We start from the raw sequence: 49,801 nt of genomic DNA, 5'->3' as shown, positions 1-49,801 counted from the left end.
AAACAGCAGGTCAGCCACCATGTCGGGGCGGCTGGCCTGGTGGGCGACGGACGAGTCGACCTGTACGCCGGATTCTGTGCGCGGCGCGTACCCCGAGGGGTTTTGCGCCGGCGGCGGCCATCCATCTCGGCCTGCCGTTGCCGACAGGCTCTAGCGGCCTACCCGCAGACATCGGGCGGGCAGCCCTCAAGCGTCTGCGCCGGGTCGTCATCTTGCGGTGACGGCCCTTGCTTGGCCTTGCTCCGGGTGGGGTTTACCGAGCCACCCCGGTCACCCGGGATGCTGGTGGGCTCTTACCCCACCGTTTCACCCTTACCGTCCCCGTTGGGGTCGGCGGTCTGTTTTCTGTGGCACTTTCCCGCGGGTCGCCCCGGGTTGCCGTTAACAACCACCCTGCCCTGTGGAGTCCGGACGTTCCTCGGCGGCGGGCCGAAGCCCGCCGACGCGGCCGCCCGGTCGACTCGTCCGTCGCGCTCTCATCCTAACGACGAGCAGGCTGCCGGTATTGCCGCCCCGCCTGGGCAAGATCGCGCAGCTCAAGGTCGGTCCGGCGAATTCGTCCCGTGGGGCGACGGCTAGCCTCGTGGGGCTATGGATCTCTCCCACGCCGCGCTGCTGCTCGCTGCCGGTCTCGCCGCTGGCACGGTCAACGCGGTGGCCGGTGGCGGCTCGCTGATCACCTTTCCGGCGATGATCGCGATCGGGTTGCCCCCGGTGCCGGCGAACGTCAGCAACTCCGTCGCCGTCTTCCCCGGGTACCTGGCCAGCGTGGCGGGCAGCCGACAGGACCTGCCGCGCCCCCGCGCGCTGGCCACGCTGGTGCCCACCACGATCGTGGGCACGATCCTCGGGGCGTTGCTGCTGCTGGCCACCCCGGCCCGCGCGTTCGAGCTGGTCGTACCCTTTCTGGTCCTCGGCGCGACAGCGGTCCTGGCCTTCCAGGATCCGCTGCGCCGCCTGGTCGGTCACCCCCGGGACCTGTCGCCACGCCGGCGGACGGTCGCGGTGCAGACGATGGTCGCGCTTGGTGCGGTGTACGGCGGTTACTTCGGTGCGGCGCTCGGGGTGATGCTGGTGGCCGGGCTGGCCCTGGTGCTGGACGCGACCCTGGCGCGGGTGAGCGCAATCAAGAATCTGCTGTCGGCGGTGGTGGGGTTGACGACGCTGGTGGTGTTCGCCCTGTTCGGCCCCTTGAACTGGGCGGCCGTCGCGGTGGTCGCGCCGGCCACCCTGATTGGGGGGTACGCGGGCGCCCGGCTCGTCCGCCGGCTGCCGTCGGTGGTGCTCAAGACGGTGATCGTGGTGTTCGGCACGACGATCGGCCTCTACCTGCTCTGGCGCGCCCTGAACTGACGCCGCCCCGCCCCGCCCCGGCTACAGCTTCGTCGATCTTGCACTTTCGGTAGCGACACATCGACGTTAGTCAGCATCAAGCAGGCACCACGACTGCAAGATCGGCGCGGGACAGCGCGCGGGACAGGTACGCCCGGGTACCGACCAACGTCGGCGCCCGGGCGTACCTACCTGAGGTCAGGCGACCGGCTCGCGGGCCGAGTCGGCGTCGCGGTCGGTGCCCGGGGTGACCCGGGGATCGCCCTCGTCGGCGAAGTAGTCGTCCGGCTCGGTGCCGTCGACGCCTTCCTCGACCTTCGCGGCCCGCAGCGCCAGCGTCACCAGCGCCGCCACGGCCAGGTTGACCGCCACCGCCACGATGCCGACGTAGATCGTCCGGGTGGTGTCGAACCCGAACTCCGACAGCGGGAACGCCGAGCCGCCGAAGTGCTTCCGGGTCGGGCTGGCCACCTGGTAGAGCATCCACATGCCCAACCCCATGCCGGCCACCCAGCCGACGATCAGGCCGGTGCGGTGGAACCAGCGGGTGTAGAGACCCAGCGCCACCGCCGGCAGCGTCTGCAGGATGATCACGCCACCGATCAGTTGGAGGTCGATGGAGAACTGCGGGTCGAGGAAGACGATGCAGGCCACCGCGCCGACCTTCACCACCAATGAGGTGATCTTCGAGACGTTCGCCTCCTGGGCCGGGGAGGCGTCCCGCTTCAGGTACTCCTTGTAGATGTTGCGGGTGAACAGGTTCGCCGCCGCGATCGACATGATCGCCGCGGGCACCAGTGCGCCGATGCCGATCGCCGCGTACGCGACACCGGCGAACCAGTCCGGGAACTGCTGGTCGAACAGCAGCGGGACGATGGTGTTGTTGTCCACCGAGCCCGCCGAGTTGCCGGGCAGCGGCTTCACACCGGCCGCGATGGCCATGTAGCCGAGCAGCGCGATCAACCCGAGCAGCAGGCTGTACGCGGGCAGCGCCGACATGTTCCGCTTGATCACGTCGCGGTTCCGGCTGGCCAGCACACCGGTGATGCTGTGCGGGTAGAGGAAGAGCGCCAACGCCGAGCCGAGCGCCAGCGTCACGTACTGAAGCTGGTTGTTGCCGTTGAGCAGGATGCCGTCGTTCGGGTTGGGTGAGGCGTCGAACTTCGCGTCCGCGGCGGCGAAGATGTCACCCCAGCCGCCCAGCTTGTACGGCAGGTAGATGACCGCCACCAGGATCACGATGTAGATCAGGCTGTCCTTGACGAACGCGATCAGCGCGGGTGCGCGCAACCCCGACTGGTACGTGTAGGCGGCCAGGATGGCGAACGCGATGATGATCGGCAGGTGCCGGGCCAGCGCGTTGTCGCCGGTGACGCCCATCGTCTTGAGCACCGCCTCGATGCCGATCAGCTGCAACGCGATGTAGGGCATGGTGGCGACGATGCCGGTGATCGCGATCAGCAGCGCCAGCACCGGCGAGTCGAACCGGTTGCGGACGAAGTCGGCCGGCGTGACGAACCCGTGCCGGTGCGACACCGACCAGAGCCGCACCAGCACCAGGAAGACCAGCGGGTAGATGACGATGGTGTACGGCACGGCGAAGAACCCGGCCGCGCCGGCACCGAACATCAACGCCGGCACCGCCACGAAGGTGTACGCGGTGTAGAGGTCACCGCCGACCAGGAACCAGGTGATCCAGCCGCCGAAGCTGCGCCCGCCCAGCCCCCACTCGTCCAGGTGCGCCATGTCCTTCGGTGCCCGCCACCGGGCGGCCACGAAGCCCATCACGCTGACCAGGAGGAACAGCAGGGAGAAGACGATGATCTCGGTGAGATGGTCGCGCCACATCACTGAACCTCCTTCGTTCGCGACTGCGGGGCTCGCAAACCCGGCTCACTCCTCGCGCTCACTGGCTCCCCCGCTTCTTCGTCATCTGGTAGACCAATGTGGTGGTGCCGACGCCGAGCAGGATGAAGGCCAGTTGCAGCCAGTAGAAGCGCGGGAAGCCGAAGACCCGGGGCGAGTCGCCATTGAAGAACGCCGGGATCAGCGGCACCACGATGGGGATGAAGAGCAACCAGTTCCAGGGGCTGTGGTCCTTCGCCCTGGTCGGCGCCGTAGTGGGCGCCTCCGGTTCGGGTGCAGCCATCTGACACACCTCCGGGGAGTCGAGGCTCTCGATGTAACGGCCGGAGGCTACGACTCGGTGATGGCGGTCACCCGACCCGTCCGGGAGGTGCTGCGCCGAACGGCCGGCCGGCTGCGCCGAACGGCGCGCCCGACCGGCCCTACGGAAGGAGGGTGCGGTGGCTCAGTCGAGGGTGGAGAGGTGGGCGGTGTCGTTGACCGTGCGTACGGCCACGCCGCCGTCGGGCCACATGTCGAGCACCGAGATGCCGGCCGCGTCCAGGAAGAGCCGGTGCAGGAAACCGTCGCCGGCCGCGAGGGCGTCGCGCAGCATCAGCTTGATCGGCGAGACGTGCGAGACGACCACCACGGTCTCACCGGGGTACGCGGTGAGCAGCCCGGAGATGACGCGGTGCGCGCGTTCGGCGACGTGGGTGAACGACTCCCCGCCCGGCGGCGCGATCCGGGGTGACGCGAGCCAGGCGTCCATCTCCCCCGGCCACTGCTGGCGCACCTCGGCGAAGGTGCGCCCCTCCCACTGGCCGAAGTCGCACTCGATCAGGTCGTCCTCGGTGCGGACCGGCACGTCACCGAGCGCCCCGGCGATCGACGCCGCGGTGGCCGTACACCGGGACAACGGCGAGCTGAGCACGGCCGCGACGGACGGGGCCAGCGCGGCCACCCGGGCGCCGGTGGCGCGGGCCTGGGCCCGGCCACGCTCGGAGAGCGGCACGTCGCCGCGCCCGGAGTAGCGCCGCTGCTCGGTGTACGCGGTCTCGCCGTGCCGGACCAGGATCAGCCGGGTGGCGGTGAAGGTCGGCCGCGGCTCCCAGGAGGCCGGCGCGGTCGCCGGGTCGCTGCCGACGATCGGGGCGGCGGGCGTCGTCGAGGGCTGGCCGGCGGCCGCAGTCGTCGCAGGACGGCCGGGGGCCGCAGTCGCAGGGGGGCGACCCGCGGCGGCGTCCATGGCGGCGTTGGCGAGGGCGTCGGCGTGCCGGTTCTGCTCGCGCGGGATCCAGCTGAACCGGACCGCGGTGAACCGGCCCACCAGCGCGGCGGCCTGGGCGGCGAGGGGGCGCAGGCCGGGGTGCTTGATCTGCCACCGGCCGCACATCTGCTCGACCACCAGCTTGGAGTCCATCCGGACGTCCACCTCGGCGGCGCCCAGCTCGGCGGCGGCGGTCAACCCGGCGATCAGGCCCTGGTACTCGGCGACGTTGTTGGTGGCCGTGCCGAGCGACTCGGAGCGCTCGGCGAGCACCTCGCCGGTCTCCGGGTCGCGGACCACCGCGCCGTAGCCGGCGGGGCCGGGGTTGCCCCGGGACCCGCCGTCGGCCTCGATGGAGACCACGCGCGGCGCCACGACCTACAGGCCCGACTCGTTGGTGCGGACCATGATCCGTCGGCAGTCCTCGCAGCGGACCACGTCGTCGGGGGCGGCCTTGCGGATCCGGGCCAGGTCGGCGCCGGACAGGTCCAGGCGGCACCCACCGCAGCGGCCCGCGGTGAGCAGCGCCGCACCCAGCCCGGTGTCCGCGCGGATCTTGTCGTAGAGGTTGACCAGCTCGCTCGGGAGGTCGGCGGCGAGCGGCTGACGGGCGCCCCGCTTGAACTCCTCCTCCTTGGCGATCTCGGCCAACGCTTCGTCGCGGCGCTGCTCGGTCGCCGCCCGCTTGTCCCGGGTCTCGGCCAGCCGCTGCTCCACGCCGTCCAGTACGCCCTGCGCGGTCTCCCGCTGTTCCATCAGCTCCAGCTCGGCATCCTCCAGGTCGCCCTGGCGGCGCTTGAGCGAGACCAGCTCGTGCTGGAGCGCCTCCAGCTCGCGGGCCGGGCCGGTGCCGGCGGCCAGCCGGTTCTCGTCCTTCTCCTTGCGGGCCCGGACCTGCTCGACGTCCTTCTCCAACCGGGCGATGTCCCGGTCCAGGTCGTCCACCGCCACCTGGGCGCGGACCCGCTCGTCCTCCATCGCCGACAGCTCCCGGGCCAGCGACTCCAGCTCGGCCCGCTCGGCAAGCGTTCGCCTGCGGTGGGCGAGCTGGGCGAGGTTGGTGTCGATCGCCTGGAGGTCGAGCAGGCGGCGCTGCACCTGAGGGTCAGCCTTCACGGTCGGGCTCCTTGTCGTCCACAACGAGTGCGGCGGCGTGCACGGTCCACGGGTCGGTGTCCAGGTCGGACACCAGCGTCTCGACGTCCAGCGCCTCCCGGAGGAAGGCGGCCAGGTCGTCCAGCCACGGTCGTTCGGTCGCCCAGTGGGCGGCGTCGATCAGGGCGGGACCATCGGCGGCGAGGTGCTCGCCGGCCGGGTGGTGCCGCAGGTCGGCGGTAAGGAACGCGTCCACCCCGGCGGCGGTCGCGGCGCCGAGGAAGCTGTCCCCCGACCCGCCGCTGACGGCGAGGGTACGAACCATACGCCCGGGATCCCCTGCCGCGCGAACTCCCCAGGACGTGACGGGGAGCACCGCGGCGGCGTGCCGGGTCAGCTCGGCGAGGGTCATCGGTTGGGGCAGCTCGCCGATCCGGCCGAAACCCCGGTCGTCGCCGTGGGCGGGCGAGCCGGGCGCGGGCCGCTGGAGCGGACGCAGACCGGTGAGCCCGAAGCGGGCGGCGAGGGCGTCGGAGACGCCCGGGGAGGCCACGTCGGCGTTGGTGTGCGCCGCGTAGAGCGCCACCCCGGCCCGGATCAACCGGTGGATGATCCGCCCCTTGAAGGTCGTCGCGGCGACCGACGACACCCCGCGCAGCAGCAGCGGGTGGTGCGCCACGATCATGTCCGCGTCGGCAGCAAGGGCTTCGTCGACCGTTTCGGGCACCACGTCGACCACGCAGAGCACCCGGCGGACCGGGGCGGCCGGCTCGCCGAGCACCAGCCCCACCCGGTCCCACTCCTCCGCCCAGATGGGCGGAAAGCGCCGTTCCAGCTCGGCCACCACGTCGCTCACCGTGGGGGCGGATCCGCTTGTGCTCACGGCGGGCCAGCTTACCGGCGTCGAGGCCACCGGGCGGTGACACCCGGCCCGGCCGCGTCGGGCGGAAGATCTGCCGGACGCGCCAACGTCCCTGGGCAGTACAGCTAGGCGGCGCTCCAGGAGACGCTGTGCAGCGCGGCCAGCGGCAGCGCCCAGGGGAAGGCGTGCAGGTGCTGTTCCCCCGTTCCGGGCGGATGCAGCGCGATCACGTCGTCGCCGAAGAGCACCGTGACGCCCCACTCGGCCAACCGGGCCACCCCGGCCCGAAACGCCGGGTGGCAGGCCATCGCCGCGTTGGTGTACGGCACCGCCACGATGGGGACGCCCTTGCCCTGGGCCTCGACCAACAGCCCGAGCGCCAGGGTGTCGGTGATCCCGGCGGCCCACTTGTTGACCGTGTTGACCGTGGCCGGACAGACGATCATGGCGTCGGCGGGCGGCAACACGTCCGGGTCACCCGGATTCTTGTAGTGCGTCCGCACCGGGTGGCCGGTCTGCCGAATCAGGGCCGACTGGTCGACGAACTTCGCGCCGTCCGGCGTGGTGACCACGCAGACGTCCCAACCGTCCTGTTGGGCGAGGTCGACCAGACGACCGACGTGCCGGGCCAGCGGCGAACCGCAGGCGATGACGTAGAGCACCTCACGGTGCCCGCTGTTGTGCGTTGCACCGGCCATCAGACCGGCTCCGCGCTCATACCCCTACTCCCATGTGCTCAGCCAACTCCGCTACCGGAGAAGGCGGCGCACCACGTGTGCGACGGAGGATGTCGGACATCACCTCGTGCGCGATCGGCCGGCAGCGGATCTCCGACGGGGCGAGCCGATCACCGAGCAGCAGCATCTCGCCGGCGTTCGCCACGTCGCCCATCTGGGCGTACCCGCGGGCGATGTCGAGCAGATGGTGGGCGCGACGCTCGGGCAGCAGCGCGTTGAACGAGGGCTCCGCGATGCGCAGCTGGTGCACCTCCACGGCCCGCCCCCCGTCGCCCAGCTCCACCGCGGCGGCGGCCCGGTGCAGTTCCACGTTGGTCGGGCCGAACGACGTCCAGTAGTGGTTGTGGTCGCCGCCGAGCAGGGTGGCGGCCTCCTGCGCGCAGTTGATCAGGTCGTCGACGCTGGCCGAGTCACCGATGCGGGAGGCGGCCATCGCGCCCTGGAGCAGCAGCATCCCGTAGACGGAGAGGCGGGCCGGGGAGACCTCGTTGCTCCCACCCGGCGCCAGCCGGTTGGCGATCTGGACGTTCAGCTCCAGCGCGGGACGGGCCCGCCCCATCGCGACCAGGGCGTTGCACACCCGGGTGGTGGCGATCCCGGCCAGCAGCGGGTCGTCGGCCCGCTGGGCCACCGCCATCGACCGGTCGGCGGCCAGCCAGGCGAGCTCGCACTCGCCGAGCTTGCGCAGCACCGAGGACGCGATCTGGTAGACCTGGCCGAGCAGGTGGGCCGCCTCGGCGGCCTGCTCACCGCCGTAGGCGGCGTCGGCCGCCTGGGCGTCGCGCAGCAGCTTGGGCAGCGCCCGGGTGAGCATCCCGTAGCGGCCGTACTGGTAGGTGAGCCAGGCGTGGTTGACGGCCTTGCGCATGTCGTCCATCGGCGGCGGGTACGGCGCCGCGTCGAAGTACGCGCTCATCGAGTCGTAGCGTTCCAGCGCCGCCCGGATCTCCTGCACCTCGACCTGGTCGATGCAGTTGAGGGCGTCGGCGCGCCGCTCCGGGTCCTTGCCCATCAACAGCTGCACATCCATCTGGAGGATGTCGGCGATCTCGTAGAGGACGGAGAACTTGTCCAATCGGCGGACGCCGCGTTCCACCTTGTCCACCCAGCTCTTGGACTTGCCCAGCCGGTCCGCGAAGACCTGCTGCGACATCTTGCGTCGCCCCCGCCAGTAGGCCACTCGCCGCCCTATGGGTAGCTCGTCCATCTCCCCATCCTCCCCTGCCACCGACGACCAATCGAGTCGGGGCGATGTCCGCGGGTGCGGCGACTGCCGTTCACTTTCAGGTTTTCGCTGGTCGCACAGGATGTACGTCAGCCGTACAGCTGGTCCTCGTACTTTTCGTGCAAGTTGCACGAGCCGTTCGTCAACCTCAACGATCGTGGGTTACGGCAGTGACGGTGCTCGACATGCGACCTGGCGAACGCCGGGCCCGACGAGAGGAGTTGGCACACATGTGGGGGAATGTCGGACCACGCGTCGCCGAACTGTCGCCGCTGGAACGCGTCCGGCTGCGCCGGGTCGCCATCCGGTACGCCGTACACGGCTGGGAGGTCACGCCGGGTGCCTGCCTGGCCCGCAGCCGCTTCGTCTGTGGCCGGGCCGGCTGTCCCACAGTGGGCTGTCACCCCGCCCTGGAGAACTGGGAGCTGGCCGCCAGCGCCGACCCGGCCCGGGTGGCGACCTGGTGGCGGAGCCGACCGCACGGGGTGCTGCTGCCCACCGGCCGGGCGTTCGACGTGCTGGAGGTGCCCGCCCACCTCGGCCGACACGTGCTCGACGCGGTCCAGATCCACCCGGCCGGCACCGGCGTACGCGGGCCGGTGCTGGTCACGCCCACCGGGCGGTGGATGTTCTTGGTCCGCCCCGGCGATCCGCTCCGGCCCGAGTTGGAGCACTGCTTCCACGTGGTCCGGCACGGGCCGGGCTCGTGGATTCCCGCGCCGCCCACCCGGCTGCCGGAGGGCACGGTCCGCTGGGCGGTCGCCCCGGAGCAGGCCCGCTGGCAGCTGCCGGATTCGTACCTCGTACAGAACACGCTGATCGGGGCGCTGCGCGCCGCCGGGGTGACGCTCGCCCCCGACCTGCTCCCCGGTCACCTGCCGCTGCCCCGACGAGGCATGTGAATTGGCCCGGTCGACGATCCGATCCGGTGCCCGACAGCGTCGCCGAGGCGCCGGTCCTCGTTGACAGGGGGACGGTGCGAACGCGCGCCACGAACGGGGGAACGATGTCCAGCAACGACAGAGCGGCTCACCCCGGCGGCACCGAGCCGCCCCGGCGCAGCCACCCAGGGCGCCGCTGGGCCGGCACCCGACCGTCCGGCTCCCGCCCCGGCCGCCCACGCCCCACCGGCTCCCGCCCAGCCGGCACCCACCGCCCCCTCCGCTAGTCGGTCAGCGGGAGGTCGACGGAGTAGTACTGGCGGGCGTTGTCGGTTATCGCCGCGTGGGTGTGGTCGTCCAGGCGGGCCAGCCAGTTGAGGCCGGGGGTGCCCATGGCGAGGGCGGCGGTGGCGTACGCGTCGGCCACCCCGAGGTCGGTGCCGACCACGGTCACCGAGCGCAGACCACTGGCCGGTGCGCCCCGGCGCGGGTCCAGCACGTGCCGGCCCCGCTCGTACACGCCGGACGTGGCCACGGCCAGGTCGGTTCCGGTGAGCACCAGGCAGGCCGCCATCGCGTCCCACGGGTGTCGGATACCGATGCGCCACGGCTCCCCCGACGGCGACAGGCCCCGCACCCGTACGTCGCCACCGGCGTTCACGCAGTGGTTGACGGCACCGGCGGCGACGAGGCAGTCCGAGGCGACCTGAGCGGCCCAGCCCTTGACGAAGCCGGACGGGTCGAGCCGACCGGTGGCGTACGCGTCGAAGAAGCCGTCGGTGGCGCCCCACAGGTCCGCACAGGTCTCCAGCACGTACCGCAGGTCCCCGGACGCCTCGGAGAGCAACACCTCACCCCGGTCGAAGCGGCACACCTCGCTGTCCGGCTTGTAGGTGCTGAACCGGGCGTCCACCTCATGCATCCAGGCGAAGACCTCGTCCGCCAGCTCACGCAGCGTCGCCGGTGGCAGATCGTCGGCGAGGTCCAGGGTGATCGCCGTACCCATGATCTGCTCGACCCGGCACAGCCCCGGTCGGGTCAGCGTGGCCCGCACGTCAGAATGCCTGCTCGATGGCGGACCGCAGCGACTGCTTGTAGGAGTTGCTGGTCTCGGTGGCCCCGGAGACGGTGTTGAGGTTCGCGTTCTGCTTCCGCACCACCTCGCCGCCGCCGCCGTCGTAGCGGTTGCGGACGTCGCCGCTGTGGATGTCGGATTCACCCCCGCTGGGCAGCGACAGCGCGACGGCCTCGACGATCCGGTTACCGGAGACCACGATCTGCACCTGCACGTACCCGTACTCGTTCTCGAAGCCGTTGCCGGTGACCCGGCGGGTGGTCGACTGGGGCGCCTTGGTGGTGGTCCGGGGTGCGCTGGGGGCCTTCGTCGTCTTGGTGCCCGACGGGCGGGCGGTGGTCTTGCCGGGCTTGGGCGACGTCGACGGCTTGGCGCTCACCGATGACGTCGGCGTGCCGCCCGCCGGGTCGGTGCCCGGCGCGTCCGCGGCGGCGCCGGGATCGGTGCCCGGCCCGGAGGGGTTGACCGGCTGGGCGGTCGGCAGGTTCTGGGCGACCTGGGTGGCGCCCGGCGAGCCCTTGAACACCACCAACGCGGTGGTGCTGGCGGCCAGGCCGGTGATCGCGAGGAGCGCGCGACGCATGGGGATGCCCTTCCTACAGCTCGAACGTGGCCAGGTGGATCTGCCGTCGGGGCACGCCGGCCCGCCGCAGCGCACGCACCGACTGTTCCACCAACCCGGGCGGCCCGCACAGGTAGACGTCGCGCCGGGCCACGTCGGGCACCAGTTGCCGCAGCCCGTCCGGGCTCATCAACTGCCGGGGGCCGGGGTCGTCGCGGGAGCCGATGACGTACCAGACGGAGGTGTCGCGTTCCTGGGCCAGCCAGTCCAACTCGCGGCTGAGCAGCACGTCGGCCGGCGTGCGGGCCCGGTAGATCAGCGCGGCGCCCGGCGGCAACTCCTCCAGCATGGCCCGGATCGGTGTGATGCCGCTGCCGCCGGCGATCAGCAGCGCCCGCTCGCGGAGCCGGTGCGCGGCGGTGAAGGTGCCCGACGGGCCTTCGGCCCAGACCCGGGTGCCCGGGTCCAGGTCGCGCAGGTCGGCGGTGTGGGTGCCGACCACCTTGACGGTGACCCGCAGCCAGCGGCCGTTGGCGGCGGCGGAGAGGGAAAACGGGTGCGACTGCCACCAGCAGCCCCGGGTGAGGAACCGCCAGCGGAAGTGCTGGCCGCCGAGCATCGCCAGCCGGCCGAGCCGCTCCCCGGTGAGGTAGATGGAGATGGTGTCGGTGCTCTCGGCGACCACGTCGGCAACCCGCAGCTTGTAGCGCAGGTTGAACACCAGCGGCGCGATCACCCGGCCCCAGAGTAGGGCGGCGACCACCAGCAGGTAGAGCGCGATCCAGCCGGTGCGCACCGGGCCGGGCTTGTACAGCTGCGCGCCGTGGGTGAACTGGTGGCCGAAGCCGAGCAGCAGGATCAGGTAGCTGGACAGGTGCAGCAGGTGCCACAGCTCGTAGGGCAGTGCCCGCCGGATCGCCCGGACGCTGCTGAACCCGACCAGCACCATGATGCCGGTGGCGACGAACGCCGAGAGCATGTCCTCGTAGTCGCCGAGCAACGTGCCGACCTCGGCGAGGATCGACTGGTTACGCAGGTCGGCGTAGCCGACCAGGATCAGCGACATGTGCGCCAGCACGGTCACCAGCAGGGTGGCGCCGATGTCCCGGTGCCAGCGGGCCATGTGCTCGCCGCCGATCCACCGTTCCAGCACCGGTAGTCGGCTCATCATCAGCACCTGCACCAGCAGCAGGTAGCCGGCGATCAGGCCGGCGATCCGGCCGGCCGCGGTGACGGTGGCCGCGGTGCTCCGCAGCGATCCGGCGGGGGTGCCCAACCACCAGGGCAACACGCTGGCGAGCAGGCCGACCAGGAGCAGCACGCCCAGCAGCCGCCGGCCGCCGGGTCCGCGCCGGACCGGGATCTGCGGGGGTACGGGAGCAGCCGACCGGCCGCCGTGCCGGGACGAGGTCCCGGTACGACGGCCGGCGGCGTGGGTGTGCGAATGCGTCACGCGTACAGCTTCATCGGGGCGTACTTCTGGCGGGGGAAGACCTTGTCGACCTCCGCGTTGGTGAGCCCGAACCGGCCCTGCGCCACCGCGCCGTAGACGTTGAACATGTTGTTGTACTCCGGCACGTCACCGGAGTCCAGCTTGTCCAGACCGTTCCAGGTGCCGAGCAGCGAGCCGGCCAGCTTCTTGCCGGACAGCAGGGTGATCACGCCGCCGTGCCCGTGGTCGGTGCCGTTGTTGTTGGAGCCGACCCGACGGCCGAACTCGCTGGACACCATGATCGTCACGTCGGCGGCCTTCGGGCCGAGGTCGGTGAAGAAGGCGGCCATCGCGCTGGCCAGCTCGTTCAGCCGGCGGTACAGCTGGCCGCCCTCGCGGGTGCCCTGGTTCTCGTGGGTGTCGTAGCCACCCATGCCGACGGTGGCGACCCGCACGTTGGCGCCGCCCTTGATCAGCTGGGCGAGTTGCTGGAACGCGTTGCCGACGCCCTCGTACGTGACGCCCTCGGCGGGCTGGTACGGCTTCGCGGCGAGCTTCTGGGCGGTGGCCAGCGCGCCCATGCCCTCCTGCACGGCCTCCTCGACCGGGTGGTTGATCCCGGTGAAGAGCCCCTTGATGGCCTTCTCGGTGGCGGCCCGGAACCGGTCGTCACCGTTGAGCCGCAGGGAGCCGACGTTGTTCAGCGACAGCGCGCCGTTGTTGCCGACCAGTGAGCGGGGCAGCGTACTGCCGATGCCGACGCTGCGGAACGCGGTGCCCTTGCCCAGGTTGTCGACCAGACCGTCGAGCCAACCCCGGCCGCCGGTCTCGTTGGGCAGCCCGCCCAGGTTGCAGGCGTCCGCGGCCTGGAAGTGGCTGCGGGACAGCCGCTCGTCGGAGACCGCCGGGATGAAGCCCAACTGACCGGCGGAGAGCCACTTCTCCAGCGGCTTGAACGCGCTGGTCAGCTTGAAGCCGCGGCCCAGGGCCAGCGAGTCGTTGCCGAGCAGCAGGTCGGGCCGGGCCTTGTTGAGCACCGCGTCGTTGTCCGGCGCGATCAGGCTCAGCCCGTCCAGCCCGCCGTAGAGGAAGACGTGGATCAGGGTGCCGGTCTTGGTGGCCGCGAACGACGCCGAGGTGGTGACGAACTGGGCGGTGGCCAGCGCGGTGGCGGTGGCCGCGGCACCGGCGACGAACGTTCGCCGGGTCACGCCGCGACCGTCCTGCTGGGCCTCCTCCAGGTTCTCCAGGGTGCGGTACCTGTCGAACTCGGCGGCGTTCTCGGCGGCGACGATGTCCGCCTCGGCGCGCAGCAACGCCTCGGCCGGGTTGTCGGCCAGCCGTCGCACGTCGGGGCATTCGGGGTGCAGGGGGAAAGAGTTGTACACAGTCTTCTCCATCGGGTGCCTCACCGGAGGTGGTGCTGGGGGGAAGCGAGGATCGCCCGCGCGACGGCGGTGATGGCCCCGTTGAACGTGGCGTCGACCTTGGTGGTCGCCGCCACACCGGCCACGCCGAGGATGAGGTTCTTCTCCCGCGTGCTCAGCTTCTGGCCCACCAGCCGCTGGGAGAGCGCGTCCACGTACGCCCCGGCCGTCGCCGGCGGCTTGGCGACCAGCTTCTCCGGCGCGGTGTACGTGAACGTGGTGCGGTAGCCGGCGAGGATCTCGCCCGCCTCGTTCCAGCCGTTGACCATGGTGCCGGCCGAGGTCCAGGCGACGTAGACGTCCGGGTAGCCGTCCGGGGTCGGATGACCCATCGGGGACTGGCCCAGCTCGCGCATCTTGTCGTGGATCTGGCGCAGCCCCCGGGCGTACGCGGTGCGCTTGCTGTCGCCGTTGTTGTGCTTCGGCGACGCCTCGGGCGAGACGCCCAGGGTGCGGTACGTGGCGACCAGGTACTCCATCGGCCGGCGCACCTTCTGGCCCACACCGGCCCAGAACTCCGAGGAGCAGAACAGCGTCATCAGGACCGGCTTGATCATGCCCTTGTTGGTGGTGTACGTCTTGGCCAGCCGGTCCACCAGGGACTTCGGCGGGGTGTCCGAGACGAACCGGGTGGCCAGGCTCTGCGCCACGTACTTCGCGGTCGACGGGTGCGTCGCGATGTAGGTGATGTACGCGTCGATCGCCGCTTCGGCCTTCTTCGGGTCGGCCGAGTTGTTCGCGTGGGTGAAGCCGAGGATCTTCACCTTGCCGACGTAGTGCTGCTCCGGACGGAAGACGTACTTGCCCTTGTCGTCGACGCCGCGGCCGGTCTGCAACATGGCGGCCTGCCGGACGTCCGGCTCCTTGTAGCCGCCGTCGACGCCGACCGAGTAGAGCTCGAGGTTCTCCCGGGCGAGGTTCTCGTTGATGGCGTCCTTGCGGGAGTCCTTCTGGTTCAGGTAGATCAGCAGCGCCGGGTGCTTGTTCGCGGCGACCAGCATCTCCGGGTAGCTGCCCAGCGCGTGCTTGCGCACGACGTCCTGGTCGAACGAGTTGCGGTACACCTCGCCGCCGTCGAAGTCCGCGGCGACGTGCAGGAAGTCGTTCCAGAAGTCGACCATCACCTCGAACAGCTGGCGCTTGGACCAGATCTGCCGGGCGATGGTGGCGTCGACCATCTCCCGCTCCGGGTGCGCGTCCTGCTCGTTGAGCTTGTCCCGCTGGTCGCGCAGCTGCTGCACGGAGAGCTTCTGGGTGGGCAGCTCGGCGAGCTTCAGCTCACCCTTGCTCGGCTCCAACTTGTCCGGGTCCAACTGGGCGCGGATCCAGGCGTCCATGCCCTCGCGCTTGATGTCGGCGATCACCGCGGGCGTCACGCCGAAGGTGGCGCGCCGGGCCAGGTGCAGGATCGGGTCCTTGGCCAGCACCGTCTTCACGGTCACCTTGGTCGCCGCCGCGGCCGCGGCCGGGCCGGAGAAGGTCCGCCCACCGGCCGGCGCGTTCTTCTTCAGCGCCTCACCGGCCCGGGAGCCCATGTAGCTCTCGTTCTGCTCGGTGTAGGTACGCACCGTGCTGGGCTGCTGGCCGCTGGGCCGCGCCGCGGTGCCGTCGGTCACCGTGCTGCCGGTCGCGTCGCCGGCCACCGCCTCGTCGCCGAAGAGGCCACGGAACTGCGGGGTCATGGCGAGCGCCGCGCCACCGGCGACGACAGCGGCGGTGCCGCCGAGGGCCACCATCGCCTTACGGCGGCCGACCTTGCGACCCGGATCGTCGTCATCGTCGATGGTGGGCAGTCCGGTGCCGGCCGGGCGCGCCGGGGCCGGGCGGCCGAGGCCCTCCGGGCCGACCCACTGCGGACCGCGCGGGGCGGGTGCGGGCTGCCCGGCGTACTGCTCACGCGGGTCGGCCTGCGGGGCGTAGCCGCCCTGCTGGGGGTGGGGCGAGTCGTAGCCGTAGGGCGCGGGCGTGTGGGGGTCGCCGTAGCCGTCAGCGTTGTGGTGCTGGCGTCCGTCCCAACCGCGGTCGTCCCGCGGTCGACGTGGTGGCACATTCTGGTCGGCCATGTACCAATCCCGATTTCTGATGAGCGCCGGAAGCTGCTACCGGGCAGGTGCGGCAGGTGCGGCGACTGTTGCCTGAGGGGGTTGCTACGGCAAGGTAACCAAGGCCCCAGGGCCCTTCAAGGTGGCCGGAACACACCCGTGAGGGCACTTAAGACAGCGCTCAGCGCGACCTCGGCGGCGGGCGCCGGGGTGAGCCTGCCCGCAGACCTTCCCAACAGGGCGAACGCGCGGCAGCCGAGCACGGATCGGACCACGCCGCCGTACCCGACACTTTCGGCGCCGTTCGACGCCAAAGGCAAACTTAAGGTTCAGGTAAGCCGGACATGAGGCGGCCTCGCGTGGAGGAAAAGTAGCAACAGCGGGCGAGCGTTAGCCGCCACCGCAGCGGGTATGCCGCCGAACCGCTGAACGCGTGAGGGGAAGGCAGCGCCATGCTCAGCAAAGAGGATCAGCGCAGATTCGACCAGATCACCCGTCAGCTCCGGGAAAGCGACCCGGCCTTCTTCAAGAGGGTGGACCACCGGGTTCGGGCCCGCAGGGGCCGTTACCTGATGTTGTTGACCATCGTGCTGTGGGCGTCGCTCCCAGCGATAGCCGTGTTCGCCGGTCGACTGACCGGCGCGATCTGCGCGGTGGTGCTGGTGGCCAACGCGGCCATCATGTGGCGGTTCCGCCGCCGCTGGACATGACTGCTCGACCGCTGAACGAGACGGCTCACCGGTCGGCCGGGCCGAACGCCCGGTACGCGCGGCGCAACCGTTCGAGCAGTCCCGGCCCACCGATGGCCGGGGCCGGGGCTCCGAGCTGGCGCAGCAGCAGATCGGTGCCGGCCACCAGTCGGGGCGGCCGATCCGGCAGCGGCACCGGCGGTGACCAGAACCGGTCCGCCGCCTCAGCCAGCGGCGTCGTCGACAGCCCGGCGAGCGCCCGGGCGGCGCCGACCGGCGCCACGACGTCCACTGTCGACGCCGCATCGTCCGGTTCGGACGGTGGCGCGGCTGGCAGCGGCGGCGGGGTGACGCCGGTGGCCGCGGCGCGGCGGGCGCGGAGTTCGTCGAGCAACTCCGCGCGGGACCGACCGCGCCAGTGCAGCAGCTCGAACGGGTCCGCGTCGAACGCCTCGGCCAGCAGGTAGAACGTCGCCGCCAGGTGCTTGCACGGCACCGCGAAGTCGGGGCAGTTGCAGCGCTGGGTCAACTCGTCCACGGCGGCCGGGAAGAGCGGCGCGCCGGCGGCGGCGAACAGCTCCTCCAACTCGTCGGGGAGGTCCCCGGCGAGCAGTCGGGCGCTGAAGAACGCCTGCCCGGCCAGCTCGCTCTCGATTCGGGACCAGAGCGCGGCCGGGAACGGCTTCAGCGCGATCGACACCTGGTACGGCTGCGGCCGGGAGCCCTGCACCACCGCGCTGACCCGTCCGGGTGTGATGTCGAGCGTGAGCACCTGACCGGCCCGCGCGTATGACCGGCCCCGGGTCAACCGGGTGCCGAGCGCGAACGACTCCAACACCTCCAGGAAACGCCGCGACCACCAGGACCGGCCGATCGCGCCCCGGGCGCTGCGCGCCCGCAGACCCCCGTCGACCCGACGCGGGCGGCCGTAGTCGGCGAAATCCGTGCTCACGCCAGTGCCCCGCTCGCCTCGCTCGCTCCGCTCGCTCACTCCACCACCGCCCCGGCTTCCAGGGCGAACAGGTCCCGCAACTGGCCGGTGGACAACTCGGTGATCCACTGCTCGCCGGTGCCGACCACCCGCTCGGCGAGGCTCCGCTTGTCGGCGATCAGCGCGGCCACCTTCTCCTCGACCGTGCCGGCGCAGACGAACTTGCGGACCTGCACCCGTCGGCTCTGCCCGATCCGGAACGCCCGGTCGGTGGCCTGGTCCTCGACCGCCGGGTTCCACCACCGGTCCACATGCACCACGTGGTTCGCGGCGGTCAGGGTCAGCCCGGTGCCGCCGGCCTTGAGGGACAGCACGAACAGCGGTGGACCCTCCGCCGACTGGAAGCGCTGCACCAGGGCGTCCCGCTCGGCCTTGCCGAGGCCACCGTGCAGGAACAGCACCTCCCGGCCGAACCGCGCGGACAGGTGACCACGCAACATCGCACCGAACTCGGCGTACTGGGTGAAGAGCAGCGCCCGCTCCCCCGCCGCCAACACCTCCTCCAGGATCTCGGTGAGCCGGGCCAGCTTGCCGGAGCGGCCCTCCAACGGCGAGCCGTCGCGCAGCAGCTGGGCGGGGTGGTTACAGACCTGCTTGAGTCGGGTCATGGTGGCCAGCACCAGGCCGCGTCGCTCGATGCCGTCGCTGGTCTCGATCCGGGCGAGCATGTCGTCGACCACCACCCGGTACAGCGCGGCCTGCTCGGCGGTGAGGTTGCAGAGCACCTCCATCTCCAGCTTCTCCGGCAGGTCCGAGATGATCGACGAGTCGGTCTTGAGCCGGCGCAACACGAACGGGCCGGTGATCCGGCGTAGCCGCTCGGCGGCCTCGGCGTCACCGTGCCGCTCGATCGGCTCGGCGAACCGCTTGCGGAACGTCGCGGCCGGCCCGAGCAGACCCGGGTTGGCGAACTGCATGATCGACCAGAGGTCGGCCAGGCGGTTCTCCACCGGCGTACCGGTCACCGCCACCCGCTGCCGGGCGGGCAGCGCGCGAACCGCCTCGGCCTGCCGGGTCGACGCGTTCTTGATCGCCTGCGCCTCGTCCACCACCACCCGGTGCCAGTCGATGCCGGCCAGGTCGGCGGCGTCGCGGGCGGCCACCGAGTAAGTGGTGATGACCAGGTCCGCGCCGTGCGCGGCCGCGGTGAACTCCGCTCCCCGCGCCCGCTCGGCACCATGGTGTACGTGCACCCGCAGCCCCGGGGTGAACCGCGCCGCCTCCCGCTGCCAGTTGCCGACCAGCGACATCGGACAGACCAGCAGGGTCGGCCCGGCCTCCGGTGGGTCGCCGGCGAGCAGCGCGAGCAGTTGCACCGTCTTGCCCAGCCCCATGTCGTCGGCGAGCACACCACCCAGACCGAGTGAGCGCAGGAAGGCCAGCCAGGCCAGCCCACGCTGCTGGTACGGCCGCAGCGTCCCCTGAAAGCCCGGCGGCGGGTCCAGCGGGGTGAGCCGGCGCTCGACCGCGCCGGCGAGCAGGTCGCCCAGCGCCCCGTCGGCGGTCACCTCCAGCACCGGCAGCGCGCCGGTGGCGTCGCCGTCGGCCAGCCCGAGGCGGAGCAGGTCGGCGACGGTTAGCTCGCCCGCGGAGCGGAGCAGGCGCAGACCGGCGGCGAGCCGCCCCGGGTCCAGCTCCACCCACCGGCCGCGCAGCCGTACCAGTGGGGTCTTCAACTCGGCCAGCGCCGCCAACTCCTCGGCGGAGAGCGGCTGGTCACCGAGCGCGATCTCCCAGCGGTAGTCGACCAGAGCGTCCAGACCGACACCGGCGTCGGCGCCGCCCACCGTGCCCGGCGCGGTGCGGCTGCGAGCCCGCAACCGGGCGCCCAGGCGCGCCGACGGACGCTGCCACCAGGACGGCAGCAGCACCCCGAAACCGGCCGCGTGCAGCACCGGGGCGCCCGCGCTGAGGAACCGGTGCGCCCCCTCGACGTCGAACTCCATCGCCTCTGGTGCGGCGGTACGCAGCGCGGCGTCCAGGTCCGGCCAGAGGCGGCTGGCCCGGCCCAGCTCGGCGAGGAGCGTCTCCTGCGGGCTGGTCGTCCGGCCCGCCAGGCCGCCGAGCGTCTGCGGCGCACGCCAGACCTGCCCGGCGTCGACATGCAGGCCGGGCTCGTCCGCGGCCTGCAACCCGAACTCCAGCCGCCAGCGCCCGCCACCGGTCGACCCGACCGGCACCTGCGCGGTGTCGGCGGGCACCGGCACCGGCGCGCTGTCGGCGGGGACCGCCCGGGTGGCCAGGATCGGTTCGGTGACCTCGTCGGGGGCCGGTTCCACCAGGCGGAAGCTGGCCCGCACCGGGCCGCCGGCGGCGTCGCGCTGCCAGGCGTCCAGTTCGGAGCGGAGGGTGTCCAGCCCGGCCGGGTCGATGGTGAAGTCCCGCTGTGGGCCGGCGAGCGCGGCCAGCCAGGCCGGTGCCGGGCCACCAGGGCGCAGCCCCCGGGCCAGCGTGGTGGTCGCCAGGGCAGCCCGCGCGGCGGCGTCGGTCAACGCGTCAAGGGCATCCGCGACCAGCGCGGCGGCGGTCAGCTCACCCCCGCCAGAACCGACGGTCACTGCGGCAGCGGCAGCGCTCCCGGTGGGCCGCTGAACAGCGGCGGCGGTAGGCGCCGGCAACGCGGCGGCAGCGGGCGGTACGACGGTGGCTCGGGCGGCGGGTGGCAGGGCCAGCGCCAGCGAACGCGCCCAGGCGGCGTCGGTGCCGGTCAGCAGCGGACGCCAGACCGCCTGCGCGGGCACCTGCCCGGCAGCACCCGACGCCACCGGCACGCCGACGTCGGGTCTCTGGTCGCTCGCCGGCACGCCTGCGCCAGGCGTCTGGTCGCCCGTCGGCACGCGCACGCCGGGGAGGACGCGGCCACGGGTCACCAGGTCGGCGGCGAAGTCGGCCAGCTCGGCGAGGTTCCGCAGGGTGGCCCCGGGTACCGCCGGGACGTCGTCCAGGGACTGGAGCAGCGACAGTGCGTCGTCCGGGGCGTACACCAGGATGGGGACCCGCCACCCGGCCAGGGTGAGCCGGCCGCGGACCGCAGGTGCGACGGTGGTCCGGATCAGCTCGGGTGAGTCGGTCGGCGCGCCCGCCAGGGTGGGCAGGGTGAGCAGCGCGGAGTCCGGTCGGGTCGGCTCGGCGGCCTCGGCGAGGACGGCGGCCAGGTCGGTGTGCCCGGCGGCGAAGGGGTGCGGGCGCTCCCGGGCCGGCCGCCCGGAGCGCGGCGCGGGCATCGGTGCGGCGCTGTCCTCGGCCCAGACGGCGAGCCCGCCGGTCGAGCTGTCACCGGGCAACCACAGCCCATGGATGACCAGCACCTGCTCCCCCTCGTCGCCGCCCGCGCCCAGGATAAGCGGCCCCGCTGGCCGGACCGACGCCCCCCACCTGCGCGATCTTGCAGTTTGTGTCGACGTTCTGCGAGTAGTGCCCCTTCTGTCGCCCCAGAAAGTGCAAGATCGCGTGGCTCTGGAGGTGGGCGGGGCGACGGGCTAGCGTCGGTGCGTGGTCGATCTGCTGGTTCTTGGCGGGCTCGGGGTGGACGTGCGGGTGCGGGTGTCCGCGCTGCCGCTACCGGCTGCCGACTCCCACACCGTCGAGCCGATCGAGCTGCGGATCGGCAACACCGGTGCCGGGGTGGCGTTGGCCGCCCGGGCGCTCGGCCTGCGGGTACTGGTGGTCGACACCCTCGGCGCGGATCCGGCCGGTGAGCTGGTCCGGGCGGCGCTGGCCCGGGCCGGGGTGCCGGCGGTGCTGGCCGAGAGCCGGGGCGGCACCCGCCGGTCGGTGAACCTGGTGGACCCGGGCGGGCGGCGCACGTCGCTGTACGACCCGCGCCCCTGGCAGGGTGCTGCTCCACCGTTTCCCGCCACCGAGTTGGCCGCACTGTTTCGCGACACCCGGCACGTACACCTTTCGATCATGGATTGGGCGGTGCCGTTGCTGCCCGCCGTGCGGGCTGCCATTTCGGCGGACGTGGCGCTCTCCACCGACCTGCACGACTGGGACGGCGAGAACACCTACCATCAGCCGTTCGCCGAGGTCGCCGACCTGGTGCTGCTGAGCGGAGTGCGGTTGGGCGACCGGGCCGCGTCGCTCGCCGCCACGTTGACGCCCCGGACGGTGGTGGTGACCCGCGGCGCGGACGGCGCCGAACTGTACCCGGGCGACGGCACGGCGGTGCCCGTGCCGCCCGCCGCACCGGGAAAGCCGGTGGTGGACTGCAACGGGGCGGGCGACGCTTTCGCGGCCGGCCTGATCGCCGGCCGGTTGCGCGGCGAGCCACTGGAGCTTGCCGCCCGGTACGCGGCACGGGTTGCCGCTGCGGCCTGTACCCATGACGGGATGGAGTATCCGCCGGGTTTGCTGCCCACCGGTTGACCGCACACCCGGCTGCCGACGACCCGGGGTTCAGAGCGCGCCGCACTCCCCGTCGGTCAGCTCGCGCAGGATGTCGGCGTGGCCCGCGTGCCGGGCCGTCTCCTCGATCAGGTGCACCAGAATCCAGCGCAGCGACACCTCGCCGAGCTGCGGGTGCGGCACCACGTGGTCGAGGTCGAAGCTGGCGGCGACCTCCCGGGACCGGGCGCAGGCCCGCTCGTACGCGTCGATCAGCCCGGCGGTGGTTTCCTGGTCGCCGAGGGTGAAGCTGGCCACCGCGTCCTCCTCCGAGGTCAGGTAGACGTCGCCCGGCTCGGGGGCCAACAGGGTCGGAAACCAGTTCCGCTCGACCAGGGTCAGGTGCTTGACCAGCCCGGCGAGTGTGGTCGCCGAGGGCACCAGCCGGCGGCGGGCGTCGGCGTCGGAGAGACCGCGCAGTTTGCGCAGCAGCACGGCCCGGTGGAAGTCGAGGAACGAGGTCAGGACGGCGCGCTCGTCGCCGGTGCGGGCGAGCACCGGACCGAGCGTGGGATCGATCGTCTGCTCCATCGGCCGACCCTAGCCACGGGCCGGGGCCCCCGCTGCCCCGCTATCCGCTGCGGGCGGGCGCTACGCCGGGCAGGATGGGCGCATGGCTTCATCCGTGCAGATCCTTCTCGTCGGCGGCACGGCGGACGGGCAGACCATCACCGTCGAACTGGACAGCAACGGCCGCCCGCCGCTGACCCACCACCACCTCGGTTCCGGTGGGCTGGCCGACGCGCAAATCTACGAGTTGGAGACCGCCCGCGAGGAGACCCGCGAGTGGCGCTACCGGTGGACCGGCCCGGCGGTGTGATCGCCCGCTCAGACCCGGGTGAGGGTCTGGCTGCGTAGGCTCTCCAACACGCCACGGGTGACCTCCGAGGTGCCGCGTGCCTGATCGCACACGTCCGCCACCCGTCGTGCGGTGGCCTCGGCGCGTTGCTCCCGCTCGTCCCAGAGTCGGTCGACCTCGGCCAGCAGCGGCCCCTCGACCTCCCGTTCCACGCCGCGTAGCGCCGGCACGCCGAGCCGTTGGGCCAGGTCGAAGACCTTGCCGGCGTACGGCAGGGGCAGGAACGGCGTACCGACCATCGCCGCGAAGATCAGGAAGTGCAGGCGCATGCCGACGGCCAGGTCGAAGTGGCGCATCAGCCCCAGCACCTGCTGCGGAGAGTAGGTGCCGTGCAGGATCCGGCCCCGCTCGGCGGCGACCATGTGGGACAGCACCCCGTGGGAGTGCCGGATGTCGTCGCGCTCCATCGGCACGAACAGCACGTACGCGTCGATCCGGTGCACCAGGAAGTCACCGATCTGGGCCAGCAGCCGGTGGTAACCGTCCACGTCGAGGCGTTCGGCGGCCCGGCCCGGCTCCCGCACGCTGATCCCGACCAACCGCTTGCCGACCGGCACCCCCTCCTCGGCCAGCAGGTGGGCCGGGAACTCCTCCGGTTGCAGGAGGAACGCCGGGTCCGCGGTGACCGTGATCGGGTTGAGCAGGCCGGCCTCCTCCAGCACCATCCGGGACTCCTGGTCCCGGACGGTCACCTGGGTCGCGCTGGCGAGCGTTTCCCGGACCATGCCGGTGTCCACCCCGTCGCTGAGCGGCCCGACCCCCACCGCGTACGTGATCAACGGCAGGCCCCGCTCCTGGGCGACCCGGACCACCCGCAGGTAACGGCGGGCCTCCCGGTCGTAGAGGATGCCGCCGCCGCCCAGGATGAGCAGGTCGAGCTGGGCCAGGACGAGGGCCGAGTCGGTCCGGCTCACGCCCTCCCAGGGCACCGCTTCGACATCCGGGTGTGCGGCCCGGGTGTGCTCCGGGTTCCGGGAGAAGACGATGATCCGGGCGTTCGGTTCCTGGTTGCGCAGATCGGTGAGCAGGCCGGTGAGGATCGCCTCGTCGCCGAGGTTTCGCCCACCGTACGAGCCCAGCACACCGATGGTCAGTCCGGCGCCGTGCGTCATCCGTCGCTCCTCCCCAGGTGCGGTCCGCGCCGGTTTCCCGCTGGGCAGGTGAACAGTCCTGCCCAGGGGACCCGTCCCGGGGGTCGTCGCCAGCTCAGCTCGCCGGGCTGATCTGCTTCGCCATCTGCTGCGAGGTGACCTCGAAACCCAGACTGCGATAGAGGCCGATCGCCACGGTGTTCGTACCGAAGACGTTCAGACCCAGCTCGGGCACGCCGAGGCGGGCGAGTTCGGCCTCGACGAGCTGAATCATCCGCCGCGCGTACCCGCGTCCCCGGTGTTCCTCGTGCACCTCGATGTTGTGGATCCACGCCTGGTCCGGGGCGGCGGGCGCCGGCAGGGTCACCCAGATCCAGCCGACCTCGGTGTCACCGACCCGGCCCACCCGCAGCAGCGCCCCCTCGGTGGCCGCGCCCGCCGGCAGCGACTCCCGGATCTGGTCGACCGACCGCTCGAGGGCCGCCTCCGGGGTCATCCCCCGGTGCGTCACCAGGTCCTCGGCGTACCCCTGCTCCAGTGGCCCCCGCAAGCGGTCCAGCTCCTGCGCCGTCATCGGCGTCAACGTCAGCTCCACGCGTCTCCCCTCGTCGTCGCCAGCGGGTAGTGCAGCAGAACCGGCCAGGCCGCGCCAGCCGTTTCCCCGCCGGGGACGGACGGGTCGGCCGGGGGTGCGCGGGCCGGCGACGATGGCGACGTGCGGATCGCCCACGTCAGCGACAGCCACCTCACCAACCCGGAGGGGGTGGCCACCTCGGTCGGCACCACCGTGGCGTTGCTGCGCGCCGCCGGGCACCGGGTCGTGCTGTACTGCCCCGGCCCACTGTCCCGGCGTCGCCGCCAACCGGGTGAGGTGCCCTCGCTGTCACCCGGCTGCTGACCGAGCGGGAGCTGCGCGCGACCGTGATCCGCGACGGGCGGGCGGCGACGGGCTGGTCCGCCGAGCGCTACCTGACCGAGCTGGTCAAGCTGTACGCGTCGCTGCCGCCCGTCCGCCCAGCGGACCCGCCGCGCAGTGGCTCAACCGCCGCTCGGTCGGCCAGACGGAGCACCGATTGACCCTGCGGGCGGGGTCAGGGTGCCGTCGGCGTCGCCTCCAGCAGGCGTGCCAGCTGCGCCAGGTCGGGCAGACGCAGGTCGCCGTCGAGCCCTTTCAGCGCGGCGGTCATCGCCCCGGCCGCCCGCCCGGCCCGCAGGCCGACCTCGGCGTCCTCGACCACCAGGCACCGCCCCACGGGTACGCCCAGCAGCGCCGCGCCCCGCAGATAACCTTCCGGGTCCGGCTTGCCGACGCTGACGTCCTCCACCGTGACGAGCACCGGCGCCTTGATGCCGGCGGCCCCGAGCCGGGCCTCGGCGAGTCGCGCGTCGGCGCTGGTCACCACCGCCCAGGGCAACCCCAGCCGGGCCAGCGCGTTCAGCAACTCGTGCGCCCCGAGGGTGGCCGTCACGTCGGACAGGTCGTCGTACTGCAACGCCAACTGCCGGGCCGCGGCGGCGGCGACCGCGCTGTCATCGAGCGCGGGTAGCAGCCGGCGGATGGTCCGGTCGGCCGGGCTGCCGTGCGCGATCGCCAACGCCGCCGCCGGGTCGACGGCGTACTCGACGGCCCACCGCTCCCACGCCCGTTCCACAGCGGCGTCCGAGTCGACCAGGGTGCCATCCATGTCGAACAGCACCGCACCAATGCCCGCCAGTTCCACGACCACGCTCCCCGAATCGAGGGTAAGGCGGCCACCCTCCCCCACCTCGCAAGATCCGCGCAACTTCGGTGATCCTGCTGCCTCGCCGCCTGGTGAGGCAGCAGGATCCGTGAAGTTGCGCGGATCATGGCGGCCCGCCGGGTCCGAAGGCCGTCGAGGATCGCGGGTATCGGACCTTGAGGTCGGAGCGAGACGTCCGATGGCCGCCAGACGGGAGGGCGGCGCGGCCAGATGATCGTTTGCATGACGACGACACTCAACGACAAGGTCGCCCTGGTGACCGGGGGTTCCCGGGGCATCGGGGCCGGCATCGCCCTACGCCTGGCACAGGACGGGGCCGACGTGGCGCTGACCTACCGGCAGGATGCCGAGCGGGCCGCGATCGTGGTGAAGCAGATCGAGGCGCTGGGCCGCAGAGCGCTGGCGATCCAGGCGGACGGCGCCGACCCGGCCGCCGTGCAGGGCGCGGTCGACCGGACGGCCGCCGAACTGGGCCGGCTGGACATCCTGGTGAACAACGCGGCGGTGTTCCTGGTCGGCGCCCTGGACGAGCTCGGCTCGGCAGAGCTGGAGCAGACGATCGCGGTCAACGTCCGGGCGCCGTACGTCGCCGCGCGGGCGGCGCTGCGGCACCTGGGCGACGGTGGACGGATCATCAGCATCGGCAGCAACGTCGGTGAACGGGCGGTCTTTCCCGGGCTGACGCTCTACGCGATGAGCAAGACGGCTCTGGTCGGGCTGACCCGGGGCCTGGCCCGTGAACTGGGCCCACGGGCCATCACCGTCAACCTGGTCAACCCCGGGCCGACGGACACCGACGCCAACCCGGCGGACGCACCGAACGCGGCGGCGATCAGTGGATTCACCGCCGTCGGCCGGTACGCTCGCCCGGCCGATATCGCGGCCACCGTCGCGCACCTGGCCAGCCCCGAGGCCGGCTACGTGACCGGTGCGGTGGTCAACGTGGACGGCGGCTTCACCAGCTGAGGAGCCCGGGCGGCGTCGACGCGCCATCCGACGCCGCCCGGCCTCAACGATCGGCGGGCGCTACGGCGCGATGGGTCAGGAACGCCGGCTCGTCAGGCGGGGTGACCCAGCACCGGGCGTACCGTGTCGACGAACGAGATCCGGCGCTTAGTCCGTACCTCGATCGCCGCGAGCCAGCGCTCCCGGTGCCGGTCGCGCAGCGGTGCGCTCCCGTCGCCCGGCTCGTCGCCGAGCCGGCGCTGGTCGGCGTACTCCGTGGTGACGCTGGTCAACACGGCCCGGCCGGCCGCCGCGACCTCCGCCGGGCCCTCCAGCAACACCAGGTTGTACGCCTCGTCCACGGCGCGCATCGCCGCGTACGCCTCGTCGTAGCCGGGCACCGGCTCGCCCCCGCCGACGTCCAGCCACCGCCGGTCCAACTGCCGGTACGCCTGGTCGCAGGCGCTCAGGAACCCGACGTACGCGTCCCGCCGCAGCTCGTCCCGACGCGTCGCCCGGCGCTCGACACTCTCCTGCCGGGCGACGGCGAGCTGGTGGGCCAACTGCCGACGGGTGCTGAGCGCGCCGACCAGCCCGGTCAGGGCGGCGGCTGCCAGGGTGGACAGAGAGGTGATCAACGCGACGGCGACGGTGTCCTGCACCCGCCCATCATGGCGCGCTACCGGTTCGGCCCCGCCGCGGGGCGGGTCCTCGCCGGCCGGTTTCATGATCAAGTGCCTGTCAAAGGGTGGGCGCGGCAGGTTTCGAACCTGCGACCCCCCGCTTGTAAGGCGGGTGCTCTCCCACTGAGCTACGCGCCCGGATCGCCCGTGTGGCGGGCCGGTGGCTGGCAAGCTTACCTGCCCACCACCGACCCGGGCGCACGGCGTACCCCGGTCAGTTGGTCGCTTCGGCGATGGCCTTGCGCCAGCCCTGCTGGTCGCGGGCCTCGCTCGGGCCGTTCATCTCGGCGAAGCGGACCACGCCGGTCCTGTCGATGACGAACGTGCCCCGGTTGGCGACGCCGGCCACGTCGTTGAAGACCCCGTACGCCTGGGCGACGGCGCCGTGCGGCCAGAAGTCGGCCAGCATCGGGAACTGGTAGCCCTCCCGGTCGGCCCAGATCTTGTGGCTGTAGGCCGAGTCGACGCTGACGGTCAGCACCTGCACGTCGTCGTTCACGTAGTCGCCGAGGTTGTCTCGCACCTCACCCAACTCGCCCTGGCAGGTGCCGGTGAAGGCGAGCGGGTAGAAGACCAGCAGCACGGTGCGCCTACCCCGGAAGTCCGAGAGTCGGACCTCCTGGTTGTTCTGGTCCTTGAGCACGAAGTCGGGTGCTTCGGCACCAACCTCGATGGGCATGCGAACTCTCCTCGCGTCGAGTCAGGTGACAGCGCCAGCCGGCTACCCGGCGGTGGGCGGACCGTCGGGCGAGCGAAAGCGGTGCTGGCTACTTCTTGGCCTTGGCCCCTCGACGCAGCACCAGACGTGCGCCGCTCCAGTCCCGGCCGGCGTTGACGGTCGAGGTCTGCTGAAGGCCGGCGGTGGGCGCGGACTCCGCGACCTCGCTCGGCTCGACGTGCCCCTCGCGCCCCGCCTTCGGGGTGAGCAGCCACACGACGCCGTTGTCGGCCAGCGGGCCGAGGGCATCGACGAGCAGCTCGAAGAGGTCACCGTCGCCGTCCCGGTACCAAACCAGCACCGCGTCGACCACCTCGTCGGTGTCCTCGTCGACCAGATCTCCACAGCGGTCGGTCAGGGCGTCTCGGAGATCCTGGTCGACGTCGTCGTCGTACCCCATCTCCATGACGACCATCCCCGGTTCGATCCCGAACCGGTCCGCCAGGCTGCGTACCCCGTCGGCGGCCTGACCAGCGGTCGCGCTCACTGTCGCGTGCCTCCTCATCTCGTCCCTGCTCGCGGCGTCGGTGCGACGCCGTCAGGCAAAGTCCACACAGTTGTTGGTCTGCGCGCAAGTGGCGCACCGGGTGGAACGGAATTTACCGTGCCAGCAGCGTACGGGCACCGTCGGTAATGGCTTCCGCGGAGACCAGTACGTGACGTGCTGCCGGACCTAATGGTACAAACGAGTCAACTCCCGCCACTCGACGCGCGGCACCGACATATCCGGCGTCGACCAGTGCGGCGATCACGCCCTCGCCGACCCCGCCGGAGCGGCGCGTCTCGTCCACCACCAGCACCCGGCCGGTCGCCGAGGACTCCCGGATGATGTCGGCCACCGGCAGCGGGGCCAGCCACCGCAGATCCACCACCCGGGTGCCCACCCCCTCCTCGGCGAGGACGGCCGCGGCCCGCAGCGACATCCGTACCCCGTTACCGAAGGTGATGATGGTGAGGTCGTCCGCCGAGCCAACCCGGTAGACCCGGGCCCGCCCGACCGGCACGTGCCCGGCCACCCACCCGCCCGGCTCCGGATAGCCGGCCAGCCACTCCCCGTCACCCTCCGCATACAGGTCGCGGGTGTGGTAGAGCGCGATCGGCTCCAGGAACACGCAGACACTGCCGTCCACCGCCGCGCTCGCCAGACAGGTCCGCAGCATGGGCGCGGCATCGTCCGGCCGCGCCGGCACCGCGACCACCAGACCGGGCACATCCCGGAGTACGGCCACCGAGTTGTCGTTGTGGAAGTGCCCGCCGAACCCCTCCTGGTACGCCAGGCCCGCCACCCGCACCACCATCGGGTTGCGGAACGCCCCCTGCGAGAAGAACCGCATGGTGGCCGCCTCGCCGCGCAGCTGGTCCTCGGCGTTGTGCAGGTACGCCAGGTACTGGATCTCCGGCACCGGCAGCATCCCGGCCAACCCGGCACCGAGGCCCAGCCCCAGCACCGACGTCTCGTCGAGCAGGGTGTCGAAGACCCGAGCCGCCCCGAACCGGTCGCGCAGCCCCTTCGTCACCCCGTACACGCCGCCCTTGGCGGCCACGTCCTCACCGAAGATCGCCATCTGCGGGTGGTCGAGCATCCCGTCGGCGAGTGCGGCGTTGATGCTCTGCGCCAGCGTCATCGGCCCGGCCAGCTCCGGTGGCTTGCCACCGAACGCCTCCGCCCGAGCGCCCGCGCCCGGGCCGCTGGCCCGCGCCGCCGCGTCGGCCACCGCCCGCGCCACCCGCACCGGACGGCGGGGTGCCAGCGCCGACACCACGTCGGCCGCGGCGGCCAGCTTCGGCTCGCCCAGCACCTCCTCGGCCAGCCGGCGTACCTGCCAGCCGGTCTCGTCGTACCGGGCCAGCAACTCCTCGCCGGTCGCCACTCCGGCGTCGACCAGCAGCCGCGCGGTGGCGGCCACCGGGTCCCGGTCCAGGTCCTCGGCCAGCTCGGCCGGGCCCCGGTACGCCGACTCCGCGTCCGCCCCGGCGTGCCCCATCAGCCGTACGGTGCGCAGGTGCAGCACGGCCGGCCGCCGGTTGCGGCGTACCCAGGCCGCGGCTTCCGCCGCCACCGCGTACGTCCGCACCGGGTCGACCCCGTCCGCGCTGAAGTAGCGGATGCCCGGCTTGGCCCGCAGGGTCGCCTCGACCCAGCCCTCCGGCGAGCGGACGCTGATGCCCAGCCCGTTGTCCTCGCAGACGAAGAGCACCGGAATCCGCAACCCGGCGTGGTCGTACCAGCCGGCGGTGTTGAAGGCGGCGGTGGCGCTGGCGTGGTTGACCGAGGCGTCGCCGAAGGAGCAGACCACGATCGCGTCCGGCGGCCAGGGGGCGTGTGTCGCGCCCGCGCCGCTGCCGACCCGCACCCCGGCCCCGGTACGCCGTCCGACGCTGTCCAGCCGGCGCAGCCGCTCCACGGCCAGTCCCATCCCGACCGCGCGGGGCAGGTGCGAGGCGATGGTGGAGGTGGTCGGCACGATGGCCAGGTCGGCCCGGCCGAACACCTTGTGCCGGCCCCCGGCGATCGGCTCAAGACTCGACGCGACCATCCCGCGCAGCACGTCCCGGGCCGCGTCGGCGTACGCCGCGAACCCGCTGGCGGCCACGGTTGCCGAGGTCGGTTCGGTCCCGGCCGGCTCCGATTCGGACACCTCCCAATCGGCGGTCCGCTCGGGGCCGCGGGTCGATACCCCGTCGACGGTCGACTCGGCGCCGGCAGACGGCTCGGTGCCCGCAGACGGCTCGGTGCCGGCGGTCCCCGTCGGGCCGGCGGTCCCGGTCAGCGTTGGGTCGGCGGCGGCCTGGGCGGCGCGGAGGCAGTAGAAGGCGCCGGAGCGGTAGTGCAGCAGCGCCGGGTCGGTGGGACGCAGCGCGGCGGCGACCGCGGCGTTGCCCTCGTGCCCGGCCGAGCCGATGGTGTAGAAACCCTCCCCGAAGCTGCGCAACCAGCGGCCGGCCAGGTCGAGCTGCCGGCTGGTCACCTGTGCGTCGAACAGGTCCAGCACCTGTGCGCCGGTCAGTGGGGCGTCGTCGGTGACCGGGTCGGCGGGGTCACGCCGCCGCTCGGCGGCGGGCAGCGCCGCCAGCGTCTCCCGGAACCGGTCGTCGAGATCTTGCGGGGTGGTCACGTCGGACAGCATTACCGACGGAAGCCCTGCTCGCCCAGTGGGACACGGCCGGCGGGGGTGCGCTCACTCCGGCCCGAAGGACTCCGGACAGCCGCCGTCGGACACCTTCCAGACCAGGTCACGAAGGGTGCTCAGCTCCTCGTCGCTCAGCCCGGACAGGAGTCGGGAGTCGGACATCACCTCGATCACCCGGGCCCGCACGGCCCGGCCCTCCCCGGTCACCAGCAGCGTCTTCTGCCGCCGGTCCGTCGGGTCGGTGCGACGCTCCACCAGCCCGGCCTGCTCCAGCTTGTCGACCAGCACCGTCACGTTCGACCGGTCGCAACCCAGCTGACCGGCGAGATCCCGGGCCGGCAGCGGGTGGTCCGGGTCCAACTCCCGCAGGGCCCGGGCCGCCGCCGGGGTGAGCCCCAACTCGGCGAACGCGGTGCCCTGCCGGTGTCGCAGCGCGGCGGTGACGTGCGCCATCCGCCGCACCACATCGACGGCGAGACCGGCCCGATCCACCAGCCCACCCACTGCGGAACCCACCTGCCGCGTCACGACCACATCGTACGCAGCACGCCCGTTCCGCCAGCTCAGCGATCAGGCCCAGGCGCACCGACCGGACGGCCACACCGGGCCGCAGCCCGGCCGGCCGGATCACCCGTCGGACGGCGGATCGGTGGGCGACGGATCGGTGGGCGACGGGTCAGGACGGAGCGACAGCGGTCATCGGTGTTCGACTGCCGGCGACGAGCAGGGCCACTCACTGTCACCTGTCGGCCACCGGGGCTCGCGAGGCTCCCGGAGTCACGAAGATCGGACTCTGGGGAGGATCCGTGTCACTGTCCCGACGTACCATCCTGCTGTCCGGAGCACTCGGCGCCGCGGGCGCGGTCACCGGGCTGCCGGCGGCGGCCGGCGCAGCGGCGGGCCGGCCGCTGGCCTATCCGTTCACCCTCGGTGTGGCCTCCGGCGATCCCGACCACGACGGGTTCGTGCTGTGGACCCGCCTGGCCCCGCAGCCACTGGCCGAGGACGGCCTCGGCGGCATGCCGGACCGCGACGTGCCGGTGCACTGGGAGTTGGCCGCCGACGAGCGGTTCCGGCATGTGGTGCGCCGCGGGGTCGCGGTCGCCCGCACCCGCTCGGCGCACAGCGTGCACGTGGAGTTGGCCGGCCTGCTGCCAGGGCGCGAGTACTTCTACCGGTTCCGTGCCGAGCGCCACGTCTCGCCGACCGGACGCACCCGCACCGCCCCGGCACCGTGGACCATGCCGGCCGCCCTGGCAATGGGCTTCGCCTCCTGCTCCCAGTACGAGCACGGCTACTTCACCGCCTACCGGCGGCTGGCCGAGACCGAGCCGGAGCTGATCCTGCACCTGGGCGACTACCAGTACGAGTACGCCCCGGACACGTACAACGTCCCCGGTGGCAACCCGCGTGACCACGAGGGGCCGGAGACCCGGACGCTGGCCAACTACCGGCAGCGGCACGCCCAGTACAAGACCGACGCCGACCTGCAGGCCGCGCACGCGGTGGCGCCGTGGGCGGTGGTGTTCGACGACCACGAGGTGGAGAACAACTGGGCCGACGAGGTGCCCGAGGCACCGGATCCGGAGTTCCCCGCGCGGCGGGCGGCAGCGTTCCAGGCGTACTACGAGAACATGCCGCTGCGGCGCACCTCGATCCCCCGCGGCATCGACATGCAGCTCTACCGGCGGGTGCGCTGGGGGCGGCTGGCCACGTTCCACATGCTCGACACCCGGCAGTACCGCGACGACCAGGCCTGCGGCGACGGCTACCGTGACTGCGCGGCGGCATCCGACCCGGCCCGGTCGATCACCGGGGCCGAGCAGGAGGCGTGGCTCCTGGACGGCTTCCGTCGCTCGGACGCCCAGTGGGACATCCTGGGCCAACAGGTCTTCTTCGCTCAACGGGACAACAACTCCGGCCCGCTCACCGTCACCAGCATGGACTCCTGGGACGGCTACGTCGCCTCCCGGGACCGCATCACCCGGGGTTGGTTGGCCGCCGGGGTACGCAACCCGGTGGTGCTGACCGGCGACGTGCACGCGCACTGGGCCAGCGATCTCAAGCTGGACTATGCCGACCCGACCTCGCGCACCGTCGGCACCGAAGTGGTCTGCTCCTCGATCACCTCGACGGGTGACGGCGCGGACTCGGCATCCGGCTCGCACCCGTGGTTCGCGTTCAACCCGCACCTCCGCTTCCAGAACAACCTGCGGGGGTACGTGCGCACCACGATCACCCCGGGACAGCTCACCGCCGACTTCGACGTGCTGCCGTACGTCAGTCGGCCGGGCGCGCCCGCGTACACCCGGGCCTCGTTCGTGATCGAGGACCGCGTGCCCGGCCTGCACCAGACGGCGGACAACCCGCTCCCGTCGGCGGCCCGCACTGCCACGCCATCCGCGGACCCCGGGCAGCAAACCGTCCAGCAGGAGACCGCCCGCCCGTAACCCGCCCTACGCCTCAAGATCCGCGCAACATCAGGGAACTTGTTGCCTCGCCACGGGCCGAGGCAGCAGTTTCGGGGAAGTTGTGCGGATCTTGAGGCGGGCCGGCGTCCCGGCAAGACCGGCGGGCAGGCGGGCGGTCAGCCGGGGAGGAAGGAGAAGCGGACCTGGCGGGTCGGGTTGTCGCCGTTGGTGTCGACGAGGCAGATCGACTGCCAGGTGCCGAGCGCCAGCCGGCCGCCGAGCACCGGCAGCGTGGCGTACGGCGGGATGAACGCCGGCAGCACGTGGTCGCGGCCGTGGCCGGGCGAGCCGTGGCGGTGCCGCCAGCGGTCCTCGGTGGGGAGCAGGTCGTCCACGGCGCTGAGCAGGTCGTCGTCGGAGCCCGACCCGGTCTCGATGATCGCCAGGCCGGCGGTGGCGTGCGGCACGAAGACGTGCAGCAGGCCGTCGCCCTCGCCCGAGACGAACTGCTGGGCTTCGGCGGTGATGTCCCGGACGGTCGGCCGGGACCCGGTCTGGACGGTGATCACGTCGCTGCGCATACGTCGCATTCTGCCGCAGGGCGGGGTCAGGAGCTGCCGCCACCGCCGCCGGAGTCGCCGCCGCCGGACCAGCCGCCGCCGGAGTCACCCCCGGACCCGCCGCCGGAGTCACCGCTGGACCAGCCCCAGCCGGACCAGCCGCCGCCGGAGTCGCCGCCGCCGACTGATTCCGTACCGTCGGAGCGGTCGTGCTCGCCGTCCCGCTGCCGGTCGACGTGCCAACCGCTACCGGCGTCCCCGGTTGGCCCCGGGTAGAAGCCGCCATCCGAGTCCGGACGACGGCGGCGACGGCGGGCCTGGCCGCTCAGACGGGCCGCGCGGACAGCGTCCCGCAGGAGAGCCGCGCCGAGCACGGCCAGCAGTGCGCCGAGGGCCACCAGTCCCACCATCGGCAGGTTGCCGGCGGCGAGGGCGACCGCGCCGATGACCAGGCCAACCACCCCGACAACGATCATGCTCGCGGCGACCGCGACACGGCGTCCGTTCATGGTGGTGACGGTAGGAGGGGCGGTCAAACCGCTCAGGTACCGCCCGGCCGTCGCGCTAAGTTACCGGCGAGTACCTGTGTTGAGCATCGCGTCGGGGGGACCTAGACGTGACGAGGGGTGCCACCAGGGGGCAGGATGGTGCTAGAGACCTATCCCACACACAACCGAGGGAACGCCTGTGGCTACGGAACGCAAGCGCCCGGTGATCAGCGACGGCCTACCGAGCCAGCTTCCGGACATCGACCCTGAAGAGACCAGCGAATGGGTCGAGTCGCTTGACGGTGTCATCGACGAACGTGGAGCCAAACGGGCCCGCTACGTCATGCTGCGCCTGCTGGAGCGGGCCCGTGAGCGCCAGGTCGGGGTTCCGCCCCTGACCACCACCGATTACATCAACACCATCCCGTCGGAGCGCGAGCCCTGGTTCCCGGGTGACGAGCACGTCGAGCGGCGGATCCGGGCGTACGTCCGGTGGAACGCCGCCATGCTGGTGCACCGGGCGCAGCGCCCGGAGATCGGCGTCGGCGGGCACATCTCCACCTTCGCCAGCTCGGCGTCGCTCTACGAGGTGGGCTTCAACCACTTCTTCCGGGGCAAGAACCACCCGGGCGGCGGCGACCAGATCTTCTACCAGGGCCACGCCTCCCCCGGCATGTACGCGCGGGCGTTCCTGGAGGGGCGGCTCAGCGAGCACCAGCTCGACGGCTTCCGCCAGGAGCTGTCACACCCCGGTGGTGGGCTGCCCTCGTACCCGCACCCTCGGCTGATGCCGGACTTCTGGGAGTTCCCCACCGTCTCGATGGGCCTCGGCGGTCTGAACGCGATCTACCAGGCCCGGTTCAACCGGTACATGCAGCACCGCGGCATCAAGGACACCTCCCAGCAGCACGTCTGGGCGTTCCTCGGCGACGGCGAGATGGACGAGCCGGAGACGCTCGGCGCCATCGGTGTGGCCGCCCGTGAGGAGCTGGACAACCTCACCTTCGTGATCAACTGCAACCTGCAGCGGCTGGACGGCCCGGTCCGGGGCAACGGCAAGGTCATGCAGGAGCTGGAGGCGTTCTTCCGGGGTGCCGGCTGGAACGTGATCAAGGTCGTCTGGGGTCGTGAGTGGGACCCGCTGCTCGCCGCGGACACCGACGGCGCGCTGGTCAACCTGATGAACACCACGACGGACGGCGACTACCAGACCTACAAGGCGGAGTCGGGCGCGTACGTGCGGGAGCACTTCTTCGGCCGGGACGCCCGGACCCGCAAGATGGTCGAGCCGCTCAGCGACGATGAGATCTGGAACCTCAAGCGGGGTGGGCACGACTACCGCAAGCTCTACGCGGCCTACAAGGCGGCCACCGAGCACACCGGTCAGCCCACCGTCATCCTGGCGAAGACGATCAAGGGCTGGACCCTGGGCTCGCACTTCGAGGGCCGCAACGCGACCCACCAGATGAAGAAGCTGACGCTGGAGGACTTGAAGACCTTCCGTGACCGGCTCTACCTGGACATCCCGGACTCGGCGCTGGAGGACAACCCCTACCTGCCGCCGTACTTCCACCCGGGCGAGAAGTCCGAGGAGCTGGCGTACCTCAAGGAGCGGCGCGAGCAGCTCGGCGGGTACCTGCCGTCCCGGCGGACCAGCACGAAGCGGCTGGCCATCCCCGGCCCGGAGCGGTTCGCCGACATCAAGCGCGGCTCGGGCAAGCAGAAGGTGGCCACCACGCAGGCCTTCGTCCGTCTGCTCAAGGACGTGATGAAGGACAAGGAGTTCGGCAAGCGCTGGGTGCCGATCATCCCGGACGAGGCACGCACCTTCGGTCTCGACTCGATCTTCCCGACCGCGAAGATCTACTCGCCGCACGGCCAGCGCTACACCTCGGTCGACCGCGAGCTGTTCCTGTCGTACAAGGAGTCGACCTCCGGGCAGATCCTGCACGAGGGGATCAACGAGGCCGGTTCGGTGGCCTCGTTCACCGCAGCCGGCTCGGCGTACGCCACGCACGACGAGCCGATGATCCCGATGTACATCTTCTACTCGATGTTCGGGTTCCAGCGGACCGCCGACGGGCTGTGGGCCGCGGCCGACCAGATGGCCCGGGGCTTCCTGCTCGGCGCCACCGCGGGTCGGACCACGCTCAACGGTGAGGGCCTCCAGCACGAGGACGGCCACTCGCTGCTGATCGCCGCCACCAACCCGGCCGTGGTCGCGTACGACCCGGCGTTCGCGTACGAGATCGCGCACATCCTGGAGCAGGGTCTGCACCGGATGTACGGGGACGCGCAGGAGAACGTCTTCTACTACCTGACGGTCTACAACGAGCCGACGCTCCAGCCGGCCGAGCCGGCCGATGTGGACGTGGAGGGCCTGCTCAAGGGCATCTACCGCTACTCGCCGGCACCGCAGGTCGACGGCCCGAAGGCCAACCTGCTCGCCTCTGGCACGGGGATGCAGTGGGCGCTCAAGGCCCAGCAGCTGCTCGCCCAGGACTGGGGGGTCGGCGCCGACGTCTGGTCGGTGACCTCCTGGACCGAGCTGCGCCGCGACGCGGTGGAGACCGAGGAGTACAACCTGCTCAACCCGGGCGCCGAGGCGAAGGTTCCGTACATCCAGCAGAAGCTGGCCGACGCGGACGGGCCGAAGGTCGCGGTCAGCGACTTCATGCGCGCGGTACCGGATCTGATCGCCCGCTGGGTACCCGGCGACTACACGTCGCTCGGCACCGACGGTTTCGGCATGTCGGACACCCGGCACGCGCTGCGCCGGCACTTCCACGTCGACGCGGAGTCGATCGTGGTGGCCACGCTGCGGCAGCTCGCCCGCAGCGGCGCGGTGGCGACCACGGTGCCGGCCGAGGCCGCCAAGAAGTACGCGATCGACGACGTCAACGCCGCCCCGGTCGGCGAGACCGGCGGCGACAGCTGACCCAGCACCACTGAGGAGGGCCCGGCGCAGTTGCGCCGGGCCCTTTTCGGTGTACGGAGCGGCGGTGGCCCGGGAGCCCTGGCGGGGATCCGGACCACCGCCGTCGCGGGTGACGCCGGGAGGATGGGCGCTCGTCAGCCGACGGCGGCCAGGTCGGTGAGCCGGGCCAGCGAGTCCTCCAGGTCGGCGCCGACCCGACGCAGTCCGAGGCGCAGCAGGGCCGCCTTGACCGGGCCGGCCGGCCAACGGACCACGATGAGGCGCACGATGGTCCCGCCCTCCTCCTCGTCTCCGGTGAGCTGGACGTAGATCTCGGTGCGCGCCTCCGCCCGAGATCCGGCGCCCTTGGCCCGTTCCCGCCAGCCGATCAGCGTCGGCTCCTGGTAGGCGATCACCTCGGCCTCATGCGCCGAGCCGCGCCCCGCCTGGACCAGTTGTCGCCGCCCGAAGCCCTCTCCCGAGAGCACTTCGGCCGCGCGAACCCCGGCCAGCCAGGCCGGCAACTGCTCGGCCCGCTGCACGACATCCCAGACCACTTCAATTGGCGCCGCCACGTGCGCACTGCGTTCCACGAGGATCATTTCCGTCTTTCCTCCGGTGAGGACATCACACGATATCGGCACTCTATGCGTTAAATCGGACTTACCTGGACGGGTTCGGAAAAAGACACGCCGATCAACCATTGCGCATTGCGCCAGGCCGGCCTATGGCGCATTCATCGAGAGCGCCCTAAAGTCCCGAGCACGTTTCACGTTGACCGGGAGGGCGCATGTCGACCGCACCGATGCCCCAGTTCCCCACCGGCTTCCGCTGGGGCGTCTCCACATCGGCCCACCAGATCGAGGGCGCCACGACGGCCGACGGCCGAGCTCCGTCCATCTGGGACACCTTCGCCCGCACCCCCGGGCGGATCAGCGACGGCAGCAGCGGCGAGGTGGCCTGCGACCACTACCACCGGCACACCGAGGACGTGGCGCTGCTGGCTGGCCTGGGCGTCTCCGCGTACCGGTTCTCCATCGCCTGGCCTCGGATCCAGCCCACCGGCACCGGCCCGGCCAACCCGGCCGGCCTGGACTTCTACGACCGGCTGGTGGACGAGTTACTGGCCGCCGGTGTCGACCCGGTGGCCACCCTCTACCACTGGGACCTGCCGCAACCCCTGGAGGACGCCGGCGGCTGGCTGCACCGCGACACCGCCGCCCGGTTCGCCGAGTACGCCGAGAAGACCGCCGCCCGGCTCGGCGACCGGGTCCGGCTCTGGATCACCCTGAACGAGCCGTTCATCCACATGAGCCTCGGCTACGGCATGGGAGTGCACGCCCCCGGCCGGATGCTGCTGTTCGACGCCTTCCCGGTCGCCCACCACCAACTGCTCGGGCACGGGCTCGCGGTCGCCGCGCTGCGGACCCACACCGCCAGCCCGGTGGCGATCGCCAACAACTACTCGCCGGTGCGGGTGCTCGGCGACCGCGACGCCGACCGGGCCGCCGGGGCGGCGTACGAGGCGCTGCACAACCGGCTCTTCACCGACCCGCTGCTCGGTCGCGGATACCCGGAGCTGCCCGGCCCCGACCCGAGCGTCATCCACCCCGGCGACCTCGACACGATCGCCGCGCCGATCGACGTGCTCGGGGTCAACTACTACAACCCCACCGGGGTACGGGCGGCCGAGGAGGGTTCACCCCTGCCGTTCGACCTGGTCCCGCTGGACGGGTACCCGCGTACCGCGTTCGACTGGCCGGTAGCCCCGGACGGGTTGCGCGAGCTGCTCGGCTGGCTGCGTGACACGTACGGCGACGCGCTGCCGCCCATCGAGATCACCGAGAGCGGCTGCGCGTACGACGACGCACCCGACGCCGACGGGCAGGTGGCCGACCCGGAGCGGATCGCGTACCTCGACGGGCACCTGCGCGCGGTCCGGGCCGCCGTCGACGACGGGGTGGACGTGCGCGGGTACTTCGTCTGGTCGCTGCTGGACAACTGGGAGTGGGCCGAGGGGTTCACCAAGCGCTTCGGTCTGGTGCACGTCGACTACGGCACCCAGACCCGTACGCCGAAGTCGTCGTACACCTGGTTGCGGAACGTGATCGCGGCCAGCCGGCCGGGGTCGGCGCGGTGACCACCCTCGACCCCACGCCGGCGTCGCTGCCGGCGGCGCTCGCCGAGCCGACGGTGCCGGTGCGGCGCGGCTGGATCGGCCTGATCTTCGCGGCCAACCTCGGCGTGTGGATGGCGTTCTTCACGCCCATCCAGGTGCTGCTGCCGCAGCAGATCGAGCAGATCGCGCCCGGCGACAAGGAGAACATGCTGGCCGTGGTCACCGGCCTCGGTGCGCTGGCCGCGGTGCTGGCCAACCCCCTCGCGGGCGCGCTCTCCGACCGGACCTGCCTGCGGATCGCCGGCCGCGAACTCGGTCGTCGGCACGTCTGGACGGCGGGCGGGGCCGTGCTCGGCGCGGCGGCCCTGGTGCTGCTGGCCCAGCAACGGACCATCCTCGGGGTCGCCCTCGGCTGGGTCGCCGCGCAGGTCTGCTTCAACGCGATGTTGGCCAGCCTCACCGCGGCCGTCCCGGACCGGGTCCCGGTGCGCCAGCGCGGCGGGGTCTCGGGGTGGGTGGGCATCCCGCAGGCGCTCGGGTTGGTGCTCGGCGCGGTGCTGGTCACCGCCGTGGTCACCGGCAACGCCGCCGGCTACCTGGCCATCGCCGTGGCCATCCTGCTGCTGTCGTTGCCGTTCGCGCTGCTCACTCCCGACGAACCGCTGCCGCGTACGCATCGGCCGGTGATCCGGACGCGGGCGCTGCTGGCCTCGATGTGGATCAGCCCTCGCCGGCACCCGGATTTCGCCTGGGCCTGGATCACCCGGTTCCTGGTCCAGCTCGGCAACGCCCTGGGCACCCTCTACCTGCTGTACTTCCTCAGCGACGGGGTCCGCCACCCCGACCCCGAGGGCGGCCTGCTGGTGCTGATCCTGCTCTACACGCTCGGGATGATGCTGACCGCGGTGATCGCCGGCCGGCTGTCCGACCGGTCCGGCCGCCGCAAGATCTACGTGATCGCCTCCGGGCTGATCATGGCGGTGGCGGCGCTGCTGCTCGCGGTCGCGCCGGTCTGGCCGATGGCCATCGTCGCGGCGCTGCTGCTCGGCGCCGGCTACGGCGTCTACCTCTCGGTCGACGCCGCGTTGATCACTCAGGTGCTGCCCCGGGCCACCGACCGGGCCAAGGACCTGGGCGTCATCAACATCGCCAACTCGGCGCCGCAGGTGCTCGGCCCGGCGCTCTCCGCCCCGCTCGTGGTGTACCTGGGCGGCTATCCCACGCTCTACGCGGTCACCGCCGTGGTCACCCTGCTCGGCAGCGCCCTGGTCGTCAAGATCCGCTCGGTCCCCTGAGCCAGGGGGCGGTGGCGCAAAGCAGTCGCGTACCGCCGTAGGCTGGGGGACGTGACAGTACGTGTGCGCTTCGCCCCCTCCCCGACCGGTATGTTCCACGTCGGCGGCGCCCGCTCGGCGCTGCAGAACTGGATCTACGCCAAGCAGCAGGGCGGCGTGTTCGTGCTGCGCATCGAGGACACCGACGCGGCGCGCAACAAGCCCGAGTGGACCGAGGGCATCCTCTCCGCGCTGGACTGGATCGGGATCTCCCGGGGCAGCTACGAGGGCCCGTACTTCCAGTCGGCGAACGCGGGCGAGCACCGGGCCGCCGCCGCGCGCCTGCACGAGTCAGGCCGCGCCTACTACTGCGACTGCACCCGCGAGGACGTGCAGGCCCGCACCGGCTCGCAGTACCAGGGCTACGACGGCTACCACCGTGACCGGGGCCTCGGCCCCGGCCCGGGGCACGCGCTGCGCTTCCGTACGCCGGACGAGGGCGCGACCGTGGTGGTCGACCTGATCCGTGGTGAGCCCACCTTCGAGAACAAGCTCATCGAGGACTTCGTCATCGCCCGGGGCGACGGCTCGCCGGTCTTCCTGCTGGCCAACGTCGTCGACGACATGACCATGGGGATCACCCACGTGATCCGCGCCGAGGAGCACCTGCCCAACACCCCCAAGCAGCAGCTGCTCTGGGAAGCCCTCGGGGTCAAGCCGCCGATCTGGGCGCACGTGCCGGTGGTGGTCAACGAGAAGCGGCAGAAGCTCTCCAAGCGCCGGGACAAGGTCGCCCTGGAGGCGTACCGCGACGAGGGTTACCTCGCCGGCGCGATGCGCAACTACCTCATGCTGCTCGGCTGGGCCCCCTCCGGCGACCGGGAGATCGTTCCCTGGTCGGTGATCGAGGACGAGTTCCGGCTGGACGAGGTCAACCTCTCCTCGGCGTTCTTCGACGAGAAGAAGCTGCGCGCGTTCAACGGTGAGTACATTCGCGCGCTGCCGGTGGCCGAGTTCATCGACGCCTGCCAGCCGTGGCTGACCGGCACCGAGACCATCGCGCCGCCGCCGTGGCAGCCGGAGGAGTTCGACGCCGACGCGTTCGCCGCCGTGGCGCCGCTGGCTCAGACCCGGATCGCGGTGCTCAGCGAGATCGTGCCGAACGTCGACTTCCTCTTCCTGGCCTCGCCGCTGATCGACGAGGCCGCCTGGACCAAGACGATGAAGGACGGCTCCGCCGAGCTGCTGGACGACGCCGTCGCGGCGTTCGAGGCGCTGGAGTCCTGGGACGCCGAGTCGTTGAAGTCGACGCTGGAGGCGGTCGGCGCCGAGCGGGGCCTCAAGCTCGGCAAGACGCAGGCGCCGGTGCGGGTCGCCGTCACCGGCCGCACCGTGGGTCTGCCGCTGTTCGAGTCGCTGGAGGTGCTCGGTCGCGAGCGCACCCTGACCCGGATCCGCGCCGCCCGCCTGCGCCTGGTCTGACTGTCGCCCGTCGGACGCGTCACGAGCGCGTCGCCGGCGTAACTCCGCATCGCCCGGCTTTGCTCTGCACCCCAATAGGCACCGGTCACAGACCGTATCCGTCGCATCCGCGGGTGCAGAGCAAAGGATGACCGACCTGCACACCTGACCCGCCGGGAGCGGTGTATCAGAGGGTCACCGAGCCCGTCGCCTGCGGCAGAACACGAGGCCGGCCGCGAGGGCAGCGAGCAGCACCAGGCCGCCGAGCGCCCAGAGCCACCAGCGACCGCCGGAGTCGGACTGCTCCGACGCCGCCGGCACCGGGGAGGCCGTCGAGCTGCCGGGTGTCGCCGACGCGGGGCCGGCGGAGGGTGAGCCGACGGCCGACGCCCCAGCCGAGGGCGACCCGGTCGGGCTGGTGCCGGCCGCGGCCGGCGGCGAGGCGGTCGGGTCGGCGGCGGTGCCGGTGGTGAGGGTGAACCGCACCTCACCCTTCACCGGATGCCCGTCGGACGAGGTGAGCTGGTAGCCGACGATGTAGAGCCCCGCGGCGGCCGGCTTGAACGGCACCCGCACACGACTGCCGTCGAAGGCGGGAGTCCCGCCAGCGACCACATTGTCCGGTCCGGTTATTGTGATCTTCGTCGTAGTCGGCGACGGCCTGGCGAGGAACCGCAGCTCGACCCGGGCCGGTGCCGTCGCCACGCGGGCGCCGTCGCGCGGGTTGCTGCCGGTCAGCTCGTTGTGGGCGGCGGCCGGTGTCGCCGGCACCAAAAACGACACACCGAACGCCACGCCGAGCACCACTGGCATGACCCGGACCGTACGTGTAACCCTGCCCCCCATGAACCCCTCCGTAAGGGTACGATCCGCCCGCTGATCAAACGGCTCCTCATTAGTTGAGCAGAGATCGCAGATAGTTCCAATTACTGTTCCGAAAGCTGCAACTCATCGACGTTCTGCGGAGTCTGTAGGAGTGGACGCGACCATCTGGTCGATGCCGCACCGGCAGGTCGGTCCGGACGTCACGACGAAGCCATCCATCGAACGGGGCGAGGAGGCGGGATGGTCCGACACATGAGGCGGTTGGCCGCCGTGTTGGCGGGCACGCTGGCGATGGCGCTGCTGTCGCTTGGCACCGCTGGCTCGGCCTCGGCGGCGCCGAAGCCGGCACCCGCCGGAGTGGACATCACCGGCACGGGGCTGTCCGCGCCGCTGCGAATGCACGCGGACAAGGAGCCCGCCCTCGTGGGCGCGGTCATCGACCAGGTCAACTTCCTCGCTCGCACCGGCATGCCGACCGGTCCGAAGGCGGCCAACCTCGGTCCGAAATACACGGTCGTGGTGCTCGCCGGCGAGACGCCCAAGCAGACGTACGACCTCTACCCCAAGGCGATCGGCGGGCCCCGCGTCTACCGGCCCGCGAAGCAGCCGGACGGCCGCAAGACCAGCGCCGGTTGGTTCCTGGGTCGGCTCAGCATGTCCGAGACCCTACGCACCGCCGGGGTGCCGCTGGAGCGGCAGTTCGACACGGTCAGCGGTGGCGCGGGCGGCGGCGAGCGGGTGCTCCCGGAGGACACGCTCGACCCGGCGAAGGACCTCGACGAGGCGCTCGGCGACCTGCAACGCCTGCTGCTGCTCAACGTCGGCGTGATGCTGACCATCACGGTCGGCCTCGCCGGGATCGCCCTGCTGATCCGCCGCCGCACGCGCTGAACTACCGCCGCCGGTGACCCGCCGCGCTCGCTGATCAGCGCCGCGGCGCCGTCAGCACCAGCGGCGCGGTGGGCGCTGCCGGCGGGTGGCCCGTGGACGCGGCCGGACCGGACCGTGCCGATGCGCCCCGGCCCAGCCGGCACGTTCGCTGAGGCAACCAGCGGGAACGTCGGAGTCGGGCTCGGCGAGACCGGCGGGCTCGGCGGAGCGCTGACGCGGCAGCACCGGCTCGTCGTCAGCCCGCCCGACGAGCGGCTCCACCGGGTGCGATGGTGCGCCGCCGACCGCCCGGCGGTGCTTGCCAGCCGCCTGCGGGTCGTGGTGCCCCGGCCGGCAGGGCTCGCCCTGGGCGCAGCCGTGCTCGGCCTCCCCGTGCGCCATCCCCGGTCTCCTCACGCTCGCCTCACCCTCGGGTGCTCTCCCCGAGGTGCCCTGTCACCGTACTGGCCGGGACCGACGGGCCGCGCGGCAGCGTACCCGGGGTCCGGACCGGCCGGTCCTCGAAGACGCCGGTGAGCACGGGACCCGGTTACGCAGTTCACAGCGTCTTTCCGCACCGTTCACCCGCCGCGTCGGGCCGGGGGCACACCGGCGATCGGAGCGGGTCCGCGTCCCCCTTTCGGCGCATGGCGGTGCCGGCGAGGTCCTCCCCCGGTCGGAGTTCGGCGGGCGACGGCTGTGGTGGGATCGGGGTATGCGTGCGCCACCGTGGCTCGACTCCGGCACCCTCGGCCGCGACCTCATGCTGGCCGGCGCGTCGCTGGCCGGTGGCCTGGTGCTCTACACCCTGGGTTGGCAACCGCAGGTCCGTCCGAACACGGGCGTGCCGTCGGCGCTGTTCCTGCCGCCGCTGCTGGCCATGTGCGTGGCCGTGGCCATGCGCCGGCTCGCCCCACGCGCCAGCCTGGCGTTAGGCACGGGAGCGCTCGTCGTGGATACCGCGCTCGGCAATTCGCTGGGCGTGATCCTGGTCTACACGCAGGTGCTCTACGACGCCTGCGTGTACGGCCCGCCACGGCTGTGGCGGTGGCTGCTGCGGGTGACCATCGGACTGAGCCTGTTCGGTGCGATCGCCGGCGCGCTCTTCTTCGGCCACTGGCGCGGGGTCACCGTCGGGGTGCTGGTGGTGCTCGCCGGGCTGCTGCCGGTGCTGACCGGCATCAGTGTGCGGCAGTACCGCGACCAGGCCGCCGCCGAGCGGGCGCGGGCCGAGCAGACCGCCCGCCTGGTCGAGTTGGACCGTCGGCAGGCGGTCAGCGCCGAACGGGCCCGGATGGCCCGGGAGCTGCACGACGTGGTCGCGAACCATCTCAGCGCGGTGGCCATCCACGCCACCGCCGTGCTCTCCGTGCCGGGGCTGGATCGCGGTCAGGTGGAGTCGGCGTTGCGGGTGATCCGGGAGAGCAGCGTGCAGGGGCTGGCCGAGATGCGTCAGATGATTGAGGTGCTACGCGAGCCCGGGGCCAGCGGCCCGGCCACGCCGGAGGTGGTCACCGCGCGGCTGGCCGAGGCGGACGGACTGGTCGAGCGGGTCCGGGCGGCCGGTCTCGCGGTGCGGGTCCGGACCGATGGCACGCCGGGCGCGTTGCCGGTGGGGGTGGACCTCGCCGCGTACCGGATCGTGCAGGAGTCGCTGACCAACGCACTCAAGCACGGCACGGGCGAGGCGGAGCTGACGATCGCGTACCGGCCGGCCGAGGTGGTGCTGACGGTGGAGAACCCGGTCCGCCGGGGCGGGGTCGGGCTGCCGGGCGCCGGGGCCGGGCTGATCGGCATGCGGGAACGGGCCACCCTGCTGGCTGGCCGGTTCACCGCCGGGCCGCACGACGGTCGCTGGCAGGTGCGGGCGGCCCTACCCACCGGGGAGGGCGGGTGACCGGGGCGGCGCCGTCACCGGGTGACGCTCGCCCGGCGACGGTACGGGTGGTGCTCGCCGACGACCAGCCGGCGGTACGAGCGGGACTGGCCCTGATCCTGAACGGCTCACCGGGCGTCGAGGTGGTCGGCGAGGCGTCCGACGGTGACGCTGCGGTGCGCCTGTGTCGGGAGCTGCGCCCCGACGTGGCGGTGCTGGATGTGCGAATGCCCCACCGGGACGGGATCTCCGCGACCCGGGCGATCGTCGCCGACGGGCTCGCCGACGTGCTGGTGCTCACCACCTTCGACCTGGACGAGTACGTCTTCGGGGCGTTGCGGGCCGGCGCGGCCGGGTTCCTGCTCAAGAACACCGACGCGGACGGCCTGGTCAGCGCGGTGCGGACGGTGGCGCGGGGCGACGGGTTCATCGCGCCCACGGTGACCCGCCGGCTGATCACCGCGTTCGCGGCCACCGCGCCGGGCGCGTCGGCGGACGCCCGGGCCGCGCTAAGCACCCTCACCCCGCGCGAGCGGGACGTGCTGGCCTGCCTCGGTCTGGGCCTGTCCAACCAGCAGATCGCCGAACGGCTGGTGCTGGCGGAGAGCACCACCAAGACCCACGTGAGCCGGATCCTGGCGAAGCTGGACCTGCGCAGCCGGGTGCAGGCCGCGATCCTGGCCCAGGAGGTGGGCCTGCCCCCTCCCCCGCAACCGTGAGACGGGCCCGGTGGGCGCGCCGACGGTGGTCGGCGGACCGGTGCCGGCGTGGTTGGCCTGCTCACGACGTGTCAGGCTAGGGCGGTGAGCACGCCGGGCGGTGGGGATCTGTCGGCCACGCTGCGCCGGATCGAACGATCGGCGGGGGCGTTGGCCACCTCCAGCGTGGCCCGGATGGACGAGACGCTGCCCTGGTTCCGGGCGCTGCCGGCCGACCAGCGCTCCTGGGTGATGCTGGTCGCCCAGGCGGGCGCGAGTTCGCTGGTGCAGTGGCTGCGCGAGGGCGGCGGCACGGCGGACAGCACCCAGGAGGTCTCGGATGAGGTCTTCGCCGCCGCCCCGCAGGCGCTGGCCCGGTCGATCACCCTCCAGCAGACCGTGGCGTTGATCAAGGTGACGATCGACGTGGTCGAGGAGCAGGTGTCGCACCTGGCCGCCGAGGGCGAGGAGCAGCAGCTACGCGAGGCGGTGCTGCGCTTCTCCCGGGAGATCGCGTTCTCCGCCGCCCGGGTGTACGCGCGGGCCGCCGAGTCGCGCGGCGCCTGGGACGCCCGATTGCAGGCGCTGCTGGTCGACGCGCTGTTGCGCGGTGACTCGCCGGACGTCCTGGCCAGTCGGGCCGCCGCGCTCGGCTGGGCGGACGCGCCGCCGGTGGCGGTGGCGGTCGGTCGGTCGCCCGGCGGCGAGGTCTCCGCGGTGCTGCACGTGGTCTACCGGCAGGCCCGCCGGATCGGTGTGGAGGTGATCGGCGGCGTTCACGGCGACCGGCTGGTGATCGTGCTGGGCGGCGCACCCGACCCGCTGACCGCCACCGCGAAGCTGCTCGGCGCGTTCGGGGACGGCCCGGTGGTGGTCGGTCCCGCCGTACCGAGCCTGGACGAGGCGACCGAGTCGGCGCGGGCCGCGCTCTCCGGCTTTCGGGCCGCGCCGGCCTGGCCCGCCGCGCCGCGGCCGGTGCCGGCTGCGGACCTGCTGCCGGAGAGGGCCCTCGCCGGCGACGCGGAGGCCCGTCGGCGGTTACGCCACGATGTGTACGCGACACTGGTGCGCGCCGGTGGGGAACTGCTGGCGACCCTGGACGCCTTCCTGGCCGCGGGTGGCACGCTGGAGAGCGCGGCCCGGGCCCTGTTCGTGCACCCGAACACGGTGCGCTACCGGTTGCGGCGGATCGCCGAGGTGACCGGGTTCTCGCCACTGTCGCCGCGTGACGCGTTCGCCCTTCAGGTCGCGCTGACCGTGGGTCGGTTGGATCCGGTCGCCCCGCTGGCCTCGCCGGTCCCGACTCAGACAATGACCCCGGCTACCCGGAAATCCGCCCAAACCGAGGATGATCCCCGCCGATCTTTGTAGGAAACCTCTAAAGGTCCTAGTGTGGTTTGGTCGAAGGCGGCACCGCGTTACCCGCCTTTATCCGGGAGAGTCATAGACGTGCTCGCCGTACTTAGTCCCGGCCAGGGTTCTCAGAAACCCGGCTTCCTGACCCCTTGGCTCGACCTGACCGGCACCGAGGCGCGGCTGCGCGACTGGTCCGCGTTGGCCGGGGTCGACCTGCTGCACCTGGGCACCGCCGCCGACGCCGACGAGATCAAGGACACCGCCCGTACCCAGCCGTTGCTGGTCGCCGCGGCGTTGCTCGCCGCCGAGCAGCTGCCGCTGGACGGCGTCGCCCTCACCGCCGGCCACAGCGTCGGCGAGTTGGGTGCCGCCGCCCTGGCCGGTGTGCTGTCGGCCGACGCCGCGATCACCCTGGCCGGCGTACGTGGCCGGGAGATGGCCGCCGCGTGCGCGCTGGAGCCGACCGGAATGGCCGCGGTGCTCGGCGGTGACCCCGACGAGGTGATCGCCGCGATCGAGGCGAACGGGCTCTACCCGGCCAACCGCAACGGCGCCGGGCAGATCGTCGCCGCGGGCGCCCTGGACGGGCTCGACAAGCTCGCCGCCGCACCGCCCACCCGGACCCGGGTCATCCGACTCCAGGTGGCCGGCGCGTTCCACACCCCGTACATGGCTCCGGCCGAGACCGCGCTCGCCGCGGAGGCCGCTGGGATCACCGCCGCCGACCCGGCCCGGACCCTCCTGTCGAACCTCGACGGCACCGCGGTCGACAACGGCGCGGCCATGGTGCAGCGCCTCGTCCGTCAGGTCACCGCGCCGGTGCGCTGGGACCTGTGCATGCGTACGCTGGCCGACCTCGGGGTCACCGGCGTGATCGAGCTGCCCCCGGCCGGCACCCTCGCCGGCCTGGTCAAGCGGGAACTCAAGGGCGACGGCGCCCCGGAGATCGTCACCCTCAACACCCCGGACGACCTGCCGGCCGCACGGGACCTGATCGCCCGTATCGGAGGTCGTTCATGACTGGCAGTCGCATCGTCTCGATGGGGCACTACCAGCCTTCCCGGGTGGTGACCAACGACGACATCGCCCAGCTCGTCGACACCAACGACGAGTGGATCCGCGACCGGGTCGGCATCGTCAGCCGGCGGATCGCCGACAGTGAGACGGTGGCCGACATGGCCGCCGCAGCCGCCGGCAAGGCGCTGGCCAACTCGGGCCTGACCGCCGCCGACATCGACCTGGTCGTGGTCGCCACCTGCTCCTCCATCGACCGCAGCCCGAACGTGGCCTGCCGGGTCGCCGCCAAGCTGGGCATCACCGCGCCGGGCGCGTTCGACCTCAACACCGCCTGCTCGGGCTTCGCGTACGCGCTGGGCACTGTCGACCACGCCATCCGGGCCGGGGCGTCGCGCAACGCGATCGTCATCGGCGCGGAGAAGCTGTCCGACTTCACCGACTGGACCGACCGCTCCACCTGCATCATCTTCGCGGACGGAGCCGGCGCCGCGGTGGTCTCCGCCACCGCCGACGACGAGCCGACCGGGATCGGCCCGGTCGTCTGGGGTTCGGTGCCGGACAAGAGCGACGCGGTCCGGATCGAGGGCTGGCGCCCGTACATCCAGCAGGAGGGGCAGGCGGTGTTCCGCTGGGCCACCACCGCGATCGCGCCGCTCGCGCTCCAGGCCTGCGAGCGGGCCGGGGTCGACCCGTCGGAGCTGGCCGCGTTCGTGCCACACCAGGCCAACGCCCGGATCATCGACGGCATCGCCAAGCGGCTCAACATCCCCGACGCGATCATCGCGAAGGACATCGTCGAGTCCGGCAACACCTCCGCGGCGAGCGTGCCGCTGGCCCTGTCCAAGCTGGTCGAGCGCCGGGAGGTGCCCTCGGGCTCCCCGGTGCTGCTGTTCGGCTTCGGCGGTGGCC

The 49,801-nt window shown here is 72.2% G+C and carries 44 protein-coding genes, 1 tRNA gene, 1 other RNA gene and 3 pseudogenes (1 of these 49 cut by a window edge); 18 read left to right on the top strand and 31 right to left on the bottom strand.

Translation table 11 applies throughout. The features are described from left to right. Positions 1–47 precede the first annotated feature (47 nt). Positions 48–464: RNase P RNA component class A (gene rnpB, locus AC5L30_RS26500), an RNA gene on the bottom strand. A 127-nt stretch (positions 465–591) separates the two neighbouring features. Between rnpB and AC5L30_RS26495 the strand changes: the two genes are divergently transcribed. Then, positions 592–1,353, top strand: a complete 762-nt coding sequence (locus tag AC5L30_RS26495) for a sulfite exporter TauE/SafE family protein (RefSeq protein WP_494870351.1) — start codon at positions 592–594, stop codon at positions 1,351–1,353. A gap of 177 nt (positions 1,354–1,530) precedes the next feature. Here the strand turns inward: AC5L30_RS26495 and mctP are convergent, their stop codons facing one another. The 7 genes from mctP to AC5L30_RS26460 all read right to left on the bottom strand — a co-directional run bounded on the left by mctP (position 1,531) and on the right by AC5L30_RS26460 (position 8,348). Further along, positions 1,531–3,180, bottom strand: coding sequence for a monocarboxylate uptake permease MctP (mctP, locus tag AC5L30_RS26490; RefSeq protein WP_330438511.1), 1,650 nt, complete (start codon positions 3,178–3,180; stop codon positions 1,531–1,533). A 58-nt stretch (positions 3,181–3,238) separates the two neighbouring features. Next, positions 3,239–3,481: a DUF3311 domain-containing protein gene (locus tag AC5L30_RS26485; RefSeq protein WP_494870350.1), complete on the bottom strand. Its 243-nt coding sequence runs from the start codon at positions 3,479–3,481 to the stop codon at positions 3,239–3,241. Between the two features lie 162 nt (positions 3,482–3,643). Beyond that, positions 3,644–4,822 carry a bifunctional RNase H/acid phosphatase gene (locus AC5L30_RS26480; RefSeq protein WP_494870349.1) on the bottom strand — a complete coding sequence of 393 codons (1,179 nt, stop codon included), beginning with the start codon at positions 4,820–4,822 and terminating at the stop codon, positions 3,644–3,646. 3 nt (positions 4,823–4,825) lie between these two features. Next, positions 4,826–5,563 carry a zinc ribbon domain-containing protein gene (locus AC5L30_RS26475; protein ID WP_494870348.1) on the bottom strand — a complete coding sequence of 246 codons (738 nt, stop codon included), beginning with the start codon at positions 5,561–5,563 and terminating at the stop codon, positions 4,826–4,828. Then, a complete protein-coding gene (locus AC5L30_RS26470) occupies positions 5,553–6,389 on the bottom strand; it encodes a Nif3-like dinuclear metal center hexameric protein (RefSeq protein ID WP_494870367.1) in 837 nt (278 codons plus the stop codon). Before AC5L30_RS26470 ends, AC5L30_RS26475 begins: the two co-directional genes overlap by 11 nt. Positions 6,390–6,529: 140 nt before the next feature. Beyond that, positions 6,530–7,102, bottom strand: coding sequence for a flavoprotein (locus AC5L30_RS26465; RefSeq protein ID WP_494870347.1), 573 nt, complete (start codon positions 7,100–7,102; stop codon positions 6,530–6,532). A gap of 16 nt (positions 7,103–7,118) precedes the next feature. Then, positions 7,119–8,348, bottom strand: coding sequence for a helix-turn-helix domain-containing protein (locus tag AC5L30_RS26460; protein WP_494870346.1), 1,230 nt, complete (start codon positions 8,346–8,348; stop codon positions 7,119–7,121). Between the two features lie 248 nt (positions 8,349–8,596). Here AC5L30_RS26460 and AC5L30_RS26455 point away from each other — a divergent pair, with 248 nt between their 5' ends. Then, positions 8,597–9,268, top strand: coding sequence for a bifunctional DNA primase/polymerase (locus tag AC5L30_RS26455; protein ID WP_354972126.1), 672 nt, complete (start codon positions 8,597–8,599; stop codon positions 9,266–9,268). 262 nt (positions 9,269–9,530) lie between these two features. Here AC5L30_RS26455 and AC5L30_RS26450 read toward each other — a convergent pair whose 3' ends face one another. From AC5L30_RS26450 to AC5L30_RS26430, 5 genes are read right to left on the bottom strand one after another with little or no spacing between them, the layout of a single operon-like run. After that, entirely contained in the window at positions 9,531–10,253 is a 723-nt protein-coding gene (locus tag AC5L30_RS26450) for an FAD:protein FMN transferase (RefSeq protein WP_494870365.1), read from the bottom strand. A gap of 49 nt (positions 10,254–10,302) precedes the next feature. Then, complete coding sequence (locus tag AC5L30_RS26445) at positions 10,303–10,905, bottom strand: FMN-binding protein (protein ID WP_494870344.1); 603 nt, start codon at positions 10,903–10,905, stop codon at positions 10,303–10,305. Between the two features lie 13 nt (positions 10,906–10,918). Next, a complete protein-coding gene (locus AC5L30_RS26440; RefSeq protein ID WP_494870343.1) occupies positions 10,919–12,337 on the bottom strand; it encodes a ferredoxin reductase family protein in 1,419 nt (472 codons plus the stop codon). Next, positions 12,334–13,716, bottom strand: a complete 1,383-nt coding sequence (locus AC5L30_RS26435) for a DUF1501 domain-containing protein (RefSeq protein ID WP_494870341.1) — start codon at positions 13,714–13,716, stop codon at positions 12,334–12,336. The genes AC5L30_RS26440 and AC5L30_RS26435 overlap by 4 nt, the downstream gene beginning before the upstream one ends. Before the next feature lie 8 nt (positions 13,717–13,724). After that, the gene (locus AC5L30_RS26430) at positions 13,725–15,806 is read right to left on the bottom strand and encodes a DUF1800 domain-containing protein (RefSeq protein WP_494870339.1); all 2,082 of its coding nucleotides are present in this window, start codon (positions 15,804–15,806) and stop codon (positions 13,725–13,727) included. Positions 15,807–16,237: 431 nt separating this feature from the next. On the opposite strand from AC5L30_RS26430, the gene AC5L30_RS26425 reads away from it, so the two are divergent. After that, positions 16,238–16,495, top strand: coding sequence for a DUF3040 domain-containing protein (locus tag AC5L30_RS26425; protein ID WP_494870338.1), 258 nt, complete (start codon positions 16,238–16,240; stop codon positions 16,493–16,495). 25 nt (positions 16,496–16,520) lie between these two features. On the opposite strand, the gene AC5L30_RS26420 is transcribed toward AC5L30_RS26425, so the two are convergent. The 3 genes and pseudogenes from AC5L30_RS26420 to AC5L30_RS26410 form a co-directional block, all read right to left on the bottom strand. Continuing rightward, positions 16,521–17,465: an SWIM zinc finger family protein gene (locus AC5L30_RS26420; RefSeq protein ID WP_494870336.1), complete on the bottom strand. Its 945-nt coding sequence runs from the start codon at positions 17,463–17,465 to the stop codon at positions 16,521–16,523. Beyond that, positions 17,462–19,981: pseudogene (locus AC5L30_RS26415) on the bottom strand (DEAD/DEAH box helicase); the annotation flags it as partial. The pseudogene AC5L30_RS26415 and the gene AC5L30_RS26420, both read right to left, overlap by 4 nt. A 314-nt stretch (positions 19,982–20,295) precedes the next feature. Beyond that, positions 20,296–20,773, bottom strand: a pseudogene (locus tag AC5L30_RS26410) (ATP-dependent helicase); the annotation flags it as partial. Between the two features lie 184 nt (positions 20,774–20,957). On the opposite strand from AC5L30_RS26410, the gene AC5L30_RS26405 reads away from it, so the two are divergent. Next, positions 20,958–21,833 carry a carbohydrate kinase family protein gene (locus AC5L30_RS26405; protein ID WP_494870335.1) on the top strand — a complete coding sequence of 292 codons (876 nt, stop codon included), beginning with the start codon at positions 20,958–20,960 and terminating at the stop codon, positions 21,831–21,833. A 30-nt stretch (positions 21,834–21,863) separates the two neighbouring features. Here AC5L30_RS26405 and AC5L30_RS26400 read toward each other — a convergent pair whose 3' ends face one another. Continuing rightward, entirely contained in the window at positions 21,864–22,382 is a 519-nt protein-coding gene (locus AC5L30_RS26400; protein WP_494870334.1) for a DinB family protein, read from the bottom strand. A gap of 82 nt (positions 22,383–22,464) precedes the next feature. Between AC5L30_RS26400 and AC5L30_RS26395 the strand changes: the two genes are divergently transcribed. Continuing rightward, on the top strand, positions 22,465–22,671 hold the full coding sequence (locus tag AC5L30_RS26395) for a DUF8847 domain-containing protein (protein ID WP_494870332.1): 207 nt from the start codon (positions 22,465–22,467) through the stop codon (positions 22,669–22,671). An 8-nt stretch (positions 22,672–22,679) separates the two neighbouring features. Here the strand turns inward: AC5L30_RS26395 and AC5L30_RS26390 are convergent, their stop codons facing one another. Both AC5L30_RS26390 and AC5L30_RS26385 read right to left on the bottom strand, forming a co-directional pair. Further along, complete coding sequence (locus AC5L30_RS26390) at positions 22,680–23,822, bottom strand: polysaccharide pyruvyl transferase family protein (protein ID WP_494870331.1); 1,143 nt, start codon at positions 23,820–23,822, stop codon at positions 22,680–22,682. A 94-nt stretch (positions 23,823–23,916) separates the two neighbouring features. Then, positions 23,917–24,396 carry a GNAT family N-acetyltransferase gene (locus tag AC5L30_RS26385; protein ID WP_494870329.1) on the bottom strand — a complete coding sequence of 160 codons (480 nt, stop codon included), beginning with the start codon at positions 24,394–24,396 and terminating at the stop codon, positions 23,917–23,919. Positions 24,397–24,516: 120 nt separating this feature from the next. On the opposite strand from AC5L30_RS26385, the gene AC5L30_RS26380 reads away from it, so the two are divergent. Then, entirely contained in the window at positions 24,517–24,699 is a 183-nt protein-coding gene (locus AC5L30_RS26380; protein ID WP_494870327.1) for a hypothetical protein, read from the top strand. 193 nt (positions 24,700–24,892) lie between these two features. Here AC5L30_RS26380 and AC5L30_RS26375 read toward each other — a convergent pair whose 3' ends face one another. Further along, on the bottom strand, positions 24,893–25,528 hold the full coding sequence (locus AC5L30_RS26375; RefSeq protein WP_494870326.1) for an HAD-IA family hydrolase: 636 nt from the start codon (positions 25,526–25,528) through the stop codon (positions 24,893–24,895). Between the two features lie 237 nt (positions 25,529–25,765). On the opposite strand from AC5L30_RS26375, the gene AC5L30_RS26370 reads away from it, so the two are divergent. After that, entirely contained in the window at positions 25,766–26,509 is a 744-nt protein-coding gene (locus AC5L30_RS26370) for an SDR family NAD(P)-dependent oxidoreductase (RefSeq protein ID WP_494870325.1), read from the top strand. Between the two features lie 92 nt (positions 26,510–26,601). On the opposite strand, the gene AC5L30_RS26365 is transcribed toward AC5L30_RS26370, so the two are convergent. The 6 genes from AC5L30_RS26365 to AC5L30_RS26340 form a co-directional block, all read right to left on the bottom strand. Then, positions 26,602–27,150, bottom strand: coding sequence for a hypothetical protein (locus AC5L30_RS26365; RefSeq protein WP_494870323.1), 549 nt, complete (start codon positions 27,148–27,150; stop codon positions 26,602–26,604). An 87-nt stretch (positions 27,151–27,237) separates the two neighbouring features. Next, positions 27,238–27,309, bottom strand: a tRNA-Val gene (locus AC5L30_RS26360). Between the two features lie 76 nt (positions 27,310–27,385). Further along, positions 27,386–27,850, bottom strand: coding sequence for a peroxiredoxin (locus tag AC5L30_RS26355; RefSeq protein WP_494870321.1), 465 nt, complete (start codon positions 27,848–27,850; stop codon positions 27,386–27,388). 88 nt (positions 27,851–27,938) lie between these two features. Further along, complete coding sequence (locus AC5L30_RS26350) at positions 27,939–28,376, bottom strand: DUF3052 domain-containing protein (protein ID WP_030330240.1); 438 nt, start codon at positions 28,374–28,376, stop codon at positions 27,939–27,941. A gap of 112 nt (positions 28,377–28,488) precedes the next feature. After that, the gene (locus AC5L30_RS26345; protein WP_494870319.1) at positions 28,489–31,017 is read right to left on the bottom strand and encodes a thiamine pyrophosphate-dependent enzyme; all 2,529 of its coding nucleotides are present in this window, start codon (positions 31,015–31,017) and stop codon (positions 28,489–28,491) included. A gap of 51 nt (positions 31,018–31,068) precedes the next feature. Further along, entirely contained in the window at positions 31,069–31,473 is a 405-nt protein-coding gene (locus AC5L30_RS26340) for a MarR family winged helix-turn-helix transcriptional regulator (protein WP_494870364.1), read from the bottom strand. 353 nt (positions 31,474–31,826) lie between these two features. On the opposite strand from AC5L30_RS26340, the gene AC5L30_RS26335 reads away from it, so the two are divergent. Further along, on the top strand, positions 31,827–33,470 hold the full coding sequence (locus tag AC5L30_RS26335; RefSeq protein ID WP_494870317.1) for an alkaline phosphatase D family protein: 1,644 nt from the start codon (positions 31,827–31,829) through the stop codon (positions 33,468–33,470). Positions 33,471–33,607: 137 nt separating this feature from the next. Here the strand turns inward: AC5L30_RS26335 and AC5L30_RS26330 are convergent, their stop codons facing one another. After that, the gene (locus AC5L30_RS26330) at positions 33,608–34,012 is read right to left on the bottom strand and encodes a YjbQ family protein (RefSeq protein ID WP_328652683.1); all 405 of its coding nucleotides are present in this window, start codon (positions 34,010–34,012) and stop codon (positions 33,608–33,610) included. Positions 34,013–34,038: 26 nt separating this feature from the next. After that, the gene (locus AC5L30_RS26325) at positions 34,039–34,500 is read right to left on the bottom strand and encodes a hypothetical protein (protein WP_494870316.1); all 462 of its coding nucleotides are present in this window, start codon (positions 34,498–34,500) and stop codon (positions 34,039–34,041) included. A gap of 178 nt (positions 34,501–34,678) precedes the next feature. On the opposite strand from AC5L30_RS26325, the gene aceE reads away from it, so the two are divergent. Beyond that, positions 34,679–37,417 carry a pyruvate dehydrogenase (acetyl-transferring), homodimeric type gene (gene aceE, locus AC5L30_RS26320; protein WP_494870314.1) on the top strand — a complete coding sequence of 913 codons (2,739 nt, stop codon included), beginning with the start codon at positions 34,679–34,681 and terminating at the stop codon, positions 37,415–37,417. Between the two features lie 134 nt (positions 37,418–37,551). Here aceE and AC5L30_RS26315 read toward each other — a convergent pair whose 3' ends face one another. Further along, the gene (locus AC5L30_RS26315; RefSeq protein ID WP_030488771.1) at positions 37,552–37,998 is read right to left on the bottom strand and encodes an SRPBCC family protein; all 447 of its coding nucleotides are present in this window, start codon (positions 37,996–37,998) and stop codon (positions 37,552–37,554) included. A gap of 188 nt (positions 37,999–38,186) precedes the next feature. Here AC5L30_RS26315 and AC5L30_RS26310 point away from each other — a divergent pair, with 188 nt between their 5' ends. Genes AC5L30_RS26310 through gltX form a run of 3 tightly spaced genes read left to right on the top strand, consistent with a single transcriptional unit; the run spans position 38,187 to position 42,271 of the window. Further along, entirely contained in the window at positions 38,187–39,536 is a 1,350-nt protein-coding gene (locus AC5L30_RS26310; protein ID WP_494870312.1) for a GH1 family beta-glucosidase, read from the top strand. Further along, positions 39,533–40,810 (top strand): MFS transporter, encoded by a 1,278-nt coding sequence (locus tag AC5L30_RS26305; protein ID WP_494870310.1) that lies wholly within the window; start codon positions 39,533–39,535, stop codon positions 40,808–40,810. The genes AC5L30_RS26310 and AC5L30_RS26305 overlap by 4 nt, the downstream gene beginning before the upstream one ends. A gap of 51 nt (positions 40,811–40,861) precedes the next feature. Beyond that, a complete protein-coding gene (gene gltX / locus AC5L30_RS26300) occupies positions 40,862–42,271 on the top strand; it encodes a glutamate--tRNA ligase (protein WP_494870309.1) in 1,410 nt (469 codons plus the stop codon). A gap of 174 nt (positions 42,272–42,445) precedes the next feature. Here gltX and AC5L30_RS26295 read toward each other — a convergent pair whose 3' ends face one another. Then, positions 42,446–43,063, bottom strand: a complete 618-nt coding sequence (locus AC5L30_RS26295) for a copper resistance CopC family protein (RefSeq protein WP_494870307.1) — start codon at positions 43,061–43,063, stop codon at positions 42,446–42,448. Between the two features lie 252 nt (positions 43,064–43,315). Here AC5L30_RS26295 and AC5L30_RS26290 point away from each other — a divergent pair, with 252 nt between their 5' ends. Beyond that, positions 43,316–43,966 (top strand): hypothetical protein, encoded by a 651-nt coding sequence (locus AC5L30_RS26290; RefSeq protein ID WP_494870306.1) that lies wholly within the window; start codon positions 43,316–43,318, stop codon positions 43,964–43,966. Between the two features lie 51 nt (positions 43,967–44,017). On the opposite strand, the gene AC5L30_RS26285 is transcribed toward AC5L30_RS26290, so the two are convergent. After that, the gene (locus AC5L30_RS26285; RefSeq protein WP_494870305.1) at positions 44,018–44,347 is read right to left on the bottom strand and encodes a hypothetical protein; all 330 of its coding nucleotides are present in this window, start codon (positions 44,345–44,347) and stop codon (positions 44,018–44,020) included. A gap of 313 nt (positions 44,348–44,660) precedes the next feature. Here AC5L30_RS26285 and AC5L30_RS26280 point away from each other — a divergent pair, with 313 nt between their 5' ends. The 5 genes and pseudogenes from AC5L30_RS26280 to AC5L30_RS26260 form a co-directional block, all read left to right on the top strand. Beyond that, positions 44,661–45,842 (top strand): sensor histidine kinase, encoded by a 1,182-nt coding sequence (locus tag AC5L30_RS26280; RefSeq protein ID WP_494870304.1) that lies wholly within the window; start codon positions 44,661–44,663, stop codon positions 45,840–45,842. Beyond that, entirely contained in the window at positions 45,839–46,540 is a 702-nt protein-coding gene (locus AC5L30_RS26275) for a response regulator (RefSeq protein WP_494870303.1), read from the top strand. The genes AC5L30_RS26280 and AC5L30_RS26275 overlap by 4 nt, the downstream gene beginning before the upstream one ends. A gap of 48 nt (positions 46,541–46,588) precedes the next feature. Beyond that, positions 46,589–47,890, top strand: coding sequence for a PucR family transcriptional regulator (locus tag AC5L30_RS26270; protein WP_494870302.1), 1,302 nt, complete (start codon positions 46,589–46,591; stop codon positions 47,888–47,890). 78 nt (positions 47,891–47,968) lie between these two features. Next, positions 47,969–48,886: pseudogene (locus AC5L30_RS26265) on the top strand (ACP S-malonyltransferase); the annotation flags it as partial. A 5-nt stretch (positions 48,887–48,891) separates the two neighbouring features. Next, on the top strand, positions 48,892–49,801 hold the 5' portion of the coding sequence (locus AC5L30_RS26260; RefSeq protein ID WP_494870301.1) for a beta-ketoacyl-ACP synthase III. It continues 35 nt past the right edge of the window; only the first 910 of its 945 coding nucleotides appear in the window; the start codon lies at positions 48,892–48,894; its stop codon lies off the right edge, out of view.

Source organism: Micromonospora sp. BQ32, assembly GCF_059358895.1.
The sequence above is the reverse complement of the archived record's forward strand: the minus strand, read 5'-3'. Positions and strand labels throughout refer to the sequence as shown.

Excerpts from the sequence above, each read along its gene's own strand:
- AC5L30_RS26495 (WP_494870351.1), top strand. The coding sequence starts at position 592 with ATGGATCTCTCCCACGCCGCGCTGCTGCTCGCTGCCGGTCTCGCCGCT.
- mctP (WP_330438511.1), bottom strand. The coding sequence starts at position 3,180 with ATGTGGCGCGACCATCTCACCGAGATCATCGTCTTCTCCCTGCTGTTC.
- AC5L30_RS26485 (WP_494870350.1), bottom strand. The coding sequence starts at position 3,481 with ATGGCTGCACCCGAACCGGAGGCGCCCACTACGGCGCCGACCAGGGCG.
- AC5L30_RS26465 (WP_494870347.1), bottom strand. The coding sequence starts at position 7,102 with ATGGCCGGTGCAACGCACAACAGCGGGCACCGTGAGGTGCTCTACGTC.
- AC5L30_RS26460 (WP_494870346.1), bottom strand. The coding sequence starts at position 8,348 with ATGGACGAGCTACCCATAGGGCGGCGAGTGGCCTACTGGCGGGGGCGA.
- AC5L30_RS26455 (WP_354972126.1), top strand. The coding sequence starts at position 8,597 with ATGTGGGGGAATGTCGGACCACGCGTCGCCGAACTGTCGCCGCTGGAA.
- AC5L30_RS26450 (WP_494870365.1), bottom strand. The coding sequence starts at position 10,253 with ATGGGTACGGCGATCACCCTGGACCTCGCCGACGATCTGCCACCGGCG.
- AC5L30_RS26445 (WP_494870344.1), bottom strand. The coding sequence starts at position 10,905 with ATGCGTCGCGCGCTCCTCGCGATCACCGGCCTGGCCGCCAGCACCACC.
- AC5L30_RS26435 (WP_494870341.1), bottom strand. The coding sequence starts at position 13,716 with ATGGAGAAGACTGTGTACAACTCTTTCCCCCTGCACCCCGAATGCCCC.
- AC5L30_RS26430 (WP_494870339.1), bottom strand. The coding sequence starts at position 15,806 with ATGGCCGACCAGAATGTGCCACCACGTCGACCGCGGGACGACCGCGGT.
- AC5L30_RS26425 (WP_494870338.1), top strand. The coding sequence starts at position 16,238 with ATGCTCAGCAAAGAGGATCAGCGCAGATTCGACCAGATCACCCGTCAG.
- AC5L30_RS26400 (WP_494870334.1), bottom strand. The coding sequence starts at position 22,382 with ATGGAGCAGACGATCGATCCCACGCTCGGTCCGGTGCTCGCCCGCACC.
- AC5L30_RS26395 (WP_494870332.1), top strand. The coding sequence starts at position 22,465 with ATGGCTTCATCCGTGCAGATCCTTCTCGTCGGCGGCACGGCGGACGGG.
- AC5L30_RS26390 (WP_494870331.1), bottom strand. The coding sequence starts at position 23,822 with ATGACGCACGGCGCCGGACTGACCATCGGTGTGCTGGGCTCGTACGGT.
- AC5L30_RS26370 (WP_494870325.1), top strand. The coding sequence starts at position 25,766 with ATGACGACGACACTCAACGACAAGGTCGCCCTGGTGACCGGGGGTTCC.
- AC5L30_RS26355 (WP_494870321.1), bottom strand. The coding sequence starts at position 27,850 with ATGCCCATCGAGGTTGGTGCCGAAGCACCCGACTTCGTGCTCAAGGAC.
- AC5L30_RS26345 (WP_494870319.1), bottom strand. The coding sequence starts at position 31,017 with ATGCTGTCCGACGTGACCACCCCGCAAGATCTCGACGACCGGTTCCGG.
- AC5L30_RS26340 (WP_494870364.1), bottom strand. The coding sequence starts at position 31,473 with ATGGCGCACGTCACCGCCGCGCTGCGACACCGGCAGGGCACCGCGTTC.
- AC5L30_RS26330 (WP_328652683.1), bottom strand. The coding sequence starts at position 34,012 with ATGCGCAGCGACGTGATCACCGTCCAGACCGGGTCCCGGCCGACCGTC.
- AC5L30_RS26325 (WP_494870316.1), bottom strand. The coding sequence starts at position 34,500 with ATGAACGGACGCCGTGTCGCGGTCGCCGCGAGCATGATCGTTGTCGGG.
- AC5L30_RS26315 (WP_030488771.1), bottom strand. The coding sequence starts at position 37,998 with ATGATCCTCGTGGAACGCAGTGCGCACGTGGCGGCGCCAATTGAAGTG.
- AC5L30_RS26310 (WP_494870312.1), top strand. The coding sequence starts at position 38,187 with ATGTCGACCGCACCGATGCCCCAGTTCCCCACCGGCTTCCGCTGGGGC.
- AC5L30_RS26295 (WP_494870307.1), bottom strand. The coding sequence starts at position 43,063 with ATGCCAGTGGTGCTCGGCGTGGCGTTCGGTGTGTCGTTTTTGGTGCCG.
- AC5L30_RS26290 (WP_494870306.1), top strand. The coding sequence starts at position 43,316 with ATGGTCCGACACATGAGGCGGTTGGCCGCCGTGTTGGCGGGCACGCTG.
- AC5L30_RS26285 (WP_494870305.1), bottom strand. The coding sequence starts at position 44,347 with ATGGCGCACGGGGAGGCCGAGCACGGCTGCGCCCAGGGCGAGCCCTGC.
- AC5L30_RS26280 (WP_494870304.1), top strand. The coding sequence starts at position 44,661 with ATGCGTGCGCCACCGTGGCTCGACTCCGGCACCCTCGGCCGCGACCTC.